This window comes from Dactylosporangium sp. NPDC006015, from assembly GCF_040614215.1.
Classification (GTDB): Bacteria; Actinomycetota; Actinomycetes; order Mycobacteriales; family Micromonosporaceae; genus Dactylosporangium; species Dactylosporangium maewongense.
The window spans coordinates 1-56,894 of the sequence record NZ_JBEXUD010000051.1; the positions used below are offsets into that span (position 1 = coordinate 1).

General features: G+C 72.2%; 51 protein-coding genes and 1 pseudogene (1 of these 52 running past the window's edge). 29 read left to right on the forward strand and 23 right to left on the reverse strand.

The genetic code is table 11. From position 1 onward, the window contains the following. Window positions 1–273: pseudogene (locus ABZ321_RS48725) on the forward strand (IS30 family transposase); the annotation flags it as partial. Window positions 274–1,067: 794 nt separating this feature from the next. Here ABZ321_RS48725 and ligA read toward each other — a convergent pair. Next, window positions 1,068–3,197 (reverse strand): NAD-dependent DNA ligase LigA, encoded by a 2,130-nt coding sequence (ligA, locus tag ABZ321_RS48730; RefSeq protein WP_354903225.1) that lies wholly within the window; start codon window positions 3,195–3,197, stop codon window positions 1,068–1,070. Window positions 3,198–3,292: 95 nt separating this feature from the next. Between ligA and ABZ321_RS48735 the strand changes: the two genes are divergently transcribed. Both ABZ321_RS48735 and ABZ321_RS48740 read left to right on the forward strand, forming a co-directional pair. Beyond that, window positions 3,293–3,490, forward strand: coding sequence for a VOC family protein (locus ABZ321_RS48735; RefSeq protein WP_354903226.1), 198 nt, complete (start codon window positions 3,293–3,295; stop codon window positions 3,488–3,490). A 152-nt stretch (window positions 3,491–3,642) separates the two neighbouring features. Beyond that, complete coding sequence (locus ABZ321_RS48740; protein ID WP_344498923.1) at window positions 3,643–4,644, forward strand: LacI family DNA-binding transcriptional regulator; 1,002 nt, start codon at window positions 3,643–3,645, stop codon at window positions 4,642–4,644. A 272-nt stretch (window positions 4,645–4,916) separates the two neighbouring features. Here the strand turns inward: ABZ321_RS48740 and ABZ321_RS48745 are convergent, their stop codons facing one another. The 6 genes from ABZ321_RS48745 to ABZ321_RS48770 form a co-directional block, all read right to left on the reverse strand. Next, window positions 4,917–6,110, reverse strand: coding sequence for a hypothetical protein (locus tag ABZ321_RS48745; RefSeq protein ID WP_354903228.1), 1,194 nt, complete (start codon window positions 6,108–6,110; stop codon window positions 4,917–4,919). Beyond that, entirely contained in the window at window positions 6,107–6,610 is a 504-nt protein-coding gene (locus ABZ321_RS48750) for a SigE family RNA polymerase sigma factor (protein ID WP_344498927.1), read from the reverse strand. Before ABZ321_RS48750 ends, ABZ321_RS48745 begins: the two co-directional genes overlap by 4 nt. Window positions 6,611–6,692: 82 nt before the next feature. Next, window positions 6,693–9,920, reverse strand: coding sequence for a caspase family protein (locus ABZ321_RS48755; protein WP_354903229.1), 3,228 nt, complete (start codon window positions 9,918–9,920; stop codon window positions 6,693–6,695). After that, entirely contained in the window at window positions 9,907–10,365 is a 459-nt protein-coding gene (locus tag ABZ321_RS48760) for a hypothetical protein (protein WP_354903231.1), read from the reverse strand. Before ABZ321_RS48760 ends, ABZ321_RS48755 begins: the two co-directional genes overlap by 14 nt. A 190-nt stretch (window positions 10,366–10,555) precedes the next feature. Next, window positions 10,556–10,768 (reverse strand): DUF397 domain-containing protein, encoded by a 213-nt coding sequence (locus ABZ321_RS48765; protein ID WP_344500678.1) that lies wholly within the window; start codon window positions 10,766–10,768, stop codon window positions 10,556–10,558. 55 nt (window positions 10,769–10,823) lie between these two features. Continuing rightward, window positions 10,824–11,618, reverse strand: coding sequence for a helix-turn-helix transcriptional regulator (locus ABZ321_RS48770; RefSeq protein WP_354903298.1), 795 nt, complete (start codon window positions 11,616–11,618; stop codon window positions 10,824–10,826). On the opposite strand from ABZ321_RS48770, the gene ABZ321_RS48775 reads away from it, so the two are divergent. The 5 genes from ABZ321_RS48775 (at window position 11,553) to ABZ321_RS48795 (ending at window position 15,848) form a co-directional block, all read left to right on the forward strand. Beyond that, on the forward strand, window positions 11,553–11,708 hold the full coding sequence (locus ABZ321_RS48775; protein ID WP_354903302.1) for a hypothetical protein: 156 nt from the start codon (window positions 11,553–11,555) through the stop codon (window positions 11,706–11,708). The two genes, ABZ321_RS48770 and ABZ321_RS48775, sit on opposite strands and share 66 nt — an antisense overlap. Window positions 11,709–11,846: 138 nt before the next feature. Beyond that, window positions 11,847–12,488 (forward strand): GPP34 family phosphoprotein, encoded by a 642-nt coding sequence (locus ABZ321_RS48780; RefSeq protein ID WP_344500680.1) that lies wholly within the window; start codon window positions 11,847–11,849, stop codon window positions 12,486–12,488. Window positions 12,489–12,565: 77 nt separating this feature from the next. Further along, a complete protein-coding gene (locus ABZ321_RS48785) occupies window positions 12,566–14,095 on the forward strand; it encodes an APC family permease (protein ID WP_344498935.1) in 1,530 nt (509 codons plus the stop codon). A 59-nt stretch (window positions 14,096–14,154) separates the two neighbouring features. Further along, window positions 14,155–14,769: a GNAT family N-acetyltransferase gene (locus tag ABZ321_RS48790; RefSeq protein WP_354903233.1), complete on the forward strand. Its 615-nt coding sequence runs from the start codon at window positions 14,155–14,157 to the stop codon at window positions 14,767–14,769. Further along, window positions 14,766–15,848, forward strand: coding sequence for a type III PLP-dependent enzyme (locus ABZ321_RS48795; RefSeq protein WP_354903234.1), 1,083 nt, complete (start codon window positions 14,766–14,768; stop codon window positions 15,846–15,848). Before ABZ321_RS48790 ends, ABZ321_RS48795 begins: the two co-directional genes overlap by 4 nt. Window positions 15,849–15,945: 97 nt before the next feature. Here the strand turns inward: ABZ321_RS48795 and ABZ321_RS48800 are convergent, their stop codons facing one another. Next, window positions 15,946–17,061, reverse strand: coding sequence for a LacI family DNA-binding transcriptional regulator (locus ABZ321_RS48800; RefSeq protein WP_354903236.1), 1,116 nt, complete (start codon window positions 17,059–17,061; stop codon window positions 15,946–15,948). 504 nt (window positions 17,062–17,565) lie between these two features. Here ABZ321_RS48800 and ABZ321_RS48805 point away from each other — a divergent pair. From ABZ321_RS48805 to ABZ321_RS48850, 10 genes are all read left to right on the forward strand, one after another. Then, window positions 17,566–18,558, forward strand: a complete 993-nt coding sequence (locus ABZ321_RS48805; protein ID WP_354903237.1) for an ABC transporter substrate-binding protein — start codon at window positions 17,566–17,568, stop codon at window positions 18,556–18,558. Between the two features lie 11 nt (window positions 18,559–18,569). Continuing rightward, window positions 18,570–20,075 (forward strand): sugar ABC transporter ATP-binding protein, encoded by a 1,506-nt coding sequence (locus ABZ321_RS48810; RefSeq protein WP_344498945.1) that lies wholly within the window; start codon window positions 18,570–18,572, stop codon window positions 20,073–20,075. Further along, on the forward strand, window positions 20,075–21,115 hold the full coding sequence (locus ABZ321_RS48815; protein WP_354903239.1) for an ABC transporter permease: 1,041 nt from the start codon (window positions 20,075–20,077) through the stop codon (window positions 21,113–21,115). Before ABZ321_RS48810 ends, ABZ321_RS48815 begins: the two co-directional genes overlap by 1 nt. After that, window positions 21,112–22,098, forward strand: coding sequence for a galactofuranose ABC transporter, permease protein YjfF (gene yjfF / locus ABZ321_RS48820; RefSeq protein ID WP_344498949.1), 987 nt, complete (start codon window positions 21,112–21,114; stop codon window positions 22,096–22,098). Before ABZ321_RS48815 ends, yjfF begins: the two co-directional genes overlap by 4 nt. Then, entirely contained in the window at window positions 22,095–23,696 is a 1,602-nt protein-coding gene (locus ABZ321_RS48825; protein ID WP_344498951.1) for a ribulokinase, read from the forward strand. The genes yjfF and ABZ321_RS48825 overlap by 4 nt, the downstream gene beginning before the upstream one ends. Continuing rightward, window positions 23,693–24,367, forward strand: coding sequence for an L-ribulose-5-phosphate 4-epimerase (locus ABZ321_RS48830; RefSeq protein WP_344498953.1), 675 nt, complete (start codon window positions 23,693–23,695; stop codon window positions 24,365–24,367). Before ABZ321_RS48825 ends, ABZ321_RS48830 begins: the two co-directional genes overlap by 4 nt. Beyond that, window positions 24,364–25,845, forward strand: a complete 1,482-nt coding sequence (gene araA / locus ABZ321_RS48835; RefSeq protein WP_354903241.1) for an L-arabinose isomerase — start codon at window positions 24,364–24,366, stop codon at window positions 25,843–25,845. The genes ABZ321_RS48830 and araA overlap by 4 nt, the downstream gene beginning before the upstream one ends. Before the next feature lie 42 nt (window positions 25,846–25,887). Further along, the gene (locus ABZ321_RS48840) at window positions 25,888–26,277 is read left to right on the forward strand and encodes a VOC family protein (protein ID WP_344498957.1); all 390 of its coding nucleotides are present in this window, start codon (window positions 25,888–25,890) and stop codon (window positions 26,275–26,277) included. A gap of 99 nt (window positions 26,278–26,376) precedes the next feature. Continuing rightward, window positions 26,377–27,204, forward strand: a complete 828-nt coding sequence (locus ABZ321_RS48845) for a lysophospholipase (protein ID WP_354903242.1) — start codon at window positions 26,377–26,379, stop codon at window positions 27,202–27,204. A 36-nt stretch (window positions 27,205–27,240) separates the two neighbouring features. Beyond that, complete coding sequence (locus ABZ321_RS48850) at window positions 27,241–27,603, forward strand: tetratricopeptide repeat protein (protein WP_344498961.1); 363 nt, start codon at window positions 27,241–27,243, stop codon at window positions 27,601–27,603. Between the two features lie 199 nt (window positions 27,604–27,802). Here ABZ321_RS48850 and ABZ321_RS48855 read toward each other — a convergent pair whose 3' ends face one another. Together ABZ321_RS48855 and ABZ321_RS48860 are read right to left on the reverse strand one after the other, a co-directional pair. Further along, complete coding sequence (locus ABZ321_RS48855; RefSeq protein ID WP_354903244.1) at window positions 27,803–28,912, reverse strand: toll/interleukin-1 receptor domain-containing protein; 1,110 nt, start codon at window positions 28,910–28,912, stop codon at window positions 27,803–27,805. Next, window positions 28,909–29,967, reverse strand: a complete 1,059-nt coding sequence (locus ABZ321_RS48860) for a hypothetical protein (protein ID WP_344498965.1) — start codon at window positions 29,965–29,967, stop codon at window positions 28,909–28,911. Before ABZ321_RS48860 ends, ABZ321_RS48855 begins: the two co-directional genes overlap by 4 nt. Window positions 29,968–30,216: 249 nt before the next feature. Between ABZ321_RS48860 and ABZ321_RS48865 the strand changes: the two genes are divergently transcribed. Next, a complete protein-coding gene (locus ABZ321_RS48865) occupies window positions 30,217–30,783 on the forward strand; it encodes a hypothetical protein (RefSeq protein ID WP_354903246.1) in 567 nt (188 codons plus the stop codon). Between the two features lie 19 nt (window positions 30,784–30,802). Here the strand turns inward: ABZ321_RS48865 and asnB are convergent, their stop codons facing one another. Next, complete coding sequence (gene asnB / locus ABZ321_RS48870) at window positions 30,803–32,665, reverse strand: asparagine synthase (glutamine-hydrolyzing) (protein WP_354903247.1); 1,863 nt, start codon at window positions 32,663–32,665, stop codon at window positions 30,803–30,805. A 114-nt stretch (window positions 32,666–32,779) separates the two neighbouring features. Here asnB and ABZ321_RS48875 point away from each other — a divergent pair, with 114 nt between their 5' ends. The 5 genes from ABZ321_RS48875 to fusA all read left to right on the forward strand — a co-directional run bounded on the left by ABZ321_RS48875 (window position 32,780) and on the right by fusA (window position 39,446). Continuing rightward, window positions 32,780–33,469 carry a response regulator transcription factor gene (locus tag ABZ321_RS48875; protein WP_344498971.1) on the forward strand — a complete coding sequence of 230 codons (690 nt, stop codon included), beginning with the start codon at window positions 32,780–32,782 and terminating at the stop codon, window positions 33,467–33,469. 174 nt (window positions 33,470–33,643) lie between these two features. Further along, window positions 33,644–35,302, forward strand: a complete 1,659-nt coding sequence (locus ABZ321_RS48880) for an ATP-binding protein (protein WP_354903248.1) — start codon at window positions 33,644–33,646, stop codon at window positions 35,300–35,302. A gap of 22 nt (window positions 35,303–35,324) precedes the next feature. Then, window positions 35,325–35,828 carry a YfbM family protein gene (locus ABZ321_RS48885; protein WP_344498975.1) on the forward strand — a complete coding sequence of 168 codons (504 nt, stop codon included), beginning with the start codon at window positions 35,325–35,327 and terminating at the stop codon, window positions 35,826–35,828. A 135-nt stretch (window positions 35,829–35,963) separates the two neighbouring features. After that, a complete protein-coding gene (locus ABZ321_RS48890) occupies window positions 35,964–37,259 on the forward strand; it encodes an MFS transporter (RefSeq protein WP_344498977.1) in 1,296 nt (431 codons plus the stop codon). Window positions 37,260–37,463: 204 nt separating this feature from the next. Beyond that, entirely contained in the window at window positions 37,464–39,446 is a 1,983-nt protein-coding gene (gene fusA, locus ABZ321_RS48895) for an elongation factor G (RefSeq protein ID WP_354903249.1), read from the forward strand. Between the two features lie 43 nt (window positions 39,447–39,489). On the opposite strand, the gene ABZ321_RS48900 is transcribed toward fusA, so the two are convergent. Genes ABZ321_RS48900 through ABZ321_RS48915 form a run of 4 tightly spaced genes read right to left on the reverse strand, consistent with a single transcriptional unit; the run spans window position 39,490 to window position 43,647 of the window. Beyond that, on the reverse strand, window positions 39,490–39,630 hold the full coding sequence (locus ABZ321_RS48900; RefSeq protein WP_344498981.1) for a hypothetical protein: 141 nt from the start codon (window positions 39,628–39,630) through the stop codon (window positions 39,490–39,492). 59 nt (window positions 39,631–39,689) lie between these two features. Beyond that, window positions 39,690–42,362, reverse strand: a complete 2,673-nt coding sequence (locus ABZ321_RS48905; RefSeq protein ID WP_354903251.1) for an FtsX-like permease family protein — start codon at window positions 42,360–42,362, stop codon at window positions 39,690–39,692. Then, window positions 42,359–43,078 (reverse strand): ABC transporter ATP-binding protein, encoded by a 720-nt coding sequence (locus ABZ321_RS48910; RefSeq protein ID WP_344498985.1) that lies wholly within the window; start codon window positions 43,076–43,078, stop codon window positions 42,359–42,361. Before ABZ321_RS48910 ends, ABZ321_RS48905 begins: the two co-directional genes overlap by 4 nt. After that, complete coding sequence (locus ABZ321_RS48915; RefSeq protein WP_354903252.1) at window positions 43,075–43,647, reverse strand: PadR family transcriptional regulator; 573 nt, start codon at window positions 43,645–43,647, stop codon at window positions 43,075–43,077. The genes ABZ321_RS48910 and ABZ321_RS48915 overlap by 4 nt, the downstream gene beginning before the upstream one ends. An 81-nt stretch (window positions 43,648–43,728) precedes the next feature. On the opposite strand from ABZ321_RS48915, the gene ABZ321_RS48920 reads away from it, so the two are divergent. Together ABZ321_RS48920 and ABZ321_RS48925 are read left to right on the forward strand one after the other, a co-directional pair. Continuing rightward, a complete protein-coding gene (locus ABZ321_RS48920) occupies window positions 43,729–44,610 on the forward strand; it encodes an alpha/beta hydrolase (protein WP_354903254.1) in 882 nt (293 codons plus the stop codon). Further along, the gene (locus ABZ321_RS48925; protein WP_354903256.1) at window positions 44,607–45,092 is read left to right on the forward strand and encodes a GNAT family N-acetyltransferase; all 486 of its coding nucleotides are present in this window, start codon (window positions 44,607–44,609) and stop codon (window positions 45,090–45,092) included. The genes ABZ321_RS48920 and ABZ321_RS48925 overlap by 4 nt, the downstream gene beginning before the upstream one ends. Window positions 45,093–45,361: 269 nt before the next feature. Here the strand turns inward: ABZ321_RS48925 and ABZ321_RS48930 are convergent, their stop codons facing one another. The 6 genes from ABZ321_RS48930 to ABZ321_RS48955 all read right to left on the reverse strand — a co-directional run bounded on the left by ABZ321_RS48930 (window position 45,362) and on the right by ABZ321_RS48955 (window position 51,627). Next, a complete protein-coding gene (locus ABZ321_RS48930) occupies window positions 45,362–47,404 on the reverse strand; it encodes a methyl-accepting chemotaxis protein (RefSeq protein WP_354903257.1) in 2,043 nt (680 codons plus the stop codon). A 31-nt stretch (window positions 47,405–47,435) separates the two neighbouring features. Continuing rightward, window positions 47,436–48,197, reverse strand: coding sequence for a hypothetical protein (locus ABZ321_RS48935; protein WP_354903258.1), 762 nt, complete (start codon window positions 48,195–48,197; stop codon window positions 47,436–47,438). Beyond that, a complete protein-coding gene (locus ABZ321_RS48940) occupies window positions 48,190–48,741 on the reverse strand; it encodes a sigma-70 family RNA polymerase sigma factor (protein WP_344498997.1) in 552 nt (183 codons plus the stop codon). The genes ABZ321_RS48935 and ABZ321_RS48940 overlap by 8 nt, the downstream gene beginning before the upstream one ends. Window positions 48,742–48,793: 52 nt before the next feature. After that, window positions 48,794–49,525 carry a hypothetical protein gene (locus ABZ321_RS48945; RefSeq protein WP_354903260.1) on the reverse strand — a complete coding sequence of 244 codons (732 nt, stop codon included), beginning with the start codon at window positions 49,523–49,525 and terminating at the stop codon, window positions 48,794–48,796. A 251-nt stretch (window positions 49,526–49,776) separates the two neighbouring features. Beyond that, a complete protein-coding gene (locus tag ABZ321_RS48950; protein ID WP_354903261.1) occupies window positions 49,777–50,574 on the reverse strand; it encodes a hypothetical protein in 798 nt (265 codons plus the stop codon). Between the two features lie 93 nt (window positions 50,575–50,667). Next, window positions 50,668–51,627 (reverse strand): aldo/keto reductase, encoded by a 960-nt coding sequence (locus ABZ321_RS48955; protein ID WP_354903263.1) that lies wholly within the window; start codon window positions 51,625–51,627, stop codon window positions 50,668–50,670. A 114-nt stretch (window positions 51,628–51,741) separates the two neighbouring features. On the opposite strand from ABZ321_RS48955, the gene ABZ321_RS48960 reads away from it, so the two are divergent. Together ABZ321_RS48960 and ABZ321_RS48965 are read left to right on the forward strand one after the other, a co-directional pair. Next, window positions 51,742–52,581 (forward strand): helix-turn-helix transcriptional regulator, encoded by an 840-nt coding sequence (locus ABZ321_RS48960; RefSeq protein WP_354903264.1) that lies wholly within the window; start codon window positions 51,742–51,744, stop codon window positions 52,579–52,581. A 254-nt stretch (window positions 52,582–52,835) separates the two neighbouring features. Beyond that, window positions 52,836–54,185: a glycosyl hydrolase family 18 protein gene (locus ABZ321_RS48965; RefSeq protein ID WP_344500684.1), complete on the forward strand. Its 1,350-nt coding sequence runs from the start codon at window positions 52,836–52,838 to the stop codon at window positions 54,183–54,185. Window positions 54,186–54,382: 197 nt separating this feature from the next. Here ABZ321_RS48965 and ABZ321_RS48970 read toward each other — a convergent pair whose 3' ends face one another. Beyond that, window positions 54,383–55,576, reverse strand: a complete 1,194-nt coding sequence (locus ABZ321_RS48970; RefSeq protein ID WP_354903266.1) for a cytochrome P450 — start codon at window positions 55,574–55,576, stop codon at window positions 54,383–54,385. 65 nt (window positions 55,577–55,641) lie between these two features. Beyond that, complete coding sequence (locus ABZ321_RS48975) at window positions 55,642–56,394, reverse strand: NAD(P)H-binding protein (protein ID WP_344499009.1); 753 nt, start codon at window positions 56,392–56,394, stop codon at window positions 55,642–55,644. Window positions 56,395–56,499: 105 nt separating this feature from the next. Here ABZ321_RS48975 and ABZ321_RS48980 point away from each other — a divergent pair, with 105 nt between their 5' ends. Next, on the forward strand, window positions 56,500–56,894 hold the 5' portion of the coding sequence (locus ABZ321_RS48980) for an Rrf2 family transcriptional regulator (RefSeq protein WP_344500686.1). 70 nt of this gene lie beyond the right edge of the window; the window shows 395 of its 465 coding nt (coding positions 1–395); the start codon lies at window positions 56,500–56,502; its stop codon lies off the right edge, out of view.

The window sequence follows — 56,894 nt, forward strand, 5'->3', positions numbered from 1 at the left end:
GCCCAGCATCCGCGGTTCACGGTCGCGACCGGCTGCCCGGTGTTCTTCTGCGACCCGCACAGCCCGTGGCAGCGAGGCAGCAACGAGAACACCAAGGGCCTGCTGCGGGAGTACTACCCCAAAGGCATCCACAGCTTCGCCAGCACCACCCAGGCCGAACTGGACGCCACCGCCGCCCAGCTCAACCGACGACCCCGTGAAACACTCGGCTGGCGAACCCCGGCAGAGAAACTCGAAGAACTCCTCACCAGCGGTGTTGCAACCACATCTTGAAACCGCCGCTGGTGGCCAGATCGGTCCTTGGATCATGCGGGTGCGTCAGTGTCGGACCTGCGAGCGTGGTGCCCGGCTCTCGATGCCCGGTGATGCTTGCGGGCGAAGTCTGCGGTGGCACCGGAGGCGCCGCGCGCACCCGCATGGTGGCCACCCGTGCCGGTACCTCGGATCACCTGACGTCCCCTCCCGAGCATGGCAACACGGGACGACCACCGCCCTGCCAAACCCGCCTCGGCTCGTGCCGGCCTCGGGCCACGCCGGCCTTGGGGCAGGCCCGGGTTCTGGTCATGCCGGGCTCCGCTCGCGTTGGGCCTTGGGTCGCGTTGGGCTCCGGTCATGCCGAGCTGTGAGGACACCCGGGCTGCGGGCACATCGGGCTCGGGCCGCGCCCGGGCTCTGGTCGCGTCGGGTTCTGGGCGTGTTGGGCCATGAGGTTGCCAGTCCCGGTTGGGCTGGGCCCTGATCGCGCTGGGTTCTGGGCATGCCGGGGCCGGGGGACTTGAAGCTCGTACGCCACTGCGGCGAGCGCGGCCCAGCTGCTACCTCCGTGTGCGTGCCTCCTCAGGGTGCGACGGGAAAGGATGCGCCCGGTGGACAGGCGTACGCGGCGAGTGGCACCCCGGAGCGCGCGGTGTCCCCGTGCGCCCGACGGGCCAGATGCGCGCGGCGTCCCGGTGTGCCCGACGGCCCACATGCGCGCGACGGACCGCTGCGCTCGGCGGGCCAGGTTGTCTGGCGGGGCGCGGGCGCAGCGGCCGGCGGGCGGTGGGGATGGTGGGGATGGTGGTGGGTCAGGACAGGATGGTGGTGATGGTGGGCTCGTCGCCTGAGGTGAACGCTGTGAGCAGTGCGGCGAACTGGTCCGCTGGCAGGATGCGGATGCCGAGCTGCTCGGCCTTGTCGGCCTTGGAGCCGGCGCCGTCGCCGACGACGACCAGGTCGGTGCGCTTCGAGACGGAGCCGGAGGACTTGCCGCCGAGGCGTTCGACGGCCTCGTTGCCCTCGTCGCGGGTGAGGCCGGGGACGGAGCCCGTGACGACGACGGTCATCGGGGTGCCGTCGGGGCGGCGTAGCGGCAGGGCGATGGTGGCAGGGGAGTCGACGTCGGAGTCGTCGGTGGTGGCGGCGGGCGGTGCGGGCAGGTCGGGCTCGGTCATGTTGACGCCGTGGGCGACGAGCTTCTCGATGACCGGGGCCAGGTCGACCAGCTCGGCGGCGACGGTCACGGCGCGCTCCGGGCCGACGCCCTCGACCTGCTTCAGGTCCTCGACGGACGCGTCCAGCAGGGCCTGCATCGTGCCGAAGTGGCGGGCCAGGCGGCGGGACATGGAGCGGCCCGTCATGCGCACGCCGAGGCCCGTCAGCACGCGGGCGAGCGGCTGGCTCTTGGAGGCCTCGATGGCGGCGACGAGCTTCGTCGCGGAGACCTCGCCCATCCGGTCCAGGCCGGCGACCGTCGGGACGTCGAGGTCGTAGAGGTCCGCCGGGTCGGTGACGAGGCCCGCGGCGACGACCATGTCGATGATCTTGCCGCCGAGGCCTTCGATGTCCATGGAGTGGCGGGCGGCGTAGTACGCCAGGGACTCGTGGGCGCCGCAGACCCGGCCGCGGGTGCAGCGCCAGCGCTTCTGGGTGCGGTCGATCTCGCCGTCGCAGCGGGGGCACGTGGCCGGTGGCTCGAACGGCACCGAGTCCGCCGGGCGCTCGTCGAGCTTGGCGCCGGTGATCTCCGGGATGACGTCGCCGGCGCGGCGGACGAACACCATGTCGCCCGGGCGCACGTTGCGCCGGACGAGGTCGTCGAAGTTGTGCAGCGTGGCGAACGTGACGGTCACGCCGTCGACCTGCACCGGCTCCAGCACCGCGACCGGGGTGATCACGCCGGTCCGGCCGATCTGCACCTTGATCTCCAGCAGCCGGGTCATGCGCGTGTCGGCGGGGAACTTGAACGCCACGCCCCACCGCGGCGCCCGGCTGGACGAGCCGGCGGCGTCGCGGTCGGCGGGCAGGTCGGCCTTGATGACCGCGCCGTCGATGCCGAACCCGAGCGTGCCCCGGCTCGCGCTCAGGGCGTGCACTGCGGTGAGGATCTCGTCGATGGTCTGGCACACGGGCGTCCCGGCGACCGAGCCGCCGGTCGTGGCGACCCCCAGCCGCTCCAGCTCCGCCATCGCCTCGGAGTGCGGGCCGGCCGGCGGCTCGTCGCGGTGCACGGAATAGGCGAAGAACGACAGCGGCGCGTCATAGGTGCGGTCCTGCGCGCGCAGCGTGCCGGCGGCGGCGCTGCGCGGGTGCGCGAACGCCTGCTCGCCCGTGCCCGTGCGCATCGCATTGGCCACCTCGAAGTCGGCGTCGGTCATGAAGACCTCGCCGCGCACCTCGAGCGTCAACGGCGCGGCGAGCCGCTCCGGCAGCCCCGCCGCCCGCCGGGCCTGCCCGGTGACGTCCTCGCCGGCGCGGCCGTCGCCGCGGGTCGCGACCTGCACGAGCCGGCCGTCGACATAGCGCGCGGCGATCGCCAGCCCGTCGATCTTCGGCTCGACGGTGAACCCACCGACCGGCCGCCCCACGAGCTTCTCCAGGCGGGCCGCCCACTTGTGCAGCGTGTCCTCGTCGAACACGTTGTCGAGGCTGAGCATCGGGGTGCTGTGCACGACGTCGCCGACGACCCCGCCGCCGGCGCCGACGACCTCGGTCGGGGACTCGTCGGCCTTCCAGTCCGGATGGGCCGCCTCCGTCGCCGCGACCCGGGCCAGCAGCGCGTCATACAGCGCGTCGTCCATGGCGAGGTCGGGCCCGCTGTAGTAGGCGGCGGCCGCCTCCCGGACCTCACCGACGGCGGCCCGATACTCCTCGGCGCTCGCGAACGGCTCCGCCCGCGCGGCGTCGACGACCAGCCCTGCACCAGCTTCCTGCACCACGGCATCCCCTCTCCAGATGCCAGCAGCCTAGCCACCGGGTACGACAAAAAACGGCACGACAAACGGGGCACCAACAACGGTGCTACCGTGCGCCCATGCCCGCCTACATCAAGTCGGTCACGTTCGACAGCGTGGACGCGCTGGTGCTGGCCCGGTTCTGGGCCGCCGCGCTCGGCACCGACGTCGCCGAGGAGTCCACATCGGACAGGGCGTTCGTCGAGGCGGCGGGCTGGGGCGGCCCGAACATCTGGTTCGCGCGCGTGCCGGAGGGCAACGAGTTCTGCGTCGAATAGGCAGAAAGCCCAGGGTCATCCGAACGGCCATTTCCGTCCCCGCAAGGACCCCCAGCACGCGGTATACCGGTCGGCACGGCGTACCGTGGCAGCGCTAACATCAACATGGGGGGAGGGCGATGCGTCCAACGAGCCAGGGCCGGGCAGCGGTCATGAACGACGTCGCGCGACTCGCCGGCGTGTCCCACCAGACCGTGTCCCGGGTCCTCAACCAGCACCCGAGCGTCAGCCCCGCCACGCGTGAGCGGGTGCTCGAGGCGGTCCGGCAGCTCAACTACCGCCCCAACGCGATGGCCCGGGGCCTCGCGGGGCGGCGTTCGCGGGTGATCGGCGTCGTCAGCTTCGACACGATTCTCTACGGCCCCGCCTCGACGCTGCTGGGCATCGAGCGCGCCGCCCGCGCCGCCGGCTATGGCGTCAGCATCGTCACGCTGGAGCAGGTCGACCACAGCGGCATGGTGTCCGCCCTGGAGGCCCTCGCCGACCAGTCCGTCGCCGGCGTCGTCGTCATCGCCCCACAGACCGCGGCCGCCGCGGCGCTGCACAGCCTCCCGCTCGGCGTCGCCGCCGTGGCCGTCGAGGCGGTCGTCGGCGGCGAGATCCCCGCGATCTCCGTCGACCAGGTCACCGGCGCCCGCCTGGCCGTGCAGCACCTGCTGGGCCTCGGCCACCGCAAGGTCTGGCACCTGTCCGGCCCCCGCGACTGGCTGGAGACCCACGGCCGCATCGAGGGCTGGCGCGGCACGCTCGAGGACGCCGGCCTGCCCGCCCCGCCGCTCATGACCGGCGACTGGTCCGCCCGCTCCGGCTACCAGGCCGGCCTCGAGCTGGCCCGCCGCGACGACGTCACCGCCGTCTTCGCCGGCAACGACCAGATGGCCCTCGGCATGATGCGCGCGTTCCACGAGCACGGCATCCGCGTCCCCGACGACATCAGCATCGTCGGCTTCGACGACATCCCGGAGGCCGAGTTCCTGTCCCCGCCGCTGACCACGATCCGGCAGGACTTCGACGAGGTCGGCCGCCGCTGCATCGCCGCCCTGCTCCGCGCCATCGAGGCCGACCTCCCCGAAGGCCCCGACCGCCCCGAGCCCGACCCCCGCGTCGCCCCCACCCTCGTCCTGCGCCGCAGCACAGCCGCCCCGAAAAGCTGAAGAACAAGAACAAGAGCAAGGCCATGGCTCCGGTCCGCCGTGGCCGCGACCGTTGCTCCCGCAGCCAACGGTCGGGCCTTGGCGGCCCTCCCTGCACGTCCGCGTGTAGTTGCGCAGACCGCGGCGCCGGCCGGGGCGCCTCCGCGCCCCGTCCGGCCAAGGCCGCGACACGGCCTGCGGCCGTGAACACCCCGCCCGGCACGGCCGACATGATCAAGTAGCGGATCCGGTCGCCATGACGACCGGATCCGCTATGCGATCAGCGAGGCGGCTCAGCGGCAGGTCCAGGCGAACGGTTCGATGGAGCCGCCCGTGCTCTTCGTGGCCGCGCCGGCCAGGAGCCTGCCGTCGGCGCTGACGGATTCGATCTGCGCGTGGTTGTACCCGCGAGGAGCCGGCACCGGGGTCACCGTGGCGCCGGTCCAGCGCACGACGCCGTCGAAGCGGTTGACGAGGACGGTCCCGTCGGCGGTGACGCTGTTGCCGCCGGCGAAGATGTCCGGGGCGACCAGCGGCTCGACCGTGCCGGCGGACAGGTGCCAGCGGGCCGGTGGGATGTCGCCGGCGCCCGTACGGCGCCCGGTCGCGGCGTCGAAGCCGTTCATCGCCAGGAAGTTCACCGGGCCGATGACCCAGTCGCCGGCGATGCGCTGCGCGACGCCGCCGGGCCGGCCGGGCGGGGTCGGCAGGACCGTGGTGGAGAGGTCGGCGTTCCACAGCACCGGCTGCTCGCCCTGGTTGAAGTCGCCGACGATGCGCCCGTCGTCGGCGATGTCGTGGGCGGCCGAGGAACTGCCGGACGGGGTCGGCAGCAGCACCGCGACGTCGGGTGCGCTGTGCCGCCACAGGACGGCGCGGAACTTCTTGCCCGGCATGGTGGCCTCGCCGACGATGTCGCCGGCGGCGTTGATGCCCTGCGCGCTGACCGACAGGGCGCCGGACGGCTTCGGCAGGAAGGCGAGCGTCCCCTGTGTGGTGGTGCGGAAGGCGGCCCCGTCGGGCGACCCGCCCTGCCTGCCGACGGCGGTGCCGGCCGAGCTCACCGCCGTGACCTGCAGCCGCTGCCCGTCGCTGAACCGCTGGACCTCCACGCCGTCGCGGTACACGACGATCAGGCCGGGATCGGGTGCCCGGTTGAACACCAGGTAGCGCCCGCTCGGGTCGGTGTGCGCGGAGCCGATGTCCTCCTCCCCGACGGGCAGGCGGGTGGCCACACAACCGGACGGGTCGGCGCTGACGGTCGGCGACGGCGTCGGCGCGGGATCCGAGGGAGTGCCCTGCGGTGCCCGTACCGCGGCCGCGACGCCGACGGAGACGATGAGGACGACGAGTGCCGCGCACACGCCGGTGACCACGCCGCGGCGCCGCCGCACCCGGGCACGCCCGGCGGCGATGACGTCGCCGACCCCGACCCGGCTGTCCGGCACGGGCTCGTCGGTCAGGATCGCGAACGGGTTGTCGTTCATGCCGCGCTCCTCGTGCGCTCGTCGAGCATGCGGCGCAGGTTGCCCAGGCCGCTGAAGGTCTGCCGTTTCACCGTGCCCTCGGAGCGGCCGAGGATCCGCGCCACCTCGGCGACCGGCAGGTCGCACAGGTAGCGCAGGACGACGACCGTGCGCTGCCCTTCCGGCAGCCGCCGCAGCGCCGCCCGCAGCACCATCCGCTGCTCGACGAGCGGGTCGTCGGCCGCGACGGGCACGTCCGGGGTGGTCGCGCGCAGCTGGACCCTCGCCCACCAGCGCCGCCGGTCGGAGAGGCAGGACCGCACGACCATGGTGTGCACGTAGGCGTCGAGGTTCTCCACGTCGCGCATCCGGGACCAGCGCTGGTAGAGGACGGTCAGGGCGTTCTGCACCGCGTCGTCGGCCTTGTGGCGGTCACCGAGCAGCTGGAATGCGAGCCGGTGCAGGCGCGGTATCCGCGCCTGCACATACAGGCTGAAGTCATGTTCGCGGTCCGCGCGCACCGTGATGGGTCCCTTCCCTGGACGTTCCACCCCATTGATGCGACCCGGCGCCCCGGTGGTTGACTGCGCGGCGTGACAAGTTTCAGGGTGCCTCGCCGGTGCGCACGGCGAGCGCCTCGTTCACCGCGACCCGGGCCCGCCGCAGCGCCTCGGCCAGCCGTTCCGCGGTGAGGGCGGCCCCGCCGGACATGCGCCCGGGCGGATCGAGCCGCCAGTCCTGGACGGTCGGCCCCGTGTCGGACTGCGTGACGACCCGCATCTCGTAGCGCTCCACGCTGCGCACCTGCGCGGCGTGCAGGTCGTCGTAGCGCAGCCGCGAGTGCACGCCCCACACGTGGTGCACGGCGCGGTCGGTGAAGGCGAGCACCCCGTCGCGCGCCAGCGGCCAGACGAGCAGGAGCGTCTCGTCGTCCTCCAGCCCTGGCACCGGGTGTGACATCGCCGCCTGCAGCGTCGAGCCCAGCGTCGCCCGGATGCTCTGCAGCGCGGCGATCCGCGCGGCGGTCGGCCGCGTGCCGGACACCGGGAACGGCAGCGCCTCCGTGAGGTGCGGATGGTTGGCGGCGACCCAGGCGGCGAGCACGTAGGAGGCGGGCGTGGCCGGCCCGCGCAGCAGGGGGCGGAAGTGCTCGGGCGCGGTGCCGCAGGCGACGAGGTCGTCGACGAACGACGTCAGGTCGTCGATCGGGCACTGCGCGCCGGCCGCGGCGAGGAAGTCGAACAGCACGTGCCCCGGCAGCAGGTCCCGGATCCCGGTGAACGCCGCCAGCAGGTCCGGCGGCCGGCCCCGCGCCGCGACCTGGGCGTAGTCGCGGTGGCAGCCGGAGCGCACGTGCGGGGAGAGACGGGCGAAGAACGCCGCGGCGGTGGCGACCGGGGCGCGGGCGAGCCGCTCGGCGAGGTCCCACCGGAACGCGCGGTCGTCGGCCAGGAACGCCGACACGAACCCGTCGGCGTCGGCGTCCGGGTCGGCGCAGACGTACGCGACGACCACCCCGGCGACGCCCGCGACGAGCGGGTCGGAGCGCGACAGCGCCCGCCGCCCGTGCAGCAGCGCGTCGAGCGCGGCGAGCGGCTCGCTGAACAGCCTGGGCTGCCGCGCCCGCAGTAGGTCGGCGGCGGCCACCGTCTCGCCGTGCCCGATGAGGTGTACCGCGATCTCGGCGACCTCGGCGACGGGGCGGGCCGCGACGGCGGCGCCGGTGTGCCGGGCCAGGTCGCCCCCGCCGGTCGCGCGATGCAGGCCGGCGACGAGCGCGGCGACCCGCTCGGGCGACCCGGCCGCGGCGGTGGTCAGGACCCGCCGGACCGCGACGTCCGGCCCGGCGGCGGCCGCCGCGACCGCGGCCGCGGCCAGATCCCGGCCGGACAACGCGAACACCACCGGCTCGGCGCCGCCCGCCGACCCGGGAGCGGCCTGCGCCGCGGACCCGGACGGTGCGCCAGGCGGCGGGTCCGCCAGGGCGGCGCGCAGCTCCTCGACCGACGCACCGGAGAAGGCCTTCAGCAGCAAGGCACCGGAAGAGATGGCGGGGGCGGGTGGCGGCGGGTCCGCGGTGGGGGGAGACCAGCCGGCCGTCGCGGTGGCCCGCTGCTCCAGGAGCCGGTTGGCGTCGATCGGGCGGCCCGCGTCGTGCAGGTGCCTGATGTACGCGATCGTGCTCTCGACCGGCCGCCCCGCCGCGGCCAGCTGCAGGACGGTCAGGGCGTCGCCGGGGCTGCGACCGTCGCGGAGCAGGTCGGTGAGGGCGAGCAGGTCGGGGTCCGGCAACCGCCCGGCGAGCCGCGCCATGGCGTCGCCGGCCGGCAGCTCCGCGTGCCGCAGCGCGTCGAGCAGCTCCGCCGCGGCGGAGGGATTCGCGCACGCCCGGGCGGCGCCGTCGACCAGCGCGGTGCCCTGCGCCCCGTGGCCGGCGCGGACCATCGCCGCGGCCAGGTCGACGACGGCTGCCGGTGGTCGCTCGACGATGACGTCGGCGGCCACCTCGTACAGGTGGAACGCCGGCTCCTCGTGCCCGCCGTCGCGCAGGGCGTCGGCGAGGGCGGCGGCGTCGGCGGCGGGCATGGACGCGCTGACCCGGCGCAGCGCCGCCTCGGCCGCGTCCCGCAGCCCCGACGTCCACAGGGCGCCGACGAGCGCGATCATCGCCGCGGGCCGGCCGATGCGGTTGCGGACGGCGGCGTCGAGCAGGGGCGCCTGCCGGTCGCCGAGCAGCGGGCCGAGCGCGACGATCCGCCGCCCGTCGCCGGCCGCGGCGGACCGCACGACGTCATCGGCGATCGGGCCGAGACCGAGTTCCTCGAGGTCCGCGACGAGCCCCGCGACGGTCCCGGGGGAGCGGCGGGCGGCGGCGTCGAGCAGGACGCCCACCGAGGGGTCGGTGCGCATGGCGTACGCGAGCGCGGCCACCTCCTGCGTCGGCCGCGTGGAGCCGGCCGCGACGAGCAGGTCGGTGGCGGTCACGCCGCCGGGCGGGTCGGCGAGCAGCGCGATGAGCCGGGAGGGGTTCAGTCCGCGGCCGGCGGTGGTGTACGCCGGAGCGACCGGCTGCTGTGGCGGTGCCGACAGGGGCGCCCGGCCGGCCCGGTTCCGGGCGAGCGCGATGGCGTGGCCGTCGTTGCGGGCGCGGGCCTGTGGCATCGGCCGGCGTTTCGCGGACAGCTCGGCGGCGAGCTGCCAGTACACCGCCTCCATCTCCAGCACGTCGGCGCCGTTGGGCAGCCCGTCGCGCAGGACGGTGACGAGCTCGCCGGTGAAGGCGGTGAACTCCTCGTCGGGCGGCGCGTAGGCGAGCGCGGTCTCGGCGGCGGCGGTCAGCACGTAGCTGTTGCCGACCACGACCCGGTCGGCGACGGTCGCGGGGTCGCCCATCGCGCCGGCCAGGGCCAGGCCGCTGTAGCAGCAGTCCAGCAGCACGACCTTGGAGCGGCAGCGGCGCGCCCCGGCGATGAGGCGGCGCACGTCCTCGAACCGCACGGCACCGTGGATGGGCGACGGCGTGGTGCGGGGGAGCGTCAGGTACAGCTCGAACGTGTCCGGCTCGATGAGCCCGTGCCCCGCGTAGTAGAACACCAGCGCGTCGCGCGCGTCCCGGGCGGCGTCGTGCAGCGCGTCGAGGATGTCGTCGGCGGATGCCGGGTCCTGCACGACCGTGCAGTGCGCCGCGGGCAGCCCCCAGATGTCGGGGTCGGTGAGCAGCGCGGCGAGGTGCCGCAGGTTGTTGGGGACCGCGGGCAGCGGCTCCAGGACGTCGAACGCGCCGGCACCCACGAGGACCGCCCTGGAGGCGAGCGGATCAGGCAGCCGCATCGTCGTCCTGTGTGGGCGGCGGTGGCGACGGTACAGGCGGCGCCGGCGGCCCCGGAGAAGGCGCGGGCGCGGGCGCAGGCGCAGGCCCGGGAGCAGGCGACGGCGCGGGTGGCAGCGCGGCGAGCAGGGTCGCCCGGATCCGTTCGAGCGTCTCGGGTGAGGAGTCCGAAGCGGTCACCGAGATCCCCTCGACGGTGAACACGATCGGCGGCGCGTCCGGCCGGGCCCGCCGCCACGACGCGAACGCCAGGACGAGCCCCCCGACCGCCACCGCGTGCGTCAGCACGAGGTCGATGACGTCGAGCGCGCCCATGTGCCCGCCCGCGGAGCTGCGCTGGCTGATGTCGGCGTCGGCGGCCAGGCCGGGATCGCGCAGGAGCCAGCCGTGCAGGGTCTGCACCGCGTGGGCGTCGGACACGGAGGGGGTGGTCAACGACAGGCGCACCCGGCGATTCAAGCACCTCCCGAAGATCAACGGGTGACGGTGCCGTTACAGATACTGCGAAAGTCGACGGTAGCGCCGGCGAACCGGCGGGAATAGCATCGGCCGGTATCTTCACGCATGGGCTGATGCAAATGACACACCAGCCCAAGCGCGATCATTCATGCACGGGATCGAGGAATCGGGAAAAGCGTCAGCTGATCACATCAAAATTGCCGTGCTTGGCGTCGGACAGGAACGACTTCCAAGCGGCTGGACTGAACCGTAGAACGGCTCCGTCCGGATTCTTGCTGTCGCGCACACCGACAGCGGAGGCAGCGACTGTGACTTCCACACAGTTGTTGCCGCCGTTGCCGTTGCTGTGACTGCTTTTACGCCAGCCGGCGCCGGTGAATTGAGCGGGCAAAACGTTCACCTCCTTTCTCGTGAGCTGAGCCGGCCGCGCGGGAGCGGCCGCCGGCTCAGGCGAGCAGGCGTTCGATCAGGCGCACCGTCGACGCCTCGCTGAGGGCCTTCGTCTCGAGCCGCTCGAACTCGTCGCGGTAGCGCTTGACCTCCGCAGGCTGCTCCTCGTAGTAGTCCCCGGCAAGGCCCTCGAGGTAGATGACATCCAAGTGGGCGACGTCCGGGAACTCCAGGAACGTGATCGGCCCGCCCATGAACGGGTGCTCGCCGGCGGTGAACGGCACGATCCGCACCGACACGTTCGGCAGCGCCGCGACGTCGATGATCTTGCGGTACTGCTCCTGCATCACCGCCGGGCCGCCGACGACCCGGTGGATCACCGACTCGTCGAAGAGGGCCACGAGCTGCAGCGGGCTGGCCGCGGTGAGGCGCTCCTGGCGCAGCCGGCGCAGGGAGACCCGCCGCTCGATCGACTCCCTGGTGTCGTTGCGACGGCCGATGCCGATCAGCGCCCGCATGTAGTCCTCGCACTGCAGCAGGCCCGGCAGCACGATGGGCTCCCACACGCGGGTGATCGACGCGTCCGCCTCCATGCCGACGAAGTTCCCCGGCCGCATGACGTCGCGGTAGTCGGTCCACCACGTGCGTTGCTTGCTCTGCCGGGCCAGGGCCAGCAGCGCCTCCCGGTAGGCCGGGTCGCTGACCCCGTAGAGGGTCAGCAGGTCGTTGACGTCCCGGGCGTTGACCGGCACGCGTGCGTTCTCAATTCTGGTGACCTTGGCCGAGTGCCACTCGAAGTGCCGGGACACGGATTCCTGCGTGAATCCGGCTTCTTCGCGACTTTTCTTCAGTTCCGCGGCCAGTCGACGGCGGCGAAGCGTCGGGCCCTCGTCCTTTGCGGCGTCAATGTCCACGGTATTGATCATATGCAATTTGCGTGATGCGCATACCCCGAGTCTAGTACTCGTTGCACTACGCGCCGTGTCTGGTACATGATGCTCGGGGACATCGAAGCCAGCACATGCTGCTGGTTGTTCGCTGACGTGCTCGGGGCAGATCTCGAGGGAGCCGTGGTCGCGATGCTTGCCAACAGCTATTACCTGATTGCCCACGACGATCGAACCGGCCGGTCCAGGCTGCACCCACGTGCCGCCGGGCTCGGGCTGGCCTCCGCCCTGCTGGGTGAGCTGATGCTGTACGGACGGCTGCGCGCCATGACCGGCGACCTGTATGTCGTCAGCCAGGAGCCGCCCGGGGACTCCCTGGCCCACACCGTGCTCGACCTGCTGATCGCGCAACCGCAGCACCGCGAGATCCGCACCTGGCTGGCGTACCTCGCGGCCGACGCGACCGACCAGGTCGGCGAGCGGCTGCTGCGCGCCGGCGTGGTCGAGCCGGTCACCCGGCGCAAGCTGCTCAGCGCGTCGCAGACGCTGTACCTGCCGCAGACCGCCGAGCAGCGCAACACCGCCGCGTGGGAGTCGATCCGGCTGTCCGAGGCGCTCGCGCACCGGCGGTCCATGGGGCTGCACGACCGGTCGCTCATCGCGCTGGTCGTCGCGACCGGGCTGACCAGGCACGTCTTCGCCGGCGTCCAGGAGCAGCGCGAGTGCATGCGGCAGCTGCCCGCGATCATGGCGTCGCTGCCGGACGACCTGGTCCAGCTCGTCCAGTACACAGAGGCGGCGGTGGGCTCCGCGCTCGCTGTCGGCCGCCGGTGACGCGCACGGTGGGCCGACACCACTATCACCGCGGGAAGCTGCGCACCAGCACGGCCGACCGCGTGAGGAGACCGAACATGGCGCGTTTCGCACCGAGCGGGCCCGACATCGTGACCCGGGGTCTGGCCAGCAACCGTCTCGGCGTGCCGTCCATCGTGTTCTTCGGTGTCGCGGGAGCGGCGCCGCTGACCGTGATCCTCGGCGCCATCTCGACGATCTACGCCGTGGTCGGCAACATCGCCGTGCCGCTGGTGTACTTCGTCGCGGCGCTGATCCTGTCGCTGTTCACGGTCGGGTTCGTGGCGATGAGCCGGCACATCGTCAACTCCGGCGCGTTCTACTCCTACATCAGCCACGGGCTGGGCCGGGTCACCGGCGTGGCGGCGGCGTTCATCGCGCTGCCGGCCTACGCGGCGATGCAGATCGGCCTGTTCGGCCTGCTCGGCGTCGTGGCGAAGGGCGTGCTGGAGGCCAGCGGGATCCACACCAGCTGGTTCGTCTGCTCGCTGGTCGGCTGGTTCCTCATCGCCGTGCTCGGCGTGCTGTGGGTCGACCTCAGCGGCAAGGTCCTCGCCGTGCTGCTCACCGCCGAGATCACCATCGTGCTCATCTACGACGCGATCATGGTCGCCCACCCGGCCGGCGGCCGGGTGAGCACCGAGGCGCTCGACCCGGCGCAGCTGCTGACCCCCGAGGTCGCGGCGATGCTGGTGCTCGCGATCGCCGGCTTCGTCGGCTTCGAGGCGACCGTCGTGCTGTCCGAGGAGGCCAAGGACCCCAAGCGCACGATCGCCCGGGCCACCCACTGGGCGGTCCTGCTGCCGGGCCTGCTGTGCGGCGTCTCGGCGTGGGCGATGTCGGTGAACACCGGCTCCGGCAACATCGTGCAGGCGGCCAAGGACCAGGAGACCGACCTGGTCTTCGCGCTCGTCTCGCCGTACGTGCCCGAGGCGCTGATCAACGTCGGGTACGTGCTGTTCCTGACCAGCGTCTTCGCCGCGGCCCTGGCGTTTCACGCCGCGGTCGCCCGCTACCAGTTCGCCCTGGGGCGGGAGCGGGTGCTGCCCCGGCTGTGGGGGGTGGCGCACCCGCGCACCGGCGCGCCGCTGCTGGGGTCGATCACGCAGAGCCTGCTCGCGCTCGGGGTGCTGATCGTGTTCCAGGTGACCGGCATCGACCCGCTGATCCACCTGTTCGCCTGGGGCACCGTCGTCGGCGGTCTCGGCGTGCTGATGCTCATGTGGGGCGCGTCCGCCGCGGTCATCGCGTTCTTCCTCAGGCACCGCCGGCGGGAGAACTTCTGGCGGGCGCAGCTCGCGCCGCTGCTGGCGTTCCTGCTGCTCAGTGCGGTGCTCGCGGCGACCGTCATCGGGCTGGGCGACCTGCTGCAGGTCAACAACGACTCGGTCTTCAACTGGGTCTTCTCCGCCGCCTACGTCGTCTTCGCGATCGTCGGCATCATCTGGGCGCTGGTCATGCGCGCCGCGCGGCCGGACGCCTACGCCGGCATCGGCCGCGGCGCCGAGCAGCGGGTCATCCCGGAGGGCGCCGGGCTGCCCGTCTCGCACGCGCTGCCGCGCACCGCCGACGTCGTCCGCCACTCATAGCTCCCACCGCTCGCAGCTCCCACCACCGGCTCCACCGTGGACATCGAAAGAGGACGGTCATGACGCATGCCATACAGGATGTCGTCGTCCGCGACATCGAACCGGTCGACACCGACGCCATCACCGAGGTCCTCGTCGCCGCCATGAGCGACGGCCTGGTCGCCCGGTGGATGGCGCCGGACGCCGACGACCGGCGCGAGCACAGCCCCGAGTACTTCTCGATCTTCGCCGAGCACGCGGTGCGGCACGGCGAGGTGTACGCGACCGTCGACCCGTTCGACGGCAGGCCTTCCGGCGTCGCGCTGTGGTTCCCGCTCACGCACGCGATCCCGCCCCCGGTCGACTACGACCGGCGGCTCAAGGAGGCGGCCGGCCCCGCGTTCGACCGGGCCTGCCAGCTCGACGCGATGCTGGAGGAGGAGCACCCGATCGTCCCGCACCACTACCTGGCGTTCTTAGCCGTGCGGCCGGAGCGGCAGAACCTCGGCATCGGCAGCTCGCTGCTCGCCCGGCACCACCGCCGGCTCGACCGGGCCGGCATCCCCGCCTACCTGGAGGCCAACGACCCGCGCAACCGGGCGCTGTACCTGCGCCACGGCTACGAGAGCCGCCCGCCGATCCTGCTGCCGGACGGCCCGCCGGTCTGGCCGATGTGGCGCCCGCCGAGCGCGTGAACACGCCCGAGCTGCTGATCGACCTGGACAAGGTGGCGGCCGGGTACCGTGCCGTGACCGCGGGACTGCCGGGCATGACGGTGCACTACGCCATGAAGTGCAACCCGCACCCGGAGGTCCTCGCGGAGCTGCACGGCCTCGGCTGCCGCTTCGAGGTCGCGTCCGCGCCGGAGCTCGACCTGCTGACCACCGTCGGCGTCGACCCGGCCGGCGTGCTGTACAGCAACCCGGTCAAGCCCGTCGCCCACATCGCCCGCGCACACGCGAGAGGCCTGTGGCGCTTCGCGTTCGACTCCGAGGAGGAGCTGGACAAGCTCGCCGCCGCCGCACCCGGCGCGGCCGTGTTCGTCCGGCTCGCCGCGCACCAGATCCGCAGCGGCGTGCCCAGCGAGGGCAAGTTCGGCGTCGACGTCGCCACCGCCACCGCCCTGCTGCTCGGCGCCCGCGACCGGGGCCTGCGCCCCTTCGGCGTCGCCTTCCACGTCGGCTCGCAGATGCTGCTCCCGCAGGCGTGGCGGGCGCCGCTGCGCGCCGTCGCGCAGGTCATGGACAAGCTCGCCGCCGAGCAGGTGATGCTGGAGATGGTGGACGTCGGCGGCGGCTTCCCGGCCCGCTACGCCGGCCCGGTGCCGCCGTTGCCGGACTACGCGGCGGCGATCAGCACGGGCCTGGCCGGGCTGCCCTACGACGTCCCGGTCGTGATCGAGCCGGGCCGGGCCGTCGTCGCCGCGGCGGGCACGTTGCGGGCCTCGGTCATCGGCACCGCGCTACGCCACGGCCGGCGCTGGGTCCATCTCGACGTCGGCGCGTTCAACGGGCTGATGGAGAGCCTCGAGACGGGCAAAGAGCTGCGCTTCCCGGTCACCGACTCGCGCCGGGCCGGGGCCCGCGAGCGCTGCCATCTCACCGGCCCGACCTGCGACAGCCAGGACACCATCCTGTTCGACGTGGAGCTCTCCGCCGGGTTGCGGGCCGGCGACGAGGTGTACATCGGCAACGCTGGCGCGTACACCAGCGTCTACGCCTCGTCGTTCAACGGCTTCCCGCCCCCGTCGGTCCGCTGCACGCGAGGTTCCTAGGCACCGACGGCACCGACGGTACCGACGGCACCGACGGCACCGACGGCACCGACGGCGCGGGCGGCGCGAGTGGCGCGGGCGGCGGCACGCGGGGTTCCTAGGCGCCGGCGGTGCGGGCGGCGCTGGCGCGCACGACCAGCGACGGCGTCAGGTGCACGGGGGTCGTGGGCAGTGCCGTGCCGTCGAGGCGCGCGACGAGCAGGTCGACGCTGCGCCGCCCGAGCTCGGCGAAGTCCTGGTGGACGGTGGTGAGCGGGGGCAGGAAGTAGCCCGACTCGGGCATGTCGTCGAAGCCCACGATGCTCACGTCGTCGGGGACCGTGCGGCCCGCCTCGTGAAACGCGCGCAGCACGCCCAGGGCGATGTGGTCGTTGCCGCAGAAGACGGCCGTGACGGCGGGGTCGGCGGCGAGCAGCTGCCCGCGCAGGTAGCCGGACCGGGCCGACCAGTCGCCGGCCGCGACCGGCGGCACGGGCGCCCCGGCGGCGTGCAGCGTCTGCCGCCAGCCGTCGATCCGGTCCCTGCCCTCCGGCCAGTCGGCGGGGCCCGGGACGTGGTGGACGGTGCGGTGGCCCAGGTCGAGCAGGTGCCGGGTGGCCAGGCACGCGCCGCGGACGTTGTCGACCCGCAGCATCGGCACGGCGCCGTCGTCGGCGCCGCCCACCCCGACGGCCGGCGTGCCCGGCGGCGCCTGCGCGAGGGCGTCGGCGACGGAGTTCTTCGGGGCGATCGCGATGATCCCCTCGACCGCCTGGGCGCACAGCTGCTCGACGGCGTCGAGGACGGCGTGCCGGTCCAGCGACCGGACGGTGGCGATGCTGACGTAGTAGCCGGCCTCCCGGGCGGCCTTCTCGATCCCGTAGATCATCGACGCGGGCCCGGCGAGGGTGGTCTCGAAGCCGATCAGCCCGATCGTGCGCGACCTGCTCGTCACGAGCGTCCGCGCCGCGAGGTTGCGCCGGTAGTTGAGGATGCGCACGGCGTCCAGGACCCGGCTGCGGGTGCCGTCGCTGACGTTCGGCAGGTCGTTGAGCACCCGCGACACGGTCTGGTGCGACACCCCCGCGAGCCGCGCCACGTCGCGCATCCCGACCTTGCGCGGCGGCGGCGCCGGCACCGCGTCGGGCGCCGTGCCGCCGGCGTGCGCGACCGGCCCCCGCCGGCTGCGGTCGGGCCCGGTGGGGGAGGGGAACCCGGGCCGCCGGACCGGCACCGCCGTGAAAATCCCATCGCCGCCCGGCGGGCGACCGGCGGGCATGGGTCCGGTTTGTCCCGGCGCACGGCCTTCGATGTCCGAGGACTGCGCCAGGTTGCCCAGGGACATCTGGCCGCGAGCCGGAACATCACGCGAAGCAGCCCGTGCGTCACGGTCCGTCGAACCTGGACCGCCGTGAGCGGCGGAAGCACTACTTTCCGTAGGAGTGGGAGCACGTTCGGTGGAAGCGGGGGCGGTGGAGGCGGCGCGAGCGGAGGCTGCGCGGTCCCGCCCGGAGCGCGCGGGATGGGCCAACGAGCACCTCCGGTCACGAATCGACGTCACGGACTTGACGTCGGGGATGAGAACGCTAACACTCTCGACATACAAGCGCGACGGCCAATGTAATCCAGGCCGGAGCGAGGTACCCCTACTGCCACACACCCCGGCGGTGGGGCGGCCCGCCCTTGAATGTGAACGTTCACTAGCTCTGGCGCAAGACACCCCGTGAGGAGAGGCGTAGTGCTGAAGAAGTGGTCCGCGGCCGTGCTCGGCGGTCTGCTGGTCGTAGGCGCGCTCAGCGCGTGCGGCGGCGAGAAGGAAGGCGACGCCGGCAGCGGCGCGAAGAAGGACGACGGCAAGATCACGATGGGCTTCGCCCAGGTCGGTGCCGAGTCCGGCTGGCGGACGGCGAACACCAAGTCGATCCAGGAGGCCGCCACCGCCGCCGGTATCGACCTGAAGTTCTCCGACGCGCAGCAGAAGCAGGAGAACCAGATCAAGGCGATCCGCAGCTACATCGCGCAGAAGGTGGACATCATCGCCTTCTCGCCGGTCGTCGAGTCGGGCTGGGACACCGTGCTCAAGGAGGCCAAGGACGCCAAGATCCCGGTGATCCTGACCGACCGCGCGGTCGACTCGAAGGACACCTCGCTCTACAAGACGTTCATCGGCTCCGACTTCGTCCTGGAGGGCAAGAAGGCCGGCGAGTGGCTGGTCAAGGAGTACCAGGGCAAGACCGACACGGTGAACATCGTCGAGCTGCAGGGCACGACCGGCTCCGCGCCGGCCAACGACCGCAAGTCCGGCTTCGCCGACGTCATCAAGGCCGACCCGAAGTTCAAGGTCATCGCCTCGCAGACCGGTGACTTCACCCGCGCCAAGGGCAAGGAGGTCATGGAGGCCTTCCTGAAGGCCAACCCGAAGATCGACGTGCTGTACGCGCACAACGACGACATGGGCCTGGGCGCCATCGAGGCGATCGTCGCGGCCGGCAAGAAGCCCGGTGTCGACATCAAGATCATCACCGTCGACGCGGTCAAGGACGGCATGACGGCCCTGTCCGAGGGCAAGATCAACTACATCGTGGAGTGCTCGCCGTTGCTTGGCCCCCAGCTCATGGACCTGGCCAAGAAGGTCGTCGCCGGCGAGACCATCCCGCAGCGGGTGCTGACGGAGGAGTCCGCGTTCACCCCCGAGCAGGCCAAGGCCGCGCTGCCGAACCGCAAGTACTGAGAGGCGCAACCATGGGGACCGCACTGCTGAGCATGAGCGGCATCAGCAAGCAGTTCCCCGGCGTCAAGGCTCTTGAGGGTGTGGATTTCCGCCTGTACCAAGGGGAGATCCACGCCCTCATGGGCGAGAACGGCGCCGGGAAGTCGACGCTCATCAAGGTGCTGACCGGCGTCTACGACATCGACGAGGGTGAGATCACCCTCGAGGGCCGCCCGGTCCGGTTCGCCGGCCCGCACCAGGCCACCGAGGCCGGCATCAGCACCGTGTACCAAGAGGTCAACCTCTGCGCGAACCTCTCGGTCGCGGAGAACATCTTCATCGGGCGCGAGCCGACGAAGTTCGGCCGGATCCAGTGGGGCGTCATGCGGCGCCGCGCGACCGAGTTGCTCCAGCGCATGGAGCTCGACCTCGACGTCACCGCACAGCTGTCGACCTACTCCCTCGCCGTGCAGCAACTGGTCGCGATCGCCCGCGCCATCGACGTCGACGCGAAGGTCCTCGTCCTCGACGAGCCGACCTCCAGCCTCGACGCCGGCGAGGTCGCTCAGCTGTTCCGCATCATGCGGCAGCTCAAGGCGCAGGGCATCGCGATCGTGTTCGTGTCGCACTTCCTCGACCAGATCTACGAGATCTGCGACCGGATGACGATCCTGCGCAACGGCCGGCTGGTCGGCGAGCACCTCGTCGCCGACATCAGCCAGGTCCAGCTCGTCAGCCTCATGATCGGCAAGGAGCTGGCGCTGCTGGAGCGGCTCGAGGACGCCGGCAAGCGCTCGTTCTCGGGCGTCGAGGCCGTCGCCCGGGCGCACGAGCTCGGCCGGTCCGGCGCCGTCGAGCCGTTCAGTCTCACCATCCACAAGGGCGAGGTCGTCGGCCTCGCCGGGCTGCTGGGCTCCGGCCGCACCGAGCTCGCCCGGCTGTTCTTCGGCGCCGACAAGGCCGACAGCGGCCGCCTCGAGATCGACGGCAAGCCGGTCAACCTGCACGGCCCGCGCACCGCCATGGACCACGACATCGCGTACTGCTCCGAGAACCGCAAGACCGAAGGCCTGGTCGAGGAGCTGTCGGTCCGCGAGAACATCATCCTCGCCCTGCAGGCGGCCCGCGGCTGGACCCGCCCGCTGCCCCGCCGGCGGCAGGACGAGCTGGTCCAGAAGTACATCGACGCGCTGAACATCAACCCGAAGGACCCCGAGCTGCCGGTCCGCAACCTCAGCGGCGGCAACCAGCAGAAGGTCCTCCTGGCCCGGTGGCTCATCACCGAGCCGCGGCTGCTCATCCTCGACGAGCCGACCCGCGGTATCGACATCGGGGCCAAGGCCGAGATCCAGCGGCTGGTCGTCGAGCTCTCCGACGGAGGCATGGCCGTGCTGTTCATCTCCGCCGAGCTGGAGGAGGTGCTGCGCCTCAGCCACCGCATCGGCGTCCTGCGCGACCGGAGGCTGGTCACCCAGCTGGAGAACACCGATGCGGTCGACCTCGACCGCCTCACCGAGACGATTGCGAGCGGCACCTGATGGCGGCGATCACCAAGCACAGGCTGTTCTGGCCGGCGGCGATCCTCGTGCTGCTGCTCGTCACGAACGTGTTCTTCTCCGGCGGGTTCTTCAAGATCGAGCTCCGCGACGGTCACCTGTACGGCAGCATCATCGACATCCTGCGGGCCAGCGCGCCGCTGGGGCTCGTGGCGCTGGGCATGACGCTGGTCATCGCCACGGGAGGCATCGACCTGTCGGTCGGCGCCGTCGTTGCGATCGCCGGCGCGCTCGCCTGCCTGCGCATCAGCGAGCTGGACGACCAGAACAGCGTCGGCGGCGTCCTGGCCGCCGTCGGGCTCGCGCTCGTGCTGTCGCTGGTGCTCGGCGTCTGGAACGGGTTCCTCGTCGCCACCGTCGGCATCCAGCCGATCATCGCCACGCTGATCCTCATGGTCGCCGGCCGCGGCCTCGCCCAGCTCATCACCGACGGGCAGATCATCACGATCAACAGCGGCCCGTACAAGATGATCGGCGCGGGCTACTGGCTGGGCCTGCCGCTCAGCGTCATCATCGCCGTCGGCGTCGCGGTCATCGCCGGCCTGATCGTGCGCCGCTCGGCGCTCGGGCTGCTGCTGGAGTCCGTCGGCGGCAACGCCGAGGCGTCCCGGCTGGCCGGCATCAAGTCGCGCTGGCTGATCCTCATCGTCTACGTGTTCGCCGGGCTCTGCGCCGGCGTCGCCGGGCTGATGATCAGCTCCAACGTGTCCAGCGCCGACGGCAACAACGCCGGCCTGCTCATCGAGCTCGACGCGATCCTCGCCGTGGTCATCGGCGGCACCTCGCTGTCCGGCGGCCGGTTCTCGATCGCCGGCACCATCCTCGGCGCGGTCATCATCAAGACCCTCGACATCACGATCTACACCGTCGGCATCCCGCCCGAGGTGACGCTGCTGTTCAAGGCGGTCGTCGTGGTCGTCCTGTGCCTCGCCCAGGCGCCGAAGTTCCGCGAGAAGTTCCAGCGCCGCCGGCCGTCCGCGCCCGCCCCGAAGGCGCCGCAGAAGGTGGAGGTCACGGCATGACGACGTTCGAGTCGTTGCAGAAGCGGGTCATCCGCAGGCCGCAGCAGCGGCACATCCCGGTCCTGGCCACGTTGGCGCTGCTGTGTCTCATGTACGGCGCGGGCGTCGTGCGGTACACCGGCTTCGACGACACCCAGATCGTCCTGAACGTCTTCATCGACAACGGCTTCCTGCTCGTCGTCGGCGTCGGCATGACGTTCGTGATCCTGACCGGCGGCATCGACCTGTCGGTCGGCGCGGTCGTCGCGCTCACCACGATGATCTTCGCGTCGCTGGTGCGGGCCGGCTGGTCACCGATCGCGGTGCTGCCCGTGGTGCTGCTCGTCGGCGCCCTGATCGGCCTCGCGATGGGCTGCATCATCCACTTCTTCGACATCCAGCCCTTCATCGCCACGCTCGCCGGCATGTTCCTGGCCCGCGGCCTGTGCTACGTCATCAGCACCGAGGCGATCCGCATCGACAACGCGCTGTGGACCGAGCTGGCCGACTACAAGATCCGCTTCGGCGGGTTCCACATCTCGTGGAGCGTCGTCATCTCGCTCGTCGTGGTGCTCGTCGGCGCGTACGTCCTGGCGTACACCAGAATCGGCCGCAACATCTACGCCATCGGCGGCAACCAGCAGTCGGCGCTCCTCATGGGCCTGCCCGTCGGGCGCACGAAGATCGCCGTCTACACGATCAGCGGCGTCTGCTCCGCCCTCGGCGGCGTGCTGCTGACCTTCTACACGTCCTCCGGTTACGGCCTGCATGCCCTCGGCATGGAGCTCGACGCCATCGCGGCCGTGGTCATCGGCGGGACCGTCCTCACCGGCGGATCCGGCTTCCTGTTCGGCACCGTGCTCGGGGTCCTCGTGCTCGGCCTCATCCAGACCATCATCACGTTCGAGGGCACCCTCAGCTCGTGGTGGACCAAGATCGTCATCGGTGCGCTGCTGTTCGCGTTCATCGTGTTGCAGCGGGCCGTGGCGCGGAGATCACAATGACGAGATATGTAGTCGGGGTCGACTTCGGGACCCTGTCCGGCCGCGCCGTCGTGGTCCGCGTGGCCGACGGGGCGGAGGTGGGCACCGCCGTCCACGAGTACCGGCACGGCGCGGTCGAGCGGACCCTCCCGGCGACCGGCGAGGCGCTGCCCCCGCACTGGGCGCTGCAGATGCCGTCCGACTGGGTCGACGTGCTGCGGCACGCCGTCCCGGCCGCGCTCACCGGGATCGACGCCACGCAGGTGGTCGGCATCGCGACCGACTTCACGGCGTGCACGTTCCTGCCGGTGCTCGCCGACGGCACGCCGCTGAGCGACGTCCTGCCGGACCGGCCGCACGCCTACCCGAAGCTGTGGAAGCACCACGCCGCGCAGCGGCAGGCCGACCAGATCAACGCGCTCGCCGCATCGCGTGGCGAGGCGTGGCTGCCGCGGTACGGCGGGAAGCTCTCCTCTGAATGGCAGCTGGCGAAGGCGCTGCAGGTCCTGGAGGAGGACCCCGACGTCTTCGCCCGGGCCGAGCGCTTCATCGAGGCCGCCGACTGGATCGTGTGGCAGCTGGCCGGGGTCGAGACCCGCAACGCGTGCACCGCCGGCTACAAGGGCGCCCACCAGGACGGCGGCTACCCGCCGCGGGACTACTTCGAGGCGCTGCACACCGGCTTCGGCGCGTTCCTCGACAAGACCGACGGGCCGCTGTCGCCGCTCGGCGGGCTCGCCGGCCGGCTGACGGCCGAGGCCGCCGGGTGGACCGGGCTGCCGGAGGGGATCGCGGTCGCGGTCGGCAACGTCGACGCGCACGTGACCGCCCCGGCCGCGCAGGCCGTCGACGCCGGGCAGCTCGTCGCCATCATGGGCACCTCCACGTGCCACGTGATGAGTGGCGCGACCCTTGCCGACGTGCCCGGCATGTGCGGGGTCGTCGCCGACGGCATCATCCCCGGACTGTACGGCTACGAGGCCGGACAGTCCGGCGTCGGCGACATCTTCGGCTGGTTCGCCGGGTTCGCGTCCGCGGACCACGACCAGCTCACGGCCGCGGCCGCCGCGCAGCGCCCCGGGCAGCACGGCCTGGTCGCGCTGGACTGGCACAACGGCAACCGCTCCGTGCTCGTCGACCACCACCTGTCGGGCGTCATCGTCGGGCAGACCCTCGCCACCCGCCCCGAGGACGTCTACCGGGCGCTGATCGAGGCGACCGCCTACGGCACCCGCACCATCGTCGAGACCCTCGAGACCGCCGGGGTGCCGGTGACCGAGTTCATCGCCGCCGGCGGGCTGCTCAAGAACACGTTCCTCATGCAGCTCTACAGCGACGTGCTGCGCCGCCCGATCAGCGTCATCGACTCCGAGCAGGGGCCGGCGCTGGGCTCGGCGATCCACGCCGCGGTCGCCGCCGGCGAATACCCGGACGTGCGGGCCGCCGCGGCGGCGATGGGCAAGGTGAAGCGGGCCGTCTACACGCCCGACGACGCCGCCGCCGACGTCTACGACCGACTCTACGCCGAATACCGGCAGCTGCATGACTACTTCGGCCGCCCCGGCGGCAACGAGGTCCTGCACCGCCTCCGCGCGCTGCGCGAGGAGGTGGCCCAGTGATCTCGAAGCTCCGGCGGGAAGTCTGCGACCTGCACGCCGAGCTGATCCGCTGGGGCCTGGTCACCTGGACGTCGGGCAACGTGTCCGCCCGCGTCCCGGGTTCGGACCTGCTGGTGATCAAGCCGTCGGGGGTCTCCTACGACGACCTGACCCCCGAGGCCATGGTGGTCTGCGACCTCGACGGCAAGCTCGTCGAGGGGGACCGCGCCCCGTCGTCGGACACCGCGGCGCACGCGTACGTGTACCGGCACATGCCGCACGTCGGCGGGGTCGTGCACACGCACAGCCCGTACGCGACGGCGTGGGCCGCCCGCGGCGAGCCGATCCCGTGCTCGATCACCGCGATGGCCGACGAGTTCGGCGGCGACATCCCGGTCGGGCCGTTCGCGCTGATCGGCTCCGACGCGATCGGCCGCGGCATCGTCGAGACGCTCACCGGGCACCCGTCACCGGCAGTGCTGATGCTGCAGCACGGCCCCTTCACCATCGGCGCCACCGCGAAGGCCGCCGTGAAGGCGGCGGTCATGTGTGAGGACGTCGCCAGGACCATGCACTTCGCCCGGCAGTTGGGCGCCGTCGAGCGGCTGCCGGATCAGGCCGTCGCCTCGCTGCACGACCGCTACCAGAACGTCTACGGCCAGCCGCAGGGCGGGCAGAGGAGCACAACATGACGCACGAGGTCTGGTTCCTGACCGGCAGCCAGGGGCTCTACGGCCCCGAGACGCTCGACCAGGTCGCGGCCCAGTCGAGGCAGATCGCCGCGACGCTGGACGAGTCGCCGGACATCGCGGTGCGCGTGGTGTGGAAGCCGGTGCTCACCAGCGCCGGCGACATCCTGCGGGTCTGCCTCGAAGCGAACGCCGACCCGTCGGTCGTCGGCGTGGTCGCGTGGATGCACACGTTCTCGCCGGCCAAGATGTGGATCTCCGGGCTCGACGCGCTGCGTACCCCGCTGCTGCACCTGCACACGCAGGCCAACGTGGCGCTGCCGTGGGCCGAGATCGACATGGACTTCATGAACCTGAACCAGGCCGCCCACGGCGACCGCGAGTTCGGCTACATCCAGTCCCGGCTCGGCGTGGCCCGCAAGACCGTCGCCGGGCACGTCACCGACCCGCGGGTCACCGCCCGCATCGGCGCGTGGGCCCGCGCGGCCGCCGGCTTCACGGAGATGCGGTCGCTGAAGCTGGCCCGCTTCGGCGACAACATGCGCGACGTCGCCGTCACCGAGGGCGACAAGGTCGAGGCGCAGCTGCGCTTCGGGGTCTCCGTCAACACGTACGGCGTGAACGACCTCGTTTCCTCGGTGGACGCGACATCCGACGCGGACGTGGACAACCTGGTCAAGGAGTACCACGACACCTACCGGGTGTCCGCCGCCCTGAAGGAGGACCGGGCCGAGTCGCTGCGCTACGCGGCCCGCATCGAGCTCGGCCTGCGCGCGTTCCTCACCGCCGGCGGGTTCAAGGCCTTCACCACCAACTTCGAGGACCTCGGCGGGCTGCGCCAGCTGCCGGGCCTCGCGGTGCAGCGGCTCATGGCCGACGGCTACGGCTTCGGCGGCGAGGGCGACTGGAAGACCTCGGTCCTCGTGCGCACCCTGAAGGCGATGGCTCCCGGTGGCGGCACCTCGTTCATGGAGGACTACACGTACGACCTCACGCCCGGCAACGAGGTCATCCTCGGCGCGCACATGCTCGAGGTGTGCCCCAGCATCGCCTTCGACACGCCGTCGTGCGAGATCCACCCGCTCGGCATCGGCGGCCGCGAGGACCCGGTGCGGCTCGTCTTCGACGCCACGCCCGGCCCCGCCGTCGTGCTCGGCCTGGCCGACCTCGGCGAGCGCTTCCGGCTCGTCGCCAACGAGATCGACGTGGTCACGCCGACCGCGCCGCTGCCCAAGCTGCCCGTGGCGCGGGCGGTCTGGAAGCCGCGGCCGGACCTGTCGACGTCGGCGGAGTCGTGGCTGACGGCCGGCGGCCCGCACCACACGGTGCTGTCGTTCGCCGTCGGCACCGAGGAGCTGGCGGACCTGGCGGACATGACCGGCACGGAGCTGCTCGTCATCGACGCGGACACGACGGTTCGGCAGTTCGCCAAGGAGGTCCGCTGGAACCAGGCGTACCATCGCCTCGCGAGAGGGTTCTGAAATACGGGTGCGTTCCGTTTACGGAACTGGTGAGGTGGGTGCATGACCGTACGAATCAGGCACATCACCGTCGACTGCGCCAAGTGCTACGACCTGTCCCTGTTCTGGGCCGCCGTCACAGGGTTCCGCGAGGACCCCGACGACCCGAACCTGCCGGAGCACACCGAGGCGGCGCTGAACGCCCCGGACGGCTCGACGGGGATGCTGTTCGTCCAGGTGCCGGAGGGCAAGACCGGCAAGAACCGCATCCACCTCGACCTGCAGCCCACCGACGTCTCCAGGGACGAGGAGGTCCAGCGCATCCTCGGCCTGGGCGCCACGCTGGTCGCCGACTTCCGCAAGGACGACGGCACCGGCTGGGTCACCCTGGCCGACCCCGAGGGCAACGAGTTCTGCGTGGAGCGCAGCGCCGCCGAGCGCGCCGCCGCCTGATCGTCCCTGCGCCGTTTCTTGCGGGCGGCGCAGGGACTTTGTTACTCGCGGGTTGCGTTCGCCCTTGCTTCAGGGCTTTGCTCGGCGGACGATGCAGCAATGCAGCGCGAGGAGCACAGCCTCACCGGAGGCGGCGGGGTCCGCATCGTCTACGACGCCTGGACGCCATCGAACGTCGAGGGGGTCGTCGTGCTCTCCCACGGCATGGGGGAGCACGCCCGGCGGTATGACCACGTCGTGGCCCGCCTCGGCGAGCTCGGCCTGGCCGTCTACGCGCCCGACCACCGCGGCCACGGCCGCTCCGGCGGGAAGCGGATGTACCTGCGCAGCATCGACGAGTACACCGCCGACCTGCACCTGCTCTTCGGCGAGGTCGCCGCCCGTCACCCCGGCCAGGCGCCGTTCCTCATCGGGCACAGCATGGGCGCCATGATCGCGCTCGCCTACGCCCTGGACCACCAGGCGTCGCTGCGCGCGCTCGCCCTGTCCGGCACGCCCGTCGTCCCCGGCTCCGGGATCGGCAAGCCGGCGATCGCCGTCGCGAAGGTCCTCGGCCGGATCGCGCCGGCGACCCCCGTCCAGGCGCTGAACTCCGCGTACATCTCCAAGGACCCGGCGGTCGTGGCCGCCTACGACGCCGACCCGCTCGTCTACCACGGCAAGGTCCCCGCGGGCATCGGCGGCGCCATGCTCACCCAGATGGCCGTGTTCCAGCGCCGCCTGCCGTCGCTCACCCTGCCGACCCTGGTCCTGCACGGCGCCTCGGACAAGCTCGTCGACCCGGCCGGCAGCCGCCTCATCGCGGACCGGGCCGGCTCCCGGGACCTCACCCTGCACATCTACGACGACCTGCACCACGAGGTCTTCAACGAGCCCGAGCAGGACCGCGTCCTCGACGACCTGATCGGGTGGCTGAAGACCCACTGAGGAATGCGCCGGGCCCTCGCGCAGTTGATCCCTGCCATGGACGACGTCATGACCGAGTACCGCAGGGGAGTCCTCTACTTCGACGCCGGCGACCCGATCGAAGCCGCGAAGATCCTCGCCACCGTCCTGGACCAGGAGCCGGGCAACGCCGAGGTCCGGCTGTGGCTGGCCCGCGCCTACTTCGCCTCGGCCCAGCTGCACCGCGCCGAGACGCACCTGCGCGCCCTGGTCGACCGCGACCCGACCGACCACTACGCCCACCACCTGCTGGGCCGCACCCTGGAGCGGCAGAACAAGCCCCGCGAGGCCCTGCCCTACCTGCGCCTGGCCGCGGCGATGTCCACCGTCCCCGACTACGCCGACGCCGTCCGCCGCGTCGAGTCCGCCTGCTCCCCCTGACCCCGTCACCGATTGACGGTGCGGCGGGTGCTGTCCGGCCTCCGGTAGACCTCCTGCGCGGCATCCACCTACCTGCCGTGGTCGGATCGCGTGCCGTGGGCACGCGGTCCGGCTCCAGCGGCATCATTGCCGTCGTGCCACCCGCGCAGCCAGGCCGGGACCGGATCCCGCCCGATCGGCGGGCAAGGCCGTCCGCTGCTCACAGCCATGTCTCCCATCGGTCGATGAGCAGCGATAGGTCTCGCAAGGACTGGATCAGGCGGCTGATCGGGATGCTGACCGTCTTGAGTCCGGGCCCTCGCAGGCGATTGGCGGCCGAACTGACCGGGACGAGGTCGTCCATCGCCGAGCCGACCGCCTGCGAGCCCTGACGGATCTCTCGCTTCAGGTCTTCGGAACCCCAGCTCCGGCCGTTGGCCGACGCTTCCGAGTACATGCGCCGCAGGCGGACATCGATGTCGAGCGCCTGGCCCACCGCGTCTGCCGCTCGCCGGTCCAACGCGACAGCCTTGGGTCCGAAGTCGGCGCTGAACCGTGCCCGCTCGAGGCGGCTGTTCGCGGAGTCGCTCGGAATCTGCCGCAGCCCCTCGTCCATGGCGGCGAGCAGTGCGACCGCATCCGAGGCGAGCTTGCTGACATCGGCGAAGCTGACCACGACTTCGCTCAGCACCTGACCGGTTTCGCGGTCGCGCGCTCCCTCCGCGGGACGGCCGCCGGCCTGATGGTCCGTCGGGTCGGCGGAATCGGCTGTGCTGTCTGAGAGCAGGTTCGCGGTGAGGCGGGCTTCGGCGCTGTCCTGAAGTTCGCGGATGCGTTGAACCATTCGCGTGATCGCCGTCCGCCAAGCGGCCGAGTCTGCTCCCTGTTGCCAGGGGTCCGACCAGTCGAAATGCTGGATGGTCGCGATGATGCGGGCGATGGAGTCGGATCCGCTCGAAGAGATCAGGTGCGAGCCTGCGAGCACCACCGGGAGGATCAGTTCGGCGACGCCGAGCGACTGGGCCTTGCTGTAGAACCCGTAGAATTCTTTGCGGCACCACTCGCTCTCGAAGTAGTTCGCGGTGATGATCGGCATGAAGAACGCCGCGTCCTGCACCGCCTGCGATATCGCAGACTCGAAATCGTCACCCCATCGCAGCTCGTCGCGATCGAGGAAAATCTCCAAGGTCTGGCCCGTGTCGGCCTTGTAGTAGGACCGTAGATCGCGTACGAGGTTGCGCACGACACCGTTGAACAGGTCCGCGTCATCCGCCCGTCGGTAGCTGCAGAAGATCCTTGTGCTCGGCGCATCTGTTCCCGGGGCGTTCATCGCGAGCGGCCGTCCGCTCTCGCCGCGGCCTTGACGATCTCCAGCGACTCACGGTCGGTGAACGCGATGTACGGTGGGACGACCTTCTCCAAATTGGTCGGGTCCGCGTGATCCTGAATGAGCTCTATGATCCGGACCGGCTCGTATTCGTGCGTCACTATGTTGCCACCGAGGAGGGTGTACGGAAGCAGGTGGGCGGAGTCATGGATCGTCGTCGCATTGAGCTCGACAATGAATCCCAGCATTCCGTTGCAGAGTTGCCAGGCCGCCGTCGTTCCTGCCCGATAGTCCAGGTGGTTCGACAGCACCTGGAGATCTGGGAACTTGGCCCGCAGCGCCTCCCGGCGTTTGGAGCTGTGGGCGGCCACGCTGGCGCCCGACGTCGCGACGGCTTGCCGGACGTCCTCGTCGAGTTCGACGGCGGCAAACGGTGGGATCGGGCCCAGGTCGATGATGTTGGGCCGCTTGTCTGCGTCCAGCCGCGACAGGTCCAGGACCACGTGATGTGCCTGGACCTGGGTGCGTGACCATGAAACCGTCAAGCCGTCGCTGCGGACGATGGCGCCGCCCAGGTGCTTCCAATCCGCGCCGGGCTGCCTACGTGATTCGACGGTCACCACGGTGGCGAATCCGTCTCCGCAATGGGCCAGGCTGCTGGTGCCGTCGATCGGATCGGCCCTCAGTATGGTGGTGCGACCCGGTCGATCCGGATCCCAGCCGGTGACGGTCGCCTCCTCGCCGAGAATCAGCAGCTCGCCCAGGCCGTTGTCCGCGTCGTCCGGCGGGGGCTGCCGTGCGACGAGCTCGACGAACCGCTCCTGTGCCGCCGCGTCGATGTTCAGCGGTGGTTTACCCGGGTGGCCGTGATACGTGACGAACTGCTTCTGGCGCCACTCACCCGAGCCCTCGAAGCGTTCGAATTGAACCGTTTTCCATCGCACGAAATGCATGGTTGAAGCGGCATACGTGAGTGCCCATCGTCGCGCGAGTTCGTCGCGCCCGGCGGCGGACAGCCGCGGAGTGTCAAAGTGCTGCGGTTGTGAGACGGCATCCACGTCGGCGAGTATGACACCTCCCGACCCTCCGAATTTCATCCCCTTGTGGTGTCGTTCTTCGTCGATCTGGCGGGCGGCAGATCCGAACGGTTGATGCGACCTCGTCGAGCCGCACGATGGGTCTTCAAGCGTGGCCGATGGGCGGAATGCGGATCATGGTTCTCGCGGACCGCGTTGACGGGCGGCGGTCATGACCGCATAGTGGTCGCGGCCCGGGTCTGGGTGGGGTACGGCGCGGCGGAGGAACCGGTGATCGACAGGGAACTGCTCACCGAGCGGATCGCGGCGGCGCGCGAGCGCCGGAGGGCGCGGCCGACGTGGCAGAAGGTCCTCTTCACGGTCGCGGCGGTCGTGCTCGGGTTCGCGTGCAGCTACAACCTGAGCGTGGACGACAACGCGGCCCGCCCGTCGAAGCCGGCCGCCGAGGTGCGCGACGCCTGCGGCCATGTCGACGGGCAGGCCCTCGCCACGCTGTTCGAGACGCCGTTGCCGGCGGTCACGGAACGGCCACGCGCGGAGGCGGGCGGGGTCGTGACCTACAGCTGCCTGGTGGAGTCCGACCCAGGGCTGCGGCTCCGGCTCGACCTGAGCGTCCAGCACGGCAGGGCGCGGGCCGACGACCCGCTCTTCCTCATGTCCCTGGCCGACCAGAGCATGTACTCCGTGGACGGCACCGACGGCGTGCTGACCGCCGCCAAACGGTCGAACGGCTCGCTGTTCGGCATCACGCTGACCGGCTCGTCGGGCGCGCCGCCGGTGCCGCTGACCGAGGAGCGGCTGCGCGCCGTCGCCGCCGCCGTCGGCGACACGCTGTAGCGCGCAGCACGCCGCGGGTTCACACCGTGGGCCGGATGCGCTCAGAGCGGGAGCAGGGCCGGGGCGACGGAGCGTTCTGCTGGCCGTACCAGAGGCAGAACATCAACACGGTCCAGATCTTGCGGGATTGGTCGGCGTCGCCGCGGCGGTGGGCCGCGAGGAGGCGCTGGACGTGGCTGAGGTCGAGCAGGTGGTCGACGGCGGCGTCGGCGAACACGTCGCCGGCCCACACGCCGATCTCGCCGCGCAGCCAGACCCGGGTCGGCGTGGGGAAGCCGAGCTTGCGGCGGTCGACGACCGCGTTCGGCACGATGCCGCGCATCGCCTCCCGCAGCGCGAACTTCGTCGTCCTCGCCAGCTTCAACGCCGTCGGCAGCTGCGCGGCGGCGGCGTAGACGGCCCGGTCCAGGAACGGCACCCGCAGCTCCAGCGAGTGCGCCATCGACATCCGGTCGGCCTTGGTGAGGATGTCGCCGGGCAGCCAGGTGTGCAGGTCGACGTACTGCATGGTGGCCACGTCGTCGAGGTGGGCGGCAGCCTCGTACAGTGGCGCCGTGACCGTCGTGTGCGGGTCGGCCGGCCCGCGCATGAGGCGGGCCTTCTCCGCGGTGCCGAAGATGCGGGCGTTGCCGTAGTAGCGCTCGTCGATCGGGGTGGTGGCCCGCTCCAGGAAGCTCTTGCCGCGCACCCCCTCCGGCAGCGCCGCCGACACGGCGCGCAGGCCGCGGCGCAGCGGGGCGGGCAGCCCGGCGACGCCGGCGAGCGCGGCCGGCTCCCGGTAGATCTCGTAGCCGGCGAAGAGCTCGTCGGCGCCCTCCCCGGACAGCACGACGGTGACGTCGCGGGCGGCGGTGCGGGCCAGGAACCACAGCGGCACGATCGCGGGGTCGGCGACGGGGTCGTCGAGGTGCCAGACGATGCGCGGCAGCTCGGCGATCACGTCGGCGTCGTGGACCAGGGTCGCGGTCAGCTGGACGCCGAGCGCGGCCGCGGTCTCCGACGCCGCCTCGATCTCGCTGTAGCGTTCGTCGTCGAAGCCCACGGTGTACGTGTGGATGTCCGGGTGCTTCTCGCGGGCGAGCGCGACGACGGCGGTGGAGTCGATGCCGCTGGACAGGAACGCGCCCAGCGGCACCTCCGCCTGCAGGTGGGCGTGCACACTGTCCCTGAGCGCGTCGCGGACGGCCGTGATCGCGTCCGGCCGCTGCACCGGCCGCAGCGAGTGCCGAAAGTATGCGCTTATTTCCGTTTTTTTCGCATGTACTGTCAAAGCATGGCCGGCGGGCAGCCGGCGCACCGACGGGTGCAGCGTCTCCGGCTCCGGAACGTACTGCAGGGTCAGGTAATGCGACAGGGCCGCCGTGTCGACGCGGGTCCCGGTGCCGGCGAAGGGCAGCAGCGCCTTCTTCTCGCTCGCCAGGTAGAGACCGTCGGGCGTCGTCAGGTGGTACAGCGGCTTGATGCCGAACGGGTCCCGGAACGCGTGCACCGTGCCGGTCGCCCGGTCCAGCGCCACGATCGCGAACATCCCGCGCAGCCGGCGCACCGCCGACGGCCCCCAGTGGTGCAGCGCCGCCGCGAGGACCTCCGCCTCCCCCTCGGTGGCGAAGACCGCCGCGTGGTCGCGGGCCAGCTCCGCGCGCAGCTCCAGGTAGTTGTAGATCTCGCCGTTGAACACGACCGTCCACGAGCCCCACACCGCCGGCTGCCGGCCGTGCGCGACGTCGACGATGGCGAGCCGCTGGAAGCCGAACGCGGCACCGTCCTCCACGTGCAGCGTCGTCTCGTCGGGCCCGCGGTGGCGCAGCAGGTCGAGGGCCTCGGCGAGCCGGTCGGTCTCGACCTCACCGGAGGCGCTGATGAAGACCAGGAATCCACACATGCCGGTGATGGTGCGGAGCCGGTCGTTGGGAACTGATGAAGAAGTGTGCGCCGGATCGAAACCCGAACGAGGTTTCGCAGGTTCTTCACATCCTGCGCGCGACAATGATCGGCGATGAGCGCACGGATCCTGGTCGCCGAAGACGACCCGAAGCAGGCCGAACTGATCCGCCTGTACCTGGAGCGGGACGGCCACAGCGTCCTGACCGTCCCCAACGGGCGGCTCGCCCTGGAACAGTGCCGGTCGCGCCGGCCCGACCTGCTGGTCCTCGACGTCATGATGCCGCTGGTCGACGGCCTCGACGTGTGCCGGATCATCCGGGCCGAGTCGACGGTCGCGATCCTGCTGGTCACGGCCCGCTCGACCGAGGACGACCTGCTGCTCGGCCTGGACCTCGGCGCCGACGACTACATGACGAAGCCGGTCAGCCCGCGGGAGCTCGCCGCCCGGGTCCGGGCGCTGCTGCGCCGCTCCGGCATCGGCAGCCCCGGCCACCAGCAGGTGCTGCGGGTCGGCGACCTGGTCGTGGACGCCGGCCGGTTCGAGGTCCGTGTCGACGGCACCGTGGTCGTGCTGACCGCGAAGGAGTTCGGCATCCTGGAACTGCTCGCCGGCGAGCCCGGCCGTGTCTTCACCCGCGGCGAGATCATCAACCGGGTCTTCGGCTTCGAGCGCGACGTCTCCGAACGCACCGTCGACGCCCACGTCGTCAACCTGCGCCGCAAGATCGAGTCCGACCCGGCCGAGCCGCGCTACGTGCAGACGGTGTACGGCCGCGGCTACCGGCTGAACGAGTCCGCGTGAGCGGGCCGGAGCGGAGCGGAGGGCTGCGAACCAGCGTTGCAGGGTGGAGCTCAGGCCGGCGCCGGAGCGCAGCGGAGGTGACGGCATGAGCGGGCCGGAGCGGAGCGGAGGGCTGCGAACCAGCGTTGCAGGGTGGAGCTCAGGCCGGCGCCGGAGCGCAGCGGAGGTGACGGCATGAGCTTTCGTTTTCGGGTGTTCGGGCTGGTGCTGCTGGTCGCGGTGATCGCGATCGGGGTCACCGCGTGGCTGAGCATCCGGCTGACCGCCCTGGAGATCGCGCAGTCGCAGGAGACCTCGACCCGCAACGAGGTCACCACGGTCGCGGAGATCCAGGCGTACGCCCTGCGCCACGGCACCTGGGCGGGCGTCGACAAGACCGTGCAGCGGCTGTCGATCGCCAACCATCAGCGGATCCGGCTCACCAACCTGTACGGCCAGGTCACCGTCGACAGCGACCACCTCGCCAACCGCGCCGCCCGGGCCGTCGTCAGCCCGCCCGCCCTCGTCGACTCCCGCCCGACGCTCAAGTTCCCGCCGGAGCTGCTCGGGGCCCCGCGGACGCCCATCGAGCAGAAGACCGGCATCACCGAGCTCGAGACGAAGACGCTGCTGCAGATCGCCCTGTTCCGCGGCACGGTCGTCTTCGCGCGCTGCCTCACCGACCTGCACATCGACCCGCCGCCGGTGACCCTCAACGAGTTCGGCGTCCCGTACGCCACCACCGGCGTCGAGGACAGCCACGACTGCGGCACCCGGGTCGGCGACGTCGGCGCGGCGGAGCAGCCCTACGACGAGCTGCCGGTGAAGCAGTGCCGAGCCGAGAAGGACCAGGCGAAGTGCCTGATCAAGGCGTTCGGCGAGCGGGTCGCGACGTTCACCCCGGAGCCGCTGCAGCTCTACCTCGGCGCCGTCACCGACGACGCCACCAACCTCATCAGCCGCCCCGGCCTCGTCGCCGGCAGCGGCGTGCTGATCCTCGTCATCCTCGGCACCGCCGTCATCGCCCGGCACGTGAGCCTGCCCGTCCGCGACCTCACCGTCGCGTCCCGGCGCCTCGCCGACGGGCACCTCGACACGCGCGTGCCCTCGGGCGGCCGCGACGAGCTCGGGCAGCTGTCGGACTCGTTCAACCGGATGGCGGCCGCGCTGGAGGCGTCCGAGCAGGCCCAGCGCCGGCTCGTCGCCAGCGTCGCGCACGAGCTGCGCACCCCGCTGTCCAACCTGCTCGGCTACCTCGAGGCGCTGCAGGACGGCCTGGTCCCGCCGAGCCGCGAGCTGTTCGCCTCCCTGCACGACGAGGCCGAGCTGCAGCGCCGCATCCTCGACGACCTGCAGGACCTGACCCTGGCCGAGGCGGGGCACCTCACGTACCGCCGCTGCGACTTCGACCTGGCCGACCTGGTCGACACCGCCCGGGTGGCGCACCTCGCGGTCGCCGAGGCCGCCGGCGTCCGCCTGACCGCGGAGACCGCCGGCCCGCTGCCCGTGCACGCCGACCACGATCGTCTCCGCCAGGTCCTCGGCAACCTGATCGGCAACGCCATCCGGTACACCGACCGCGGCGGCCACGTGGCACTGCGCGCCTTCCCCGACGCCGACCACATCACCGTCGAGGTCCGCGACACCGGCTGCGGCATCGCCCCCGCCGACCTGCCCTTCGTCTTCCAGCGCTTCTGGCGCGCCGACCCCGCCCGCGACCGCGCCACCGGCGGCAGCGGCCTCGGCCTGACCATCGCCCGCCAGATCGTCCGCGACCACACCGGCGACCTCACCGTCGAGAGCACCCTCGGCGAGGGCTCGACCTTCCGCTTCGCCCTCCCGACCACGAATTGACCGAAGTGCCAGAATCGGCGGCATGGGGATGGAACTGATCGGGCGGCACCTCACGGTGCAGGAGCTGCGGGCCGTGCTGAACGATCCGGCGGCCGTAGACGAGCTGCTCTACGGCGACCTCGACGACGGCGACGCGGAGATGCCCGAGCCCGACCTTGATCTCGACAGGTCCTGGCACGTCCTGCACTTCGCGCTCACCGGCACCGCCTGGCAGGTCACGGAGGGCGTCGGCGAGGCGATCCTCGGCGGCACCGAGATCGGCGGCGACGGCGGGTACGGGCCCGCCAGGCTGCTCGACGCGGCGACGGTCCGCAGGGTGTCCGCGGCCCTCGACGACCTCGACGACGGGGCGCTGGTGGCCCGCTACGACCCGGCCGCGATGGCCGCCGCCGACATCTACCCGGATCACTTGAGGATCGCCCCGGAGGAGTTCGCCGGGTTCGTCGGGCCGCAGCTGTCGGCGCTGCGGGCGTTCTACTCGGACGCCGCCGCGGCCGGCCAGGCGGTCCTCCTGGCCATCGTGTGAGCGGGTCCGGGAGGTCGCGGAGCTGCTGGTGGCGCTCAGGGAGCACGGCGGCGACGACGCGGAGCATCGTGGCGGTGATCACTTCGGGGTGAGCGGATCGGATCGGCCGGGGGTGGCGGGTACAGGCTGAGGGGCATGAGCACAGTCCAGACGCCGCGCAAGTTCGCCGCGTTGCGGAACAAGGACTGCCGGCCGTACCTGTTCGGGGCCGCGCTGGCCATGATGGCCGACAACATCGAGCACGTCATCACGTACTGGGTGCTGTGGGAGAAGTTCCATTCGCCCGCGTTGTCGGGGTTCCAGGTGATCAGTCACTGGGTGCCGTTCCTGCTGTTCTCCGTGTACTTCGGGTCGCTCGCGGACCGGTTCGACTGCCGGCGGGTCATCCAGGCCGCGCAGCTGCTCTTCGCCTCGGTGTCGGTGGCGTGGGGCGTGCTGTTCGTGACCGGGACGCTGCAGGTGTGGCACGCGTGCGTGCTGCTGGTGCTGCACGGGCTGGCCGGGTCGCTGTGGGGGCCGGGGGAGCAGCTGATGCTGCACGACTTCGTCGGCGACGAGGACCTGCCCAGCGCGGTCCGGCTCAACGCCACGTTCCGCAGCCTCGGGGTGCTGTTCGGGCCGGTCGTCGGGTCGGCGCTGCTGCTCGGGCTCGGGGCGACCGCCGGGATCTTCGTCAACGTGCTGTTCTTCCTGCCGCTGACGCTGTTCCTGTTCCGCACCAAGTTCACCGGGCACACCCGCGACCACGGGGTGCCGCGGGCGCGGGTCGGGCTCACGGAGTCGGTGCGGGTGCTGAAGGCCGTCGGCGGCAACCACACGCTGGTCAGCATGATCATCCTGGGCGGGCTGGGGTCGTTCTTCGTCGGCGCGTCGATGCAGTCCGCGATGCCCATCTTCGCCCACGACCTCGGGGCAGCGGCCGGGACAGCGAGCGCTGCCAGCGGCGAAGGCATCGACGGGGCCAGCCTCGCGTACGGGGTGCTGCTCTTCGCCAACGGCGCCGGCGGGGTCATCGGCGGGATCCTCCTCGAGGCGACCGGCAGGATCAGGCCCACGGTCCTCGCCGCGGTGATCAGCACCGCCGTCTACGGCGTCACCAGCCTGTGCTTCGCGATCACCACCAGCTACCCCGTGGCGGTGGCGCTGCTGCTGCTCGGCGGCGTGGCCAACCTCGCGTCGATGTCGATCGGGCAGACCGTCGTGCAGCTGCTCGCGCCGCCCGCCGACCGGGGCAGGGTCATCGGCGTCTACGGCGTGTCCGCGCAGGGGCTGCGGGCCGGCAGCGGCTTCACCGTCGGGCTGCTCGGCGCCGCGATCGGCGTGCACTGGTCGCTCGGGCTCAGCGCCGCCGCGCTCTGCGTCGGCACGGCGCTCGCCGGCGTGTACGCGTTGCGGGGCGGAAAATCGGTTCCGGTCGCCACGACCGTCTGAGATGATCGCCGGACCGTGCTGAGGAAGGGGGAGGAGACCGCCATGCGTTACCGCGTCGTCGTCCCCCAGTCCCGGCACGAGGTGATCCTGGTGTCTTCCCGCCCGCTGGTGTAAGCCCGCGCGGCTGCACCGGCCGGACCCTGCCCGTATCGAGGCGGGGTAATCGCGCTGCCCTGTTCAGATTCCCTGAAAGGCCGCAGAGCCGTGCACACCAGAAGCCTGGACCAGACCCGCAACATCGGCATCCTCGCCCACGTCGACGCCGGCAAGACGACCACCACCGAGCGGATCCTGTTCCGCACCGGCGCCACGTACAAGCAGGGCGAGGTCCACGACGGCACCACCGTCACCGACTTCGACGCCCAGGAGCGCAAGCGCGGCATCACGATCTTCGCCGCGGCGGTCAGCTGCACCTGGGACGGCCACCGGATCAACCTCATCGACACGCCCGGCCACGTCGACTTCTCCGCCGAGGTGGAGCGCTCGCTGCGCGTCCTCGACGGCGCCGTCGTCGTGTTCGACGGGGTCGCCGGGGTCGAGCCGCAGACCGAGTCGGTGTGGCGGCAGGCCGACCTGCACCGCGTGCCGCGGATCGCGTTCGTGAACAAGCTCGACCGGGCCGGCGCCGACCTCGACGCCGCCGTCGGGTCCATCCGGACGCGGCTCGGGGTGACGCCGCTGGTCGTGCAGCTGCCCCTCGCGACGGGCGACGGCGTCGTCGACCTCGTGACGCGCCGCGCCTTCAGGTGGGTGGACGGCGTGATGGCCGAGACCGGCGTCCCGGCCGGCGCCGACCGGCACCGGCGGTCGCTGGAGGAGGCCGTCGCCGACCTGCACGACACGGCGATGGAGGAGTTCGTGGCCGACGGCGCCCTCAAGGACGCCACGCTGCGCGACGCGCTCCGCGACCTGACGAACACCAGGGCCGGTGTCGTCGTGCTGTGCGGGTCCGCGTACAAGAACTGGGGCGTCGAACCGTTGCTCGACGCGGTCGTGGCCTACCTGCCGTCACCGCTGGACGTCCCGCCCGTCCACCCGGAGCGCCCGGCGACCCCGGACGCCCCGTTCGCCGGCCTGGTGTTCAAGGTGCACGCCGCGCCGACCGGGCGCCTCACGTACGTCCGCGTGTACTCCGGCCAGATCACGAAGGGAGCCACCGTGCTGGACACCGGCACCGGCCGCGCCGAACGCGTCGGCCGGATCCTGCACGTCCAGGCGGACCGGCACACCGACCTGGACGGCGCGGCCGCGGGCGACATCGTCGCGCTCGTCGGCGTCAAGCACGCAGGCGTGGGCGCCACCCTCTGTTCGCCGGATGCGCCGCTGGTACCGGAGGCCGCCTCGACCGCGGAGCCCGTCGTCTCCGTGGCGGTGGAGGCCCGCGTCGCCGGCGACACGGACCGGCTGTCGGTGGCGCTGGCCCGGCTCGTCGACGAGGACCCGTCCCTGTCGGTGCGCAGCGACCCGGAGACCGGCCAGACGGTGCTGTCCGGCCTCGGCGAGCTGCACCTGGAGGTGGCCGTGGAGAAGCTGCGCCAGACGGCCGGCGTGACCGTCAACGTCGGCCGCCCCCAGGTCTCCTACCGCGAGACCGTCGTGTCGGGTGTCGGCGGCGTGCTGTTCCGCCACGTCAAACAGGACGGCGGCGCCGGCCAGTACGCGCACGTGCTCATCGACGTTGCCCCGTCGGACGAGCCGTTCGCGTTCACGTCGGCGGTCGTCGGCGGGCGGGTCCCGAAGGAGTACGTGAAGGCGGTCGAGGCCGGCTGCCGCGACGCGCTGCTCGAAGGCCCGCTCGGCGGTCACCCGGTGACGGGCGTGCACGTGACGCTCGTGGACGGCCAGACCCACCCGAAGGACTCCTCCGAGCTGGCCTTCCGCACCGCCGGCCGGCTCGCCCTGCGGCAGGCGCTGGGGCAGAGCACCCTCGCGGTGCTCGAACCGGTCGCCGAGGTCACCGTGACCGCCCCCGACGACACCGTGGGCGCGGTCCTCGGCGATCTCGCGGCCCGCCGTGGCCGGGTCACCGACTCGACCACCCGGGCCGGGACCGTCGTGGTGACGGCGACGGTGCCGCTGGCCGAACTGTTCGGCTACGCGACCCGGCTCCGCAGCCGCACCCAGGGCCGGGGCACGTTCACCACCCGGCCGGCCGGCTACCAGCAGGCGCCCGACGGCACCGGCTGAACGCCAAGTGGGGCGCCCACCGTATGGCGGGCGCCCCACGACGTCAGCGGCTCATCACCGAGTACAGAAAGCCGACGATCACCAGCACACCGATCACCCCGAAGAGGATCAGCGCTCCGGAACCGTTGGCGCTGGCGCCGCCGTCCTGGAACTCGGACGTTTCGGGCTCTTCGTCGGAAGTCACGGGATCTCCCTATTCGGACTTGCGGGACATCCTAGCGTGGCCCGGCGACCTCCAGGAGATCAGACCCTCCGTTCGATCGGCAGCCGGGCCCTGGTGAGCAGGCCGGTGCCCGCCATCGCGACCAGCGGCACGACCAGCACCGCCACCAGCACGTTCAACCAGGGCACCACCAGCGGAAACAGTGCGTCGCTGGGCCACTCGGTCAGCGCCTTGCGGTTGAGCGCGGCGAGCACCGCCCACCCGGCGCCGAACCCGGCCACGGCCCCCAACAGTGAGCCCACCCCGGCAATCACCCCGGCCTGGCTCAGCGTCAACCGCCGGCGGACCCCCGGTGAGGCCCCGACGGCGCCGAGCGTGGCGAGGTCCGGGCGGCTGTCCACGGCCGCCAGGCCGGTCGCGATGCCCGCCGCGCCGAGCGCGATGACCCCCGCGACGATCGCGAGCACGATCAGGGTGACCGTGGAGTCCGGCTGGTACGGCGCCGCCACCGACCCGTGGTAGTTGTTGCCGAGCGCCTCGGCGGCGGCGTTGAACGCGCCCATCTCGGCCCTGGTCGGCATCCGGCTGGTGGCCACGACGATGCCCTTGACCTCCACGGTCAACCCGGCCTTGGCGACGGCCTCCGGCGAGAGCGCGACGAAGATCCGGGAGACGGCGGTCGTGCTGACGTAGCCGGGGACGGTGACGGTGTGCAGTTCCCCGTCGGGGTCGTCCTTGCCCGGCACGGCCAGGATGATCTTGCCGTCCTCGACCAGGTCGGGGTCGGCGACGACGACGCCGCCGGCGCGCAGGGTTGCCTCGGCCCGGGCGAGGTCGTCACCGGTCGCGGCGGAGACCACGCCCAACGTCGAGCCGTCGTCGACGATCGTGGTCGCGTTGGCGCCGCCGCTCATCATGTACGAGTCCTGGCGGCAGCGCGGGTCGCGGGCCGCCTTGCGCTCCTGCTCCTTGGTCGTCTCGCCCGGCCGGTACGGGCAGCGCCGGTGCACCGGCTTGACCGGGGTGATCCAGCACGAGGCGTCGGCCGTGGCCGGCGGGGCGCACCCGGGCCCCCGCAGCTCGACGGTCCGCGTGACCGGCAGCGTCGACGTCGCCGCCTCGACCAGCCGCGGCGTCGGCAGCGGCTCGGCCCGCTCGCCGTGGTTGCCCCACCCGCGGGTGATGTCCGCGTACCCGTCGGGCAGCGCCTTGACCTGCATGTCGAGCTGCCGCTGCACGTCGCTGGCGAGGTACACGCCGATGGTGACCGCGCCGAGCACGGCGGCCATGACCGCGGAGATGGCCGGCGCGGTCGAGGACCGGTTGCGGGCCAGGTCCCGCACCGCGATGCGGGGCGCCAGCGGCAGCCGCCGGCCCAGCCGGGCGAGCAGCCCGACCAGCGACGGCGTGCACACGACCAGGCCCAGCTCGGCGAGGACGAGGCCGGCCATGACGACGGTCGCGTCGACCGCGGCGACACCGTACCCGGCGACGGCCGCCCCGGCGCCGATGGTGCACGCCCCGACGACCAGCCAGCGGCGGCCCGGTCCGGTCCGGTTGCGCCGGCCGGCGAGGGCGGCGACCACGTCGGTGCGGGCGGCCGTGAACGCCGGGACGAGCGCCGCGCCGACCCCGGCGACGAACGCGAGTGCGGCGATGCCGAGCAGCGCCTGCGGGTAGACCCGGTAGCCGCCGGCCCGCGCGTGGGAGACGTGCTCCTCGAACACGCCCCGCAGCGCGAACGCCGCGACGATCGCGACGGCCGTGCCGGCCACGCCGGCGACCACGCCGAGGAGCACCCCGTCGGCGAGGACGATGCGGCGCAGCTGCGCCGGGGTGCCGCCGTTCGCGGCGACGAGGGCCAGCTCGCGCCGCCGGCGGCGGGCGCCGACCGCGAACGCCGGCCCCGCGAGCAGCACGACCTCCAGGACGCCGAGGCCGAAGACGAGGATGCCGAGCCGGAACACCTCGCCGTCGCTGGTCTTCCACGACGGCGCGTCCGGCGGCGGGTCGAGCACGACGGCCCTGGACCGCACCACGATCCCGTGCTGGTTCAGCGCCTTCACCTGCTCCCAGGTGACCGGGGCGGGCGCGTCGACCAGCCACGTCGTGCTGCTGCCCGGCGGCTCCACGGGCAGGGTGCCGGGGCGCAGCACGGCGAGCGGACGGAGGTTGTCGGGGAACTCGAACTCGGCGGCGACCCTGACGTCGCCCCGGTCCCGCAGCCGCACGGTCCCGCCGAGCCGCGCGCCGAGCAGCTCCATGGCGGCCGCGTTCAGGGCGATCTCGGCGCTCGTGGCGGGCGGCGCGCCGCGCAGGACCGACACCTTGCCGCCGTACGAGGCGTCGGCGAGGTCGAGCTGGTGCCCCCGCAGCTTCTGCTCACCGGTCGCGCCGGCCAGGTACACGTCGCGCTCGTCGATCCGGGCGATGCGGGACCCGGCGGGCAGCAACGCCAGCAGCCCCTCGGCGGTCGGGGTCGACGGACCACCGTCGCCCGCGTCCATCATGCCGTAGCCCTGGACGTCCTGGGTGATCGTGCCCGCGAACGGCCAGTGCACCAACGCGTCGAACCGGCCCAGGTCACGGTCCAGCTGCTCGGCCGGGGTGAGGGTGAACATGTCGTAGGTGACGGCGGCGAACGACAGCCCCAGGACCGGCAGCAGGATCAGCGACAGCACGAGCGCGGTGCGGCCCTTCGCCCGGCGCGCCTCCCGCCGGGCGATCCGCAGTGACACCAGCAAACCGCTCACGATGCGGCCCCGTCCAGGAGCTGCTCCGGCTCGGCGAGGGGGCCGGAGGTGTCGACGACGACGCCGTCGCGCAGGAACACCACCCGGTCGGCCCAGGCCGCGTGCCGGGCCTCGTGGGTGACGAGCACCCCGGCGGCGCCGGCGTCGACCTTCGCGCGCAGCAGCCGCAGCACCGCCTCGCCGGTGGTCGAGTCGAGGGCGCCGGTCGGCTCGTCGGCGAGGATGAGCCGCCGCTCGCCGACGAGCGCCCGGGCGATCGCGACCCGCTGCTGCTGCCCGCCGGACATCTCGTCGGGGAAGCGCTGGGCGTACCCCTCGAGCTCCACCTCCGCCAGGGACGTCAACGCGGCCCGTCGGGCCCGCCGAACCCCGACGCCGTCCAGCTCCAGCGGCAGCGAGATGTTCTCCGCCGCGGTGAGGCTCGGCAGCAGGTTGAGGTCCTGGAACACGTAGCCGATCCGGCGCCGGCGCAGCGCGGCCAGGGCCTTGCGGCCGAGCCCGCCCAGGACGGTCCCCTCGACGGCGACCTCGCCCCGGGTCGGCGAGTCGAGCCCGCCGGCGAGGTTGAGCAGCGTCGACTTGCCCGACCCGGACGGCCCCATCACCGCGATCAGCTCACCCGGCCGGACCGTCAGGGACACGCCGCGGACCGCGTGGACCGTCGCCTCCCCCTGCCCGTGGGTGCGGTGCACGTCCCGAAGCTCCAACACGCTCATGTCGTCTTCTCCTTCTCCGGAACGGGTGCCGCCTGCGGGGCCGGCGTGGGAAGGGGTGCGTGCCGGGCGAGGCTGGCCTCGCAGTGGTCCAGCCACCGGACCTCGGCCTCCGCCTGGAAGATCATCGACTCGAGGACGAGCCGCCACGACAGGTCGGCCGGGCCGCTCGCGCGCTGCTTCATCCGCGTGTACTCCTGCAGCATCCGCACCGTGGCGGTCCGCTGCTTCTGGATGATGCCGGGCACGTCGACGCCCGGCGTGGTCAGCGCGAGCGCCAGCTTGATCGCCAGCTCGTCGCGGGGGCGGTCGCCGCGGCCGATCGGGGTGGCGAACCACGCGGCGAGCTCGGCGCGCCCGGCGTCGGTGATCTCGTACGGCCGCTGCCCCCCGTCGTGCTCCGGCAGCGACCGGACGAGCTCGTCGCGTTCCAGCCGCGACAGGGTCGTGTACACCTGTCCGATGTTCAGCGGCCACGTCCCGCCGGTGGACTCCTCGAACGAGGTCCGCAGCTGGTAGCCGTACATCGTGCCGCGCTGCAGCAGCGCCAGCAGACCGTACTTGATGGACATGAATACGGAGTATGCATACCCGGTATGCCTTCCCGCAACCCGTTCGCCGCTTGCCTGGGCGGACGGCTAGGGTCGGTGCACATGGGGGAAGAGATCGACATCCCGCTCGACGACGGGCGCACACTCCACGCGTACGACACCGGCAAGGGCGACCTCGTGGTCCTGTGGCACCACGGCACACCCAACACCGGGGCGCCGCCGTCGCCGCTGTTCGACGTGTCCGAGCCGCTCGGCATCCGCTGGATCGCCTACGACCGGCCCGGCTACGGCGGATCCACCCCGCGGCCCGACCGCAGCGTCGCCTCCGCCGCCGGTGACGCCGCCGCGGTCGCCGACGCGCTCGGGGTCTCGCGGTTCGCGGTCATGGGGCACTCCGGCGGCGGCCCGCACGCCCTCGCCTGCGCGGCGCTGCTGCCCGACCGGGTCACGGCCGTCGCGAGCATCGCGTCGCTCAGCCCGTACACGGCGGACTCGGACTACTTCGACGGCATGGCCGACGGGGGAGTCGCCTCGCTGCGGGCCGCCCTCGACGGCCGCGCCGCCAAGGAGGCGCACGCGGCCCGCCCCGGCGACGGCGCCGACATCGGCTTCAACCCCGCCGACTGGACCGCGCTGGACACCGACTGGTCCTGGTTCCAGCAGGTCGTAGCGGCCGGCGTGGCGCACGGCCCGGCGCCGCTCGTCGACGACGACCTGGCGTACGTGCGACCGTGGGGCTTTCCGCTCGCCGCCGTCACCGCCCCGGTCCTGCTCATGCACGGCGCCGCCGACCGGATGGTGCCCAGCGTCCACGCGACCCGCCTCGCCGCCGCCCTGCCAGGCGCTCCGGGTGCTCCGGCCGCTCCGGGTGCTCCGGCCGCCCCGGGCGCCACCGTGCGCATCATCGCGTCGGAAGGCCACATCACCGTCATGCGCCACGCCCACACCGCGCTGCACTGGCTGCGATCGGAGGCCACCCCGTGACCAACTGGACCGACCGGACCCGCCAGGGCTACGTCCTGACCGGCGACGCCACCCGCGTCGACATCGTCCGCGTGCACCGGTGGCTGTCGGAGGAGTCCTACTGGGCCCTCGGCCGCGAGCGCGACGTCATCGCCCGCTCGATCGCCGGCTCGCTGCCGTACAGCGTCTGGCACGACGACACCCAGGTGGCCTTCGCCAGGACCGTCACGGACGGCGCCACCTTCGCGTGGATCTGCGACGTGTTCGTCGACACCGCCCACCGCGGCCGCGGTCTCGGCCAGTGGCTCGTCGACAGCATCGTCGAGGACCTGTCCGCCGCCGGCCTGCAACGCTTCCTGCTCGCCACCCGGGACGCCCACGAGGTCTACCGCCGCTCAGGCTTCGAACCCGTCGCCGGCCCCGGCCGCTTCATGGAGATCGACCGCCGCCCCACCCGCGACGCCATCCTCGCCGCCCTCCCGGATGACCAGCCTTCCCCGTGAATCGTTTGCCGCCGATGTACGCCGCGAGCCTCCCGCCACGCCCGTAGCGCCCCCACCGGCCACCGCGGAGACCGTGCCCGGACGCGCCTCACCCAGAGTCCACCACGCGCACCGGGGCGCCGTAGCTGGTCATCGCCGCAGGAACAGCCGTTCGGATTCGTGTCGCTGACCTGCGTGGTACTACGATGGGTTGCGGCGGATCGCTGTGTGTGAGGGCGATTTGCAGGCATGATGTACGGTCGGTTCAAGCGGAGTGCCCGCCGCCGGGGTCACTCCTCGCCGAGCAACGTGGTGATGTAGCGGGCGATCGTGGCGACGGTCTGCGGTGGCGGTTTCACGAACTCGATGCCGACCTCGCCCGCGGTGTCGGTGTCCAGGTGCCGCACCGCGCGGCCCTGCAGGCGGAGCCGTTCGGTGCCGAGCGTCAGGGTCAGGTCGACCACGGACTCCAGCGGCGGCCGCCAGCCGGACTTCGCCGCGCAGCGCAGCCCGGAGACGCTCAGGTCCAGCAGGTCCGCCTCGGCCTGCATGGTGCCGTGGCCGAGCAGGACGGTGCCCTCGACGGCGGCGCGGTTGTGGCGGCGGCGCTCCAGGCGGTCGGTGACCTGCGCCAGGCTCTCGATGCGGGAGATCGCGGCGCGCACCGCGCCGACGAGCTGCTCGACCGACGCGCGCTGGCGGGCGGCGACCGCGGTGAGCTCGGCGGTGGCGCCGCCGACGGCGTTGACGCCCTGGCTCATGTCGGTGATCACGCCGGCCATGGCGGTCGCATTGGCGCCGAGGGCCTCGACGGTGCTGGTGATGTCGCCCGTCGACTCCTTCGTCTTCGTCGCGAGGTTCTTCACCTCGCCCGCCACGACGCTGAAGCCGCGGCCCGCCTCGCCGGCGCGGGCCGCCTCGATGGTGGCGTTGAGGGCGAGGAGGTTCGTCTGGCCGGCGACGCCCGCGATCAGGTTCGCGATCCCGTCGACCCGGCCGAGGCTGGTCGTGACGGCTTGGATCACGGCGTCGGCGTCCGCGGCGCGGTTCACGACGGTGCGGGTGACCCGGTCCGCGGTGGTCGCCTGCTGCTCGATCGCGTCGGCGGCGGTGAGCACGTCGGCGGCGTCGCTCATCACGGTGCGCAGCTCGGCGAGCGCCGACGCGCTGGTCTCGTCGATGACCTCGCCGGCGCGGCGGCGGACGGTCTGCTCGGCCAGCTGCTGCCGCACGTTCGTCGTCAGCAGCTGCGCCTCCTTCGTCGCGCGCTCCTCCGCCAGGCTGCGCTCCTGCTCCTGCAACGAGTCGAGCATGGCGTCGACGGCCCTGCCGAGGACGGCGATGTCGTCGGTGCCGGTCGGGTTGATCCGCAGCTGGTGGTCGCCGGAGGCGATGATCTGCTCGGTCGTGCGCCGCAGCGGCCCGACCCGTCTGCGCAGCGCCGCCCGTACCCCCCACAGCATCCCGATCACGAGCAGCACGGTCGCGACCGCGACGAACGCGAACAGCTTCACCGCGGTCGCGCTCGCCGCGGCGTGGATCGGCCGGGCCGCGACGACCTCCAGCACGATGCTGTCGCCGTTCACAGAGTCGATGACGGCGTCGACCGCGATGTGGTCGGCGCCGAGGACCTTGGTGGTGATGCGCAGGTCGCCGAGCTCGCTGTGCAGCGCCGGCTGCGGGTCGGCGCCGGAGCGGGCCCGCGGGGCGAGCCGCAGCGGCAGGTCGAGGGCCTCGGAGAGGCGCGCCACCCGGGCGTCGTCGAGGCGCTTGAGCATGATTATGCCACCGGACGGGGCGCCCTCGCCGCTGCTCAGGAACGTGCCGACGCCGCAGAAGAGGTACGGCGCGTCCGCCGACACCACGCCGCACCGCGACACGCCGGGCGCGGCGGACGGGTCGAACAGCTGCTTGAGCACCGCCGGGTCGCGCAGCTGCGGCGGCGGGGTCCCGTGCGTCGGCTGGTCGGTGGTCATGCCGCCGACCCGCAGCGTGCCGTCGGCGCCGATGCCGAACATGCCGTCGATGTCGTTGGCCGAGCTCTGCGCCTCGGGCGGGAAGTCGGCGGCGAAGCCGGCCTTGTCGCTGTTGCCGACGTCGTGGTAGGCGTTGTCCCACACGGCGTTCGTGGCGCCGAACGCCGTGAGCAGCGCCGCCTGCGAGTTCAGCCCGATCCGGATCCGGTCGGCGTCCTGGGCGACCTGGCGCGCCTCGAGCCGTTCGAACGCCCCGGTGGTGATCAGCTGCATCACCAGGAACGCGACCGCGAGACCGGCGAGCCCGCCCGCTACAGGAAGCAGCAGGCGGGTCGACCGGCGTACGTTGGGACCCACGATGACCAGTTCGGCACCGGGCGTCCGGACCTTATGCGATCACGGTCCTGGAGATGCTGAGCGCGGTCTCGTAGGCGGCGGCGGCGTCGTCGCCGGGCTTCGGCTGGGGCGCCAGATCCTGGGACACGTAGATCACCTCGTAGGTGTGGCCGGCCACCGGGCCGGGCCAGCCGCCCGGACGGAACGTGAAGGGCGGCTGCACCGACCCCTTGCCGCCGTCCACCGGCACGATCGTCCAGAGGACGGCGTCGCCGGGGGCGACCCGCCCGTTGCCGCTCCGCGCGTCCAGCAGCCAGATCCGGTCCAGGGACAGGGCCGGGCAGCTGCCCCGCGCCTCCGTGACCTTGAACGTGGTGCCGGCCAGCTCCATCACCCACGACGACGCGCACGAGGACGGCAGGACCTGGGGAACGGAGGGCACCGACACGGGTGGCGTCGCGCTGGCCTGCGTCGGTGTCCCGCCCGGCTCCTCGGTGGCACCAGGCGTCGCTGTGAGGCTGCCGTTCGGCGTCGGCGCGCCGACGCTCTGTCCGGGCCGTACTCCCGCCGACGCCGCGTAGACGCCGAGGATCGTGACGACCGCCGCCGCGAACGTGGCCACGGCCGCGAACCGGCGCCGCGACCGGCGGGGCGCCAGGGTGACCACGTCGGCGGTGTCGTCCTGCACGCGGGGGCGGCCGGCGCGCCGGACCACGTCCGCGAGGTCACCGTCGAAGTCGTTGTCGCCACTGTACGAGAGATCGGCGTACGCGCGCCGGATCAGCTCTCTGGTCGGGTCGGTCTGGTCAGGCATCGCCGTTCGCCTCCGTGAACTGCTGGAACCGCTGCACGTACGGTTGAAGGAGCTTGCGCAACGCCGACACGTGGCTGCGGACCGTCGACTCGCTCATGTCGAGCAGCCGCGCGATGTCCGCCGTGGTGTCGTCGTGCAGGAAGAACAGCAGCGCCACCTGCCGGCGGCGGGTCGGCTGCGCGTCGATCACGCGCCGCACCGCCTGCACCAGCCCCGTGCTGTCCGTGACCCGGTCCAGGTCGCTGTCGGCCCGTCCGACGTCGTGCTGGTCGTCGAGCAGCTCGAACCGGGCGTCGAGCACCGCCACCCGGCGCACGTAGTTCTTCGCGGTCGTCAGCGCATACGCGCGTCGTTGCGCGTCGGCGAGCCGCCGCAGCTGCGGCCAGCGCTCCAGCATCCTGGCGAAGCTCTCCGCGGTCGCCTCGACACCGAGCTCCCGACCGGCGAACGCGCACATGAACCGCTGCACCCCCGGCGCGTCCCGCCGGTAGAACTCGGCGAAGTCCGGGGGTGCCACCCCGAGTTCGTGCGTCGTATCGATCATCCGATCCTCCCTCCTTCAGGGAGAGCACCGGACGCCGGAATCCGTCCAACCGCTACGCCGGGCAGTTCGCCTTCAGCAGCTGCCCCGCCGAGCGGCGGAAGTCCTCGATGCCGGCCACCGGCGGGTCGACGCCCCCGGCGAGGCGGTCGGCCTCGTCGATCTGCGCCCGGGCGAGGTCGCAGTTGCGGTACGACGCCTCCGACGAGCCCCACACGTAGCGGACGCGCGCGATGTAGACCTCGCCGAGGTTGGCGTAGGCGTTGCCCTCGGTCCGCTGCCGCGCGAGCCGTGCCGTGTAGATGGTGACCAGCTCCTGCGACTCCTCGCGCAGCTGCCTGAGGTCGCCCGTCTGGTGGTGTACGGACACCGCGCTGGTCAGCAGGATGACCCGCACGTCCTCGGGCGCGGGCCGGCCCAGCGCCAGGTCGATCGCCGTCCGCGCGTCGGCGATGATCCCGGACGCCGCCAGGGCCTGCGCCGTGAGCGCCAGGTCGACCGGCGAGACGTGCTGCGGGCCGAGCTCCTTGATGAGCTCCCAGGCCTCGATCGCGTGGACGCCGAGCTGCAGCGACGCCGCCTGCCGGTCACCGGCGTCGCCGCGCAGGGTGCTGTCCAGCTCGCCGAGCTTCGTGATGTCGTCGCGCAGCCTGGCCCGCAGGTCGTCCTCGCGGCCCTGGTCGACGCGGTTGTTGCCGGCGTTCGCCGCCCACAGGGAGACGACCACGGCCAGCACGGCGACGACGGCCGAGCCGATCGTGAGGATCTTCTCGGTGCGCGGCCACACCGAGCGCGCCTCGTCCCGCGGCACCGGATCCGGGCCGGGATCGGGTGTCGGCTCCGGATCCGGATCCGGATCCGGCGAAGGCTCGGGATCGGGCGCGGGCTCAGGATCAGGCGACGGCGCGGGCGCGGGCGAAGGTGCGGGTACGGGCGAAGGCGCGGGTGCGGGCGACGGCGAAGGTACGGGTACAGGAGAAGGCGTGGGGTCGGGCTCCGGACCCGGCGGCGGATCGGTCAGCACGGGCGGCGTGGTGGTCATGCCGACCGTCCCAGCTTGTCGGCCGCCCGCTCCAGCTGCAGCCGGGCGATCTGGATCGCGACCTGGTCCATCGCCGTGCTGCGCCGCGCCGGGGCGATCACCTGCGCCGAGCCCACCACATCCTCGATGCGGATGAAGATGATGACGCCGTCGGCGGCGAAGCGGCCGTCCTGCTCCTGCCGGATCGCGACCGACAGCACCTCGGAGTCGGTGGTGTTGCCGTTGGACCGCAGCAGCTCGATCTCCTTGAAGGACAGCTCGATCCCGCCGCCGAGGTCGACCGGCTCGTCCTCGCAGTCGCCGATGTTGTCGCGGAGCTCGTCGAGGAAGTCGGCGGCCGCGTCGGAGTCCTCGTACGCGGCGAGCGACACCGACGCCTGCGTCTCCGGGCTGCCGGGGTGGTCGAACTTGCGGACCGCGGTCGCGTCGGGTGTGGTGTCCGGCTCCTCGTCGCACGGCCAGACCCCGCTGCCGCCGCCGCTCATGGTCTTCCAGCCCGGCCCGATGTCGTCGGCGGCGATCAGCGCCTTCTTCAGCTGGCTCTCGCTGAGCGACGGCCGGGCCGCCTTGGTGGTCCGCTTCACCGACGGCGTCTTCGTCGAGGTCGAGGCCGGCGTCTTCGTCGAGGCAGGGCGGTCCGTCGTCGGCGCTGCCGTCGCCTGGGCGGTGGGCGCGGGGGACGCCGGGGTGGTGGCGGGGCCGGGACCCGGTGGAGCGCCGCCGCACGCCCCCAGCACCCCCACCAGCGCGACCGTCACCGCCATGACCGCCGCGCCCCGGGCCCCACCCACCATCTTCGCCTCCCACCCGTCAGGCTTACCTCGACGGTAAGGATGGGATCGACAGGTGTACACAGGGCGAACGGTTAGTCACGCATCGTCGGTCAGCTATCGGTCGGTGCCCAGGTGGGTCATCATCGGCGCCGGGTAGCGCGAGCCGTGGGCCGAGTCCGCCGGCACGGCGGCCTCGATCGCCGCGAGATCCGCGGCGGTGAGCGCGACCGGGACCAGGGCCTCGGCGAGCCGCTCGCGGGTCCGCGCGCCGACCAGCGGCACGATGTCGGCGCCCTGCGCGGCGACCCAGCCGATCGCCAGCTGCGCGACCGTGACGCCCTTCGCGGCCGCGACGGACCGCAGCGCCTCGACCAGGGCCAGGTTGTGGCCCACGTTCTCGGGTGCGAAGCGCGGGCCGTGCGCCCGGAAGTCCCCCGCCGCGAGCGGGCGGTCGGCGCGCCAGTGGCCGGACAGCAGGCCCCGGGACAGCACCCCGTAGGCGGTCATGCCGATGCCCAGCTCGCGCAGCACCGGCAGCACCTGGTCCTCCACGCCGCGGGACAGCAGCGAGTACTCGATCTGCAGGTCCGCGATCGGGTGCACGGCGTGCGCCCGGCGGATGACGTCGGCGCCGACCTCCGAGAGGCCGATCTCCCGGACGTACCCCTCCTTGACCAGGTCCGCGATGGCGCCGATGGTCTCCTCGATCGGCACCGCGGGGTCGAGGCGGGCGGGGCGGTAGACGTCGATGTGGTCGACGCCGAGGCGGACCAGGGTGTACGCGAGGAAGTTGCGGATCGCGGCCGGGCGGGTGTCCATGCCGCCCCACGCGTTGTCGGGGCCGCGCAGCGCGCCGAACTTGACGCTGAGCCGGACCTTGTCGCGGTCGCCGGGGCGCAGCGCGTCGCGGATGAGCAGCTCGTTGTGGCCCATCCCGTAGAAGTCGCCGGTGTCGATCAGGGTCACGCCGGCGTCGATCGCGGCGTGGATGGTGGCGATGCTCTCGGCGCGGTCCGCCGGGCCGTACATGCCCGACATGCCCATCGCGCCCAGCCCGATCACAGGGCCGTTCATGTTTTGCTCCATGCCTCGACACTGCCCCTGATGGAGGACAACACACAGCGGAGCGCTTTTCGTAGGAGCGGCGGTCCCTGGCTGCGCGCCCCCGCGAGCGGCGAGGATGAAGGCATGCAGCGTGACGACCTCGCCGACTTCCTGCGCCGCCGGCGCGAAGCGATCCGCCCGGCGGACGTCGGGCTCGCGGAGGGGCCGCGAAGGCGCACCGCCGGGCTGCGCCGCGAGGAGGTCGCCCTGCTCGCCGGCATGTCCACCGACTACGTGGTGCGCCTGGAGCAGGGCCGCAGCGCGCAGCCGTCGGCGCAGATGCTGTCGGCCCTCGCCAGGGCGCTGCGGCTGACCGAGGACGAGCGGGACCACCTGTATCACCTGGCCGGGCAGCAGCCGCCGCGGTCGCCGGGCGGGGCCACGCACGCGCGGGCGGGCCTGCTGCGGATGCTCGACCTGCTCGGCGACACGCCCGCGACGGTGGCGAGCGACCTGGGGGAGACCCTGGCGCAGAACCGGATGGCGACGCTGCTGTTCGGCGACCAGACCAGCTTCCGCGGCGACCGGCGCTTCCACGCGTGGCGGTGGTTCACCGATCCGGAGTGGCGGCAGGCGTACCCGCAGGAGGACGCCGAGCACCACAGCCGGGTCACGGTGGCGGACCTGCGGGCGACCGCCGCCCGGCGGCACGGCGACTCGGACGTCGACGGGCTGGTGCACCGGCTGCTCGCGGCGAGCCCGCAGTTCGCGGCCCTGTGGGGCGAGCACGAGGTCGCGGTCCGCCGCTCCGACCGCAAGCGGATCGTCAACCGGCAGGTCGGGGTCATCCACCTGGACTGCGAGACGCTGGTGACGCCGGACCTGGGGCAGAAGCTGCTCGTGCTGACGCCACAGCCGGGCACCGACGCCGCGGAGAAGCTGGCGTTGCTCTCAGTGGTCGGGTTGACACATTTCAGCGCATGAATACCCGCTGGTACCGACTTTCTTCGCGACTTTGATTGACATCCGACAGTTAACTTTCCTATCGTTTCAGCCACCTGTCATCGCGCCGGTGGCACCTCCTTCAGTGGTTGCGGGTATCCCACCCTGCCCGTTCGCCGCCGGCCGACCATCCGAAGGAGCACCCGTTGTCCTCCTCGTCCGAACTGGAGCCCGGGACCGCCCGTCCCGGACGCCACCGGGCCCGCCGGTCGGCCTTCGCCGCCGGTGCGCTCGCCATCGCCACCGCCGCCGCGGGTGGCGTCTTCGCCCTGGTCAACCAGGGTGCCGCCGATGCCGCCACGCTGCCCAACGGGTTCAAGAGCGTCGGCTACATGCCGTCGTGGGCCGGCAGCGCCAACAGCATCCAGTACAGCAAGCTGACCCACATCAACTACGCGTTCGTGCTGCCCAACAGCAACGGCAGCCTGCAGGGCCTCGACAACCCGTCGAAGCTGCAGTCGATCGTGTCGCTCGGCCACGCCGCGGGCGTCAAGGTCTCCATCGCCGTCGGCGGCTGGAACGACGGCAACGACTCCGGTTTCGAGGGCCTGGCCGGCAACGCGACCGCCCGGACCGCGTTCGTCAACAACATCGTGAACCTGGTCAACCAGTACAACCTCGACGGCGTCGACATCGACTGGGAGTACCCCGACCCGGGCACCTCCGGCAACAACTACACCGCGCTCATGTCGCAGCTGAGCACCGCCATGCACAGCCGCGGCAAGCTCCTCACCGCCGCCGTCGTGTCCGAGGGCGGCACCGCCAACGGCGTGCAGCCGGCCGTGTTCGGCTACGTCGACTGGCTCAACATCATGGCCTACGACGGCGGCAGCCCGCACGCGAACTACGACTGGTCGATCGCGGCCGTGAACTTCTGGAAGGGCCGCGGCCTGCCGGCCTCGAAGGCGGTCCTCGGCGTGCCGTTCTACTCGCGGCCCGGCTACTACACGTACAGCGACCTCGTGGCCCGCGACCCGGCGAACGCCAACCGGGACTGCACCACGATCAACGGCGTCCAGGAGTGCTACAACGGCATCCCGACGATCAAGCGCAAGACCACGTGGGCCATGGCCAACGCCGGCGGCATCATGAACTGGGAGCTGTCCCAGGACACCAACACCAGCACCTCGCTGGTCAGCGCGATCTACACCACGGCCACCGGCGGCACCCAGCCGACCGGCGGCCCGACGACGAACCCGGGTGGCCGCACCGGCCGCATCACGGGGATCGCCGGCAAGTGCGTCGACGTCGCCGCCGCCTCCTCCGCCAACGGCACCGCGGTCCAGCTGTACACCTGCAACGGCACCACCGCGCAGAACTGGACCGTCGCGGGTGACGGCACGCTGCGGGCCCTCGGCAAGTGCATGGACGTCACCAGCGCCGGCACCGCCAACGGCACGAAGATCCAGCTCTGGGACTGCAACGGCACGGGCGCCCAGGTCTGGCAGTCGCAGTCCGACGGCACGCTGCGCAACCCCGTCTCCGGCAGGTGCCTCGACGTGACCGGCAACGTGTCCACCGACGGCACCCGCCTGCAGATCTGGGACTGCTTCGCCGGCGCGAACCAGCGCTGGGTCCTGCCCTAAGCAAGTTGTGCGCAACCGGTGGCCGGGCCTTCGTGCCCGGCCACTTCGGTGTTCAGCCGAGATGGCCGGGCGCCTTGGTGTCCAGCCGAGATGGCCGGGCGCCTTGGTGTCCAGCCGAGATGGCCGGGCGCCTTGGTGTCCAGCCGAGATGGCCGGGAGCGTTGGTGTCCAGCCGAGGTGGCCGGGCGGCTCGGTGTTCAGCCGAGGTGGACCGGCAGGGTCGTGGTGCCGTGGATGAGGACGCCGGGGCGCCAGATGAGCTCCGAGGCGGGCACGGCCAGGCGCATCGCCGGGAACGCGGCGAGGAGGTCGCGGAAGGCGATCTGCGCCTCCAGCCGGGCCAGGGGAGCGCCGAGGCAGTAGTGGATGCCGTGGCCGAAGGCCAGGTGCTGGTTGTCGGGGCGGTCCAGGTCGACCGCGGCCGGGTCGGGGAAGCGGTCCGGGTCGCGGTCCGCGCTGAGCAGCGAGATGGCGACGACGGCGCCCGCCGGGATGGTGATGCCGCCGTACGTGACGGGCTCCATCGCCACCCGGAACGTCGCCGTCTCCACCGGTGACTCCAGGCGCAGGAACTCCTCGACGGCCCGCGGGATCAGCGCCGGGTCGGCGAGGAGGCGCCGGTGCTCCTCCGGGCGGGTCAGCAGGGTCCACATGCCGTTGCCGATCAGGTTGACCGTGGTCTCGTGCCCGGCGATCAGCAGCAGGAACACCATCGACGTGAGCTCGTCCTCGTCGAGGCGGTCGCCCTCGTCGGTGGTCGCGATGAGCGCGCTGAGCAGGTCGTCGGCCGGCTCGGCGCGCTTCGTCGCGATCAGGGTCCGCAGGTAGGCGAGGAAGCTCGCGGCGGCCTCCGGGACGCCGGACCGCTCCACTGACCCGGCCACCAGGACGCCGGTCCAGCGCCGGAACTCCGTCTGATCCTCCTGCGGGATGCCGAGCAGCTCACAGATGACCTGGATCGGCAGCTGCACGGCGTAGTCGTCGATGACGTCGCCGTGCTCCCGCTCGGCCATGCCGGCGATCAGGGCGGCGCTGAGCTCCTCGACCCGGCCGCGCAGCTGCTCCACCCGGCGGGCGGTGAACGCCTTCGCGACGAGCCGCCGCAGCCGGGTGTGGTCCGGCGGGTCGTTCGCCAGCAGGTGCCTGGTCAGCGGGGCACTGACCTCCCGGGCGAGGGCCGCGGCGTTCGCGGTCGCGCCGACCCGCTTCGACAGCCGCGGGTCGCCGAGCGCCGACCTGGCGTCGGCATACCTGGTGACCAGCCACATCTCCATGCCGGTCGGCAGCTGCAGCCGGTGCACCGGCGCCTGCTCCCGCATCGCGGCGTACACCGGATGCGGGTCGTCCCAGAAGTCCTGCGTGAACAGCGGCGTGCTCGGCGCGGTAGTCACCCATCCACGGTAGCCAATCATCACGCGATTCGGTGCCCCGGTCACCGTGAGTGATGAATGTGCGGTCAGGGCTTGCCGAGCCAGTCGACGAAGTGGATGGTGCCGATGCGGGCGCCCGGGCCGGGGGTCAGGGAGGTGTCGTCGAGCTCGGTGCCGAAGTAGCGGGCGTGCGGGTCGGTCGTCACCTCCTGGACCGGCTCGGCGCCTTCCTGGGCGGCGAGGAAGCGGCGGACGTGCTCGTCCATGCGCACCGGCTCCGGGCCGCCGAGCTCGACGATCCCGTCGACCGGGGCGGCCTGCGCGACGTCGGCGAGGGTGGCGGCGACGTCGTCGGCGGCGACCGGCTGGTAGAGCGCCGGCGGGAGGTGGATGGCGCCGTCGACGACCGAGGACTGGGCGATCGCCTGCGTGAACTCGAAGAACTGGGTGGCCCGCAGGATCGTGAACGGCAGCCCGGACCCGGTGATCGCGGCCTCCTGGGCGACCTTGGCCCGCAGGTATCCGCTGTCGGGCAGGCGGTCGGCGCCGACGACCGACAGGGCGACGACGTGGGAGACGCCGGCGGTGCGGGCGGCGGCGAGGAGGTTGCGGGCCGAGGTGCGGAAGAACTCGAGGACCGCCGCGTCCTCGAACGACGGCGAGTTCGACACGTCGACCACGACCTGGGCGCCGGCCAGGACCTCCGGCAGGCCCTCGCCGGTGACGGTGTTGACGCCGGTGGCCGGGGAGGCCGGGACGACCTCGTGGCCGGCGGTGCGCAGCAGGTGGGTGAGCTTGCCGCCGATCAGGCCCGTGCCGCCGATGATGACGAACTTCATGAGGGTCTCCTCCACAGATCCAACTCGGACAAATCTTGTCCGGGATGATGCCACCACCATACCCGGACATGAAGTGTCCGAGTCAAGTAGGATGGCGGGGTGAAGATGTCGGGCGGGGTCGAGTGGGCGCTGCACTGCTGCGTGGTGCTCACCGCGGCGCCCGCGCCCGTGCCGGCGGGGCGACTCGCCGAGCTGCACGACGTCTCCGGCAGCTATCTGGCCAAGCAGCTGCAGAGCCTGTCCCGGGCCGGCCTGGTCCACTCGGTGCAGGGGCACGCCGGCGGCTACCGGCTCACCCGCCCGGCGGGCGAGATCACCGTGCTGGACGTGGTGGTGGCCGTGGACGGGCCGCAGCCGGCGTTCGTGTGCACGGAGATCCGCCAGCGGGGGCCCCTCGCGACCCCGGCGGAAATGTGCACGGCGCCGTGCGCGATCAGCCGCGCGATGGCCGCCGCCGAGCACGCCTGGCGGGAGGCGCTGCGGGCGGTCACCATCGCCGA

Coding starts and splice junctions, on each gene's coding strand:
- ABZ321_RS48790 (WP_354903233.1), top strand. CDS start 14,155: ATGACGCATGCCATACAGGATGTCGTCGTCCGCGACATCGAACCGGTC.
- ABZ321_RS48940 (WP_344498997.1), bottom strand. CDS start 48,741: ATGATCGATACGACGCACGAACTCGGGGTGGCACCCCCGGACTTCGCC.
- ABZ321_RS48780 (WP_344500680.1), top strand. CDS start 11,847: ATGCTTGCCAACAGCTATTACCTGATTGCCCACGACGATCGAACCGGC.
- ABZ321_RS48875 (WP_344498971.1), top strand. CDS start 32,780: ATGAGCGCACGGATCCTGGTCGCCGAAGACGACCCGAAGCAGGCCGAA.
- ABZ321_RS48740 (WP_344498923.1), top strand. CDS start 3,643: ATGAACGACGTCGCGCGACTCGCCGGCGTGTCCCACCAGACCGTGTCC.
- ABZ321_RS48825 (WP_344498951.1), top strand. CDS start 22,095: ATGACGAGATATGTAGTCGGGGTCGACTTCGGGACCCTGTCCGGCCGC.
- ABZ321_RS48975 (WP_344499009.1), bottom strand. CDS start 56,394: ATGAAGTTCGTCATCATCGGCGGCACGGGCCTGATCGGCGGCAAGCTC.
- araA (WP_354903241.1), top strand. CDS start 24,364: ATGACGCACGAGGTCTGGTTCCTGACCGGCAGCCAGGGGCTCTACGGC.
- ABZ321_RS48810 (WP_344498945.1), top strand. CDS start 18,570: ATGGGGACCGCACTGCTGAGCATGAGCGGCATCAGCAAGCAGTTCCCC.
- ABZ321_RS48950 (WP_354903261.1), bottom strand. CDS start 50,574: ATGGTGGGTGGGGCCCGGGGCGCGGCGGTCATGGCGGTGACGGTCGCG.
- ABZ321_RS48855 (WP_354903244.1), bottom strand. CDS start 28,912: ATGAACGCCCCGGGAACAGATGCGCCGAGCACAAGGATCTTCTGCAGC.
- ABZ321_RS48845 (WP_354903242.1), top strand. CDS start 26,377: ATGCAGCGCGAGGAGCACAGCCTCACCGGAGGCGGCGGGGTCCGCATC.
- yjfF (WP_344498949.1), top strand. CDS start 21,112: ATGACGACGTTCGAGTCGTTGCAGAAGCGGGTCATCCGCAGGCCGCAG.
- ABZ321_RS48915 (WP_354903252.1), bottom strand. CDS start 43,647: ATGTCCATCAAGTACGGTCTGCTGGCGCTGCTGCAGCGCGGCACGATG.
- asnB (WP_354903247.1), bottom strand. CDS start 32,665: ATGTGTGGATTCCTGGTCTTCATCAGCGCCTCCGGTGAGGTCGAGACC.
- ABZ321_RS48960 (WP_354903264.1), top strand. CDS start 51,742: ATGCAGCGTGACGACCTCGCCGACTTCCTGCGCCGCCGGCGCGAAGCG.
- ABZ321_RS48890 (WP_344498977.1), top strand. CDS start 35,964: ATGAGCACAGTCCAGACGCCGCGCAAGTTCGCCGCGTTGCGGAACAAG.
- ABZ321_RS48910 (WP_344498985.1), bottom strand. CDS start 43,078: ATGAGCGTGTTGGAGCTTCGGGACGTGCACCGCACCCACGGGCAGGGG.
- ABZ321_RS48840 (WP_344498957.1), top strand. CDS start 25,888: ATGACCGTACGAATCAGGCACATCACCGTCGACTGCGCCAAGTGCTAC.
- ABZ321_RS48880 (WP_354903248.1), top strand. CDS start 33,644: ATGAGCTTTCGTTTTCGGGTGTTCGGGCTGGTGCTGCTGGTCGCGGTG.
- ABZ321_RS48735 (WP_354903226.1), top strand. CDS start 3,293: ATGCCCGCCTACATCAAGTCGGTCACGTTCGACAGCGTGGACGCGCTG.
- ABZ321_RS48785 (WP_344498935.1), top strand. CDS start 12,566: ATGGCGCGTTTCGCACCGAGCGGGCCCGACATCGTGACCCGGGGTCTG.
- ABZ321_RS48745 (WP_354903228.1), bottom strand. CDS start 6,110: ATGAACGACAACCCGTTCGCGATCCTGACCGACGAGCCCGTGCCGGAC.
- ABZ321_RS48885 (WP_344498975.1), top strand. CDS start 35,325: ATGGGGATGGAACTGATCGGGCGGCACCTCACGGTGCAGGAGCTGCGG.
- ABZ321_RS48955 (WP_354903263.1), bottom strand. CDS start 51,627: ATGAACGGCCCTGTGATCGGGCTGGGCGCGATGGGCATGTCGGGCATG.
- ABZ321_RS48815 (WP_354903239.1), top strand. CDS start 20,075: ATGGCGGCGATCACCAAGCACAGGCTGTTCTGGCCGGCGGCGATCCTC.
- ABZ321_RS48850 (WP_344498961.1), top strand. CDS start 27,241: ATGGACGACGTCATGACCGAGTACCGCAGGGGAGTCCTCTACTTCGAC.
- ABZ321_RS48920 (WP_354903254.1), top strand. CDS start 43,729: ATGGGGGAAGAGATCGACATCCCGCTCGACGACGGGCGCACACTCCAC.
- ABZ321_RS48755 (WP_354903229.1), bottom strand. CDS start 9,920: ATGCGGCTGCCTGATCCGCTCGCCTCCAGGGCGGTCCTCGTGGGTGCC.
- ABZ321_RS48935 (WP_354903258.1), bottom strand. CDS start 48,197: ATGCCTGACCAGACCGACCCGACCAGAGAGCTGATCCGGCGCGCGTAC.